A 52,608-nucleotide genomic window follows, 5' to 3' on the forward strand; every position below is an offset into this window, starting at 1 on the left:
CAGCGGATGCGCTGGCAGCGCGGCGCCCTGGAGAACCTCCGCGACTACGGCCTGACCCGCGTGACGCTGCCGTACTTCGGGCAGCAGCTGATGCTGGGGATCGGCGCTCTGGCCCTCGCGCTCTTCGTGACCTTCACCGTGCTGGTCCTCGCCACCGTCGGTTGGCAGGGCTTCTCGCCGTTCTGGACGGCGATCACCCTGCTCTTCGTCCTGGAGCGGACCCTGACGGTCCGCCGGGCCGGCCGCCGGGCGGTGCTCCTGGCGCTGCCCCTCGTCCCCGAGCTGCTGTACGACGCGTTCCGGCAGCTGGTCTTCGTGAAGTCCCTCATCGACCTGGCCCTGCGCCGGCAGGAGCGCTGGGTCGCCACCTGACGGCCCCGGGCCGCGGAAAGGAATCCCCATGTACGGAAAGCCCATCGGCGCCGGTGCGGTCGGCGGCGGAGGCGCCGGTCTCGCCGCCACCGGCGGCGGCCTCTCCCCGCTCGCCGTCCTCGGCCTCGTCGTGGCGGCGACCACGCTGATCGCCGCCGGACTGGCCCTGCGCGGCCTCGTCCCCGTGATCCGCGGCGGCGGCCCCGACCGGCGCGGCTGACCGGGTCCGGGCGTCAGGCTCCCGGCACGCCCTCCCCGACCCAGAGGTCCGTCAGCGCCATGAGGCGCCGGCGGGCCTCGGGGTCGTACGCCTGCTCGTGCGCCCGGGCGTCGGTGAACCGGTCGAAGTACCGTCCGGTGACCCCGGCCTGTTCCGGGTCGACGACGAGGCGCACGGTGGGCCGGACGCCCTCCTCGACGCCGACGAGCGGGGTGAGGCCGTAATCCCGGACGCCCGCGGTGTCCATGAGGTGGGCCGGGTGGAGGGCGTTGACGGTGACGCCGCTGCCGTCGAGTTCCTCGGCGAGGGCGAAGGTCGCCATGATCAGGGCGAGTTTGCTGCGGCAGTAGGCGCGCAGCCCCTCGTACCCCTTCTCGAACATGGGGTCGTCGAAGTCGACGGCCTCCTGCCCGATGGAGGCGACGTTGACGACGCGGGCCGGTGCCGAGGTGGTGAGCAGCGGCAGCAGGCCCCGGGTGAGGGCGTACGGGGCGAGGTGGTTGACGGCGAGGCGCAGTTCGTGGCCCTGGGCGGAGACCTCGCGCGCGAGGGGCCGGGAGCCGCCGCCGGCCACGGCGTTGTGCACGAGGGCGTCGAGGCGGGGTTCGGCGTCCCGGATCCGCCGGGCCAGGGCGCCGACCTGGTCGAGGTCGGAGAGGTCCGCGAGGTAGGTGCGGACCTCGCCGCCGGCGTCCAGGGCGCGGATCTCGTCGGCGAGGGAGTCGAGTCGGCCGGCGTCGCGGCCGTGCAGCAGGACGGTGCCGCCGCGGGCGGCGAGGTCGAGGGCGATGCCCCGGCCGAGGCCCTGGGCGGTGCCGGTGACGAGGGTGGTGTGGTGGTGCGGGAGCCGGTTCATGCGGGTGATCATGGCCGGGCGGTCGGCGGGGTGGGGAGGGCGCGCCGGACCTGGTGTCGTCACCACCAGGCTCGGCGGCCGGGTCCCGGTGCGGGTCAGCGGGGGTCGAGGAGTCCGAGGAGCCGGGTGACGGCCTCGGCGACGGCGGTGCGGGCCGGGGCGAGGTAGCGGCGCGGGTCCACGTCGGCGGGGTGGGCGGCGAGGTGGTCGCGGACGGCGCGGGTGAAGACCTGGTTGAGGTGGGTGGAGACGTTCACCTTGGTCATGCCGGCGGCCACGGCCCGCGCGAGGAGGGGGTCGGGGACGCCGGAGGAGCCGTGCAGCACGAGGGGGACGTCGACGGCGGCCCGGAGCCGGGCGATGAGGTCGAGGTCCAGGACGGCGTCCCGGGTGACCATCTGGTGGACGCTGCCGACGGCGACGGCGAGGGCGTCCACACCGGTGGCGGCGACGAAGGAGCGGGCCTCGTCGGGGTCGGTGCGGACGCCGGGGTCGTGCGCCCCGCCCTTGCCGCCGATCTCGCCGAGTTCGCCCTCGACCCAGACGCCGTTCCGGTGGCAGTGCTCGACGACCGCGCGGGTCGCGGCCACGTTCTCCTCGTACGGCAGCCGCGCCGCGTCGAACATCACGGAGCCGAGGCCGAGTTCCACGGCCTCGTGGACGAGGTCCGTGCTCTCGGCGTGGTCGAGGTGGACGGCGACGGGGGTCTTGGCGGCGCGGGCGAGCGCGAGGCAGGCGAGCGCGACGGGTTCGAGACCGCCGTGGTAGCGGACGGTGTTCTCGCTGATCTGGAGGACGACCGGGCGGTCGGCCCGCTCGGCTCCGGCGACGATGGCCTGGGCGTGCTCCAGTTGGAGGACGTTGAAGGCGCCCGTGCCGGCGCCGCCGGCGCGGGCCCGCCGGACGAGCTCGTGGGTCGGGGTCAGTGGCATGGTCCTGCTCCGGGTGCGGGTCGGGGTCGGGGGCTGGTGGACGGGCCGAGTACCGGGCTGGGGCGGGAGGCTCCGCGCTCAGGCCCCGGCGCCCGCGTCGGCGAGGACGACGGAGCGGGTGAGGTTGCGGGGCCGGTCCGGGTCGAGGCCGCGGTCCTCGGCGACCGCGACGGCGAGCCGCTGGGCCAGGACGAGTTCGGCGAGCGGGTCGAGGTCTCCGGCGACGAGGGTGCCGCCGACCGCGCGGACCTCCTCGGCGAGGCCGTCGGGCAGCGGGCCGAAGCTCCAGGCGACGCGCCCGGGGGCGGTGATGCTGATGGGCCCGTGGCGGTACTCCATCGCCGGGTACGCCTCCGTCCAGGCGCCGGCCGCCTCGCGCATCTTGAGCCCGGCCTCCTGGGCGAGGCCGTAGGTCCAGCCGGTGCCGAGGAAGGTGAACTGCCCGGCCTCCCGGACGGCGGTCTCCAGCGGGCGGGCGAGGGCGAGTTCGGCGTCGTCGGCGGCGCGGGCGACGGTCCCCACCCCGTCGGGCAGGGCGTCCTCGGCCTCCAGGTGGGCGCGGAACAGGGCGAGGGCCGTGGTGGCGAAGCGGGTCTGGACGACCGACTCCTCGTCGGCGAAGTCGAGGACCGCGACGGCGTCGGCCAGCTCCATGACGGGGGTGGCCGGGTCGGCGGTGATCGCCGCGGTGGGGACCGTCCCGGCCAGTCGGGCGAGGACCGCCAGGACCTCGCTGGTGGTGCCGGAGCGGGTGAGGGCGACGACCCGGTCGTAGCGGCGGGAGAAGGGGAAGCGGGAGGCGGCGAAGGCGTCGGTCTCGCCGTGGCCGCCGGCCTCGCGCAGGTCGGCGTAGGCCTGGGCCATGAACCAGGAGGTGCCGCAGCCGATCACGGCGACGCGCTCGCCGCGCCGGGGCAGCGCGGACGCGTGCCGCGGCAGCGTGCGCAGCGCCTCGCGCCAGACGGCGGGTTGGGTGGCGATCTCGGTGGTGGTACGGGAGGGGGCCATGCGCACTCCTTGCACGAAAGAGACAGCAGAGATGCGTGAAGATGCTCGAAGAAAGCAGTATTCAAGCAGATTCACACACCCTTCGGCCAGGGTGCCTGCGTACGGCGACGTAGGATCAGGGCCGTACCCACGGGAGGATCGGTCCTGCATGTCCAAGCACGAGCGGTGGAACGCGCTCCTGGAACTCCTCGCGTCCGCGGGCAGGCTGGAGGTCGAGGAGGCCGCGACGTCCCTGGCCGTCTCCGCGGCCACCATCCGCCGCGACCTCGACGAACTCGCCGAGCAGCGCCTCCTGGTCCGCACCCGCGGCGGAGCGCTCGCGCACGGGGTGTCGTACGAGCTGCCGCTGCGCTACAAGTCGGGCCGGCACGCCGCGGAGAAGTCCCGGATCGCCGCCGCCGCGGCCGAGCTGATCGCGCCGGGCGAGGTCGTCGGACTGAACGGCGGGACGACGACCAGCGAGGTCGCGCGGGCGCTGGCCGTGCGGTTCGCGGGCGAGCGCCCCGAGGCCGGCCATCCCGCCCCGGCCGCCGGCCCCGCCCTGACCGTGGTCACCAACGCGCTCAACATCGCCTCCGAGCTGGCGGTGCGCCCCCAGATCAAGCTCGTGACGACCGGCGGGGTGGCCCGCCCGCAGAGCTACGAACTGGTGGGTCCGCTCGCCGCAGGCGTCCTGGACGAGGTGGTCCTCGACACGGTGGTGCTCGGGGTCGACGGGGTGGACCCGGCGCTCGGGGCGATGGCGCACCAGGAGGAGGAGGCCAGCATCAGCCGGCTCTTCGCCGAACGGGCCGGCCGGGTCGTCGTGGTGACCGACTCGTCGAAGCTGGGGCGGCGCGCCTTCGCCCGGATCTGCGGCCTCGACCGGGTCGACCTGCTGGTGACCGACACCGGCGTCGACCCGGGGACGGCGGACCGGCTGACCGAGGCGGGGGTCCGGGTCCACACCGTCTGACGACCCCCGCACCACCTATTGGTCGCACCTGATACCAATCCCGCACTGGTTGGACCAGGGTGAACGCCCGCGATCCGGGTGTTCACCAAGCCCTTACTTCACGGGCGTATACCTTTGGGCGCCGCTCCCCCATCATGTCTGCCGACGTGCCCGCGGGGCACACCGTGACAGGAGGGGCGGGGCATGCTTCCCATCAGCCGCAGAGGGTTCGTCGGGATCGGCGCGGGGCTCGGTGCCGGACTCGTCACGGGGGCCGGACTGCCCCCGGCGACGGCCTCGGCCGCCGCGCGGGCCGCGACCGGCACCCTGACCGACGTCCGGCACGTGGTGATCCTGATGCAGGAGAACCGCAGCTTCGACCACTACTTCGGCACGCTCCGCGGCGTGCGCGGCTTCGGCGACCGGGCGGCGGGAAACATCCCCGGCGGCTGGGGCACCTTCCAGCAGCCGAACTGGGGCGGCCGGCAGTTCCCGTGGAAGCTGAGCGACACGCCGCCGGCCGGCGGGGTCGACGGCGAGACGCTCGCCCAGTGCAACGGCGACCTGCCGCACAGCTGGACCTCGCAGCACTCCGCGTGGAACAAGGGCCGGCTCGACAACTGGGTGACGGGCGTGGGCAACACCCGCACGCTCGGCCACCTGGACCGCGAGGACATCCCCTTCCACCACGCGCTCGCCGATCACTACACGGTCTGCGACGCGTACTTCTGCTCGGCGCTCAGCGCCACCGGCCCCAACCGCACCTTCCTGTGGAGCGGGAAGATCGACGGCTCCAGCAAGGACGGCGGCGACGAGTCGGGCCTGACCTGGGAGACGTACGCGGAGGCGCTGCAGCGGGCCGGGGTGAGCTGGAAGGTCTACCAGAACGCCCAGGACAACTACGGCGACAACGGCCTCGCGTACTTCAAGAGGTTCACCGACGCCCGGCCCGGCGACCCGCTGTACGACCGGGGCATGGCCTCGGTCCCGAAGGTCACCGGCTCGACCCCGGACGACATCGCCGCCGCGATCCGCGCCGACGTCGTCGCCGGGACGCTGCCGCAGGTGTCGTGGGTGGTGGCGAACGAGGCGTTCTCCGAGCACCCGTACGCCCCTCCCGGCGACGGCGCCCACTTCGTCGACCTGGTCTACCGCGCCCTGACGGCGAACCCCGAGGTCTTCGACTCGACCGTGATGATCCTCAACTACGACGAGAACGACGGCTTCTTCGACCACGTGCCACCGCCCGTCGCCCCGCCCGGCACCCCCGGCGAGTACCTCGACGGCGCGCCGATCGGCCTCGGCTTCCGGGTCCCCATGCTGGTCATGTCCCCGTGGACGCGCGGCGGCTGGGTCAGCTCGGAGGTCTTCGACCACACCTCGGTCCTGCGCTTCCTGGAGACCTGGACCGCCGCCCTCGGCACCCCGGCGGCCTGCCCGAACATCAGCGCCTGGCGGCGGAGGGTGACCGGCGACCTCACCGGCGTCTTCGACTTCGCCCGCCCGGTGTACGGGGTCCCCGCCGGCCTCCCGTCGACGGCGAAGGTCATCGGCATGTCCACCTGCGGCCCGCTTCCCAACCCCGCGCCGCAGAACAACGCGCTGCCCGCCCAGGAGCCCGGCAACCGCCCGGCGCGGGCCCTGCCCTACCAGCCGAACGGCAACCTCGACCGCTTCGAGTTCGGGGCGGCGGGCAAGATCCTCGCCTGGTTCTCCATGACCAACGAGGGCCCGCAGGCCCGACGGGCCGCCCACTTCTCGATCCACCCGCACCAGTACCGCGACACCGCCGCCTGGCAGTACACGGTCGATCCCGGCACCACCGCCACCGACTACTTCAACATCGGCCTCGGCTCCGGCTCGGGGAAGTACGACCTCTCGATGATGGGCCCGAACCGCTTCCTGCGCCGGTTCATCGGCGACGCCTCCAAGGCCGGCAGGGCGATCGAGGCGGCGGCCCGCTTCGCCGTCGAACCGGGCACCGGGAAGACGGCGATCTGGTTCCGGCTCACCAACACCTCGGCCGGCCCGGTCACCTTCACGATCCGCTCCAACGCCTACCGCGCGGACGGCCCGTGGACCTACACCGTCCCGGCGAACTCCACGCGCGAGGACCACTTCAACGCGGTGGCGTACCAGGACGGCTGGTACGACTTCACCGTCCTGGCGGACATCGACGGCACCTGGTCGCGCCGCTACACCGGCCACATCGAGACGGGGGCGCCGAGCGTCACCGGCTGACCGCCCCGGCGCGCGCCCTCACCGCCCGGCCAGGGCCGCGCGCCGGATCGTGGCGTCGAGGAGCGCGAGCGCGTCCTCGGCGGTGCGGCCCGGGGCGCGGTTCCAGGGGCCGATGAGTCCGTGCCACCCGCGGGACCGCAGCTCGGTCATGACCCAGGCGCCGGCCTCGTTCATGGTCGACGCGCTGCCGTGGCCGAGCCGATGGGCGGCGAGCAGGGCGCCGCAGAGACAGCGGGCGCCCCGGGCGTCGCGCAGCTTGTACGGGGTGTTCTGCCAGCCCCATTCGGTCAGCACCCGGCGCGCGTGGGCGAGGTGGACGGAGGGGCGCACGTCGGACCGGCCGATCCGGCGCCAGACGTGCAGCCGGTCCGGGAGGGCGGCCCCGATCCGGCCGGGCAGCGGGCGCTCGGCGGGCGGGGCCGGAGGCAGCGCGCCGAGCGCGTCGGCCACCAGCCGGTCCACGGGGACGGTGAGGAGACTCCGCCACGCGTCGGAGGCGGGGGCGGGCGGAGCCGGGGGCGCGGACGGGAGCAGGCGATCCCAGGCGGCGCTCTCGTAGAGGCGGGCGGCCTCGCGGTCGAGCGCGTCGGGGTCGTTCAGCAGGGCGGGGGAGGACATTCCCCCATCATTAGCGCCGTAATGTCCGATTTGCGACTTATGCCCACTCGCATGGAGCAGTCGCGCGACCAACGACCCCCGGCATTACGCCGCAGAATTCCCCGAAGGGTACGAGCCGCCCTATTCGGACATTAAGCACCCCGTGACGCGACTCACTTTCTCCGTGCCGACGACGGGTCCTCCTCCGTCACGAACCGTGCGCCGCAAGGGATTCCGGAGGGGGTGCCGAAACGATCGATCTTGAATTCCGCCGATTCGATCTCCACCTTCCCTTTTCCCGCACATTCGCATCTTGTTCCCCGGCGCATTTCTCGCCTACGGTCACCTCCATTCGAGCGGATCGCCGAATCCTGCCACCGCTCGAAAGACCTCCCATTTCACCCGACGGCAGGAGCGGGGGACCCACCACACCGCCGGTCCGGCCCTGCCGGAACGGCTCGGGGTGAAGCCGCGTGCGCGCGGCCGGACAGCTCCAGTCCGAACCCGACAGCTCACTTCGCAGGCGCCGGAGAGGAAACCGTCATGCCCGCTCACGGCAAGCACCGCCGCCCCCGACGCCGCCCCGTCTCCCGAGGTCTCGCTTTCGCGGGCACCGGCGGAGTCGCCCTCGCCCTGCCGCTGGTCGTGCCCGCCGCGGCCGGCGCCGCGCCCCTCCCCGAGTCCGCCGCACCGGCCGCCGCCGTCAGCGCCCCGACCGTACGGACCGCCGCCGTCACGCAGGCGCCGGCCGCTCCCGCCGCCACCCGCGCGTACACCGTGGTGAAGGGCGACTCGCTTTCCCTGATCGCCCATCGAAAGGGAATTCAGGGCGGCTGGAAGTCGCTTTACCAGGCGAACAAGACGACCGTCGGTGACAATCCGTCACTCATTCATCCGGGGCTGGAACTGACGATTCGTCGGGATTCCTCGAAGGCCGCTCCCGCGCCCGAGAAGACGGTCCGGAAGAGCGCCGCGAAGCCCGCCTCCACCGGTTCGGCCGAACGGGCGAGCCGCTCCGCCGCCCGCACGGCGACCCCCGCCGTACAGACCCAGGCCCCGACCCAGGCCAAGCCGGTCGCCGTCCAGGCCGCGGCCCCGGCCGCCGCCCGGTACGGCGACAACCTCGACGGCTGGATCCGCGAGTCGCTGGACGTGATGGCCCGTTACGGCATCCCCGGTTCGTACGACGGCATCCTCCGCAACGTCATGCGCGAGTCCTCCGGCAACCCCCGCGCCGTCAACCTCTGGGACTCCAACGCCGTGAAGGGCACCCCCTCGAAGGGCCTGCTCCAGGTCATCGACCCGACGTTCTCGGCCTACCACGTGCCGGGCACCTCGCTCGACCCGTACGACCCCGTCGCGAACATCACCGCCGCCTGCAACTACGCGGCCGACCGGTACGGCTCCATCGACAACGTCAACGGCGCCTACTGATCCCGTCCGGCCACCGCCGCCGCGAAGTGGGCGGCGAACCAGTCCGTGGCCAGCGCCGCCACCTCCTCCAGGGCCCCCGGCTCCTCGAAGAGGTGGCCGGCGCCCGGCACGACCTCGAGCCGGTGCTCGCAGCGCAGCAGCTCCCCGGCCCGCCGGTTGAGGTCCAGGACGAGGTCGTCGCTCCCGCCGACGACCAGCAGTGTCGGGGCCCGTACCCCGGCGAGCCGGTCCCCCGCCAGATCGGGCCGGCCGCCCCGGGACACCACGGCGGCCACGTCGTCGCCCGGTTCCGCCGCCGCCCACAGCGCGGCGGCCGCGCCCGTACTCGCCCCGAAGTAGCCCCTCGGCAGCCCCTCAGTACCGGACCACCCGGCCGTCCACACGGCGGCGTGTCCCAGCCGCTCGGCCAGCAGCGGGGTGTCGAAGACCCGTGACCTGTCGGTGGCCTCGGCCTCCGTGAGCAGGTCGAAGAGGAGCGTGGCCAGCCCCGCGCCGTTCAGGGCCGCGGCGACCGCGCGGTTGCGGGGACTGTGCCGGCCGCTGCCGCTCCCGTGCGCGAAGAGGACCAGCCCGGCGGCCCCGTCGGGCACCGCCAGGTCACCCGGCAGCACCGGACCGCCCGCCGGGATCCGTACGGCCGTGTGCCGGACGACCGCGGCCCGCGCCGCCCGGCTCCGGTCGAGCCGCTCCACCACCTCGGCGTCCGGCGTCTGCTCGAACTCCCGGTAGAACTGCCCGACCGCGTAGAACCCCTCCGGGGCGTGCACGGCGACCGTCTCGTCGGCCTCACCGCCGAGCCGGTCCGCCCAGCCGTGCGGCGCCACCGGCACCGCCAGCACGATCCGTGCCGCGCCCCCGGCCCTGACCACCCGGCAGGCGGCCAGCGCGGTCGCGCCGGTGGCGAGCCCGTCGTCGACGACCACCACCGTCCGCCCCTCCAGCGGCACCGGACGACGGCTGCCCCGGTACGTCCGGGCCCGCTCGGCCATGACCGCCCGCTCCCGCTCCTCGGCCGCCGCCAGGTCCCGCTCGGCCACGCCCGCGTCCCCCACGATCCGCTCGTTGACCACCCGGACCCCGCCCTCCCCGATGGCCCCCATGGCCAGCTCGGGCCGGCCCGGCACCCCCAGCTTCCGCACGAGGCAGATGTCGAGCGGCGCGCCGAGCGCCTCGGCCACCTCCGCCGCCACCGGCACCCCGCCCCGGGGCAGCCCGAGGACGATGACGTCACGCCCCTGGAGATGGCCGAGCCGGGCGGCGAGCTGCCGCCCCGCGTCGGCACGGTCGGCGAAGTACATGACAGGCCGCCTTCCCGGTGGGCGTCCCCCCTCCACGGACGGGCCGTCCGGCCCGGCCTCCCCTTCCAGGGTCCCACCGGGCGGACGCCCCGGCGGGCGCTCCCCGCCTCAGGCGACGCCGTCGCGCACGATGGCGACCGGGCACCGGGCGTGGTGCAGGAGGGCCTGGCTCACGGAGCCCAGCAGCAGCCCGGCGAAACCGCCGCGCCCCCGCGCGCCCATGACGACCAGCTGGGCGTTCTCGCTCTCCTCCAGCAGGACCTCGCGGGGCCGGCCGCGCACCAGCCGGGGTTCGGCCTCGACGCCGGGGTGGCGTTCGGCGGCCCGGGCGAGCGCCGCGTCGAGGACCCGGGCGGCCTCCTCGTGCACCTGCTCCGCGCTGTGGAAGAGCCCCGTGAGGTCCCCCGGGCCCGACCGCGGCGTCCAGGCGTGGACGGCGACGAGCCCGGCCCCGCGCGCCCGCGCCTCGGTGAAGGCGAAGTCGACGGCCGCGTCGGAGTCCGGGGAGCCGTCGACGGCCAGGAGCACCGGCCCGTCCGGCTCGCCCGGGCCGCGCACGACCAGGACGGGGCACGCGGCGTGGGCGGCGAGGTGGACGGCGACCGAACCGAGCACCACACCGGCGAAGCCGCCGGTCCCCCGGCTGCCGACGACCACCAGCTCCGCCCCCTTGGAGCGGGTGGCGAGGACGACGAGCGGTTCGCCGGAGATCAGCTCGCCTGAGACCTCGGTGCCCGGGGCGACCGTCCGGGCCCGGGCCACGGCCGTGTCCACGACGATCTGCGCCTGCCGCCGCAGCCCGCTCTCGGTCGGCCCGTACACGGAGGGTTCCAGGCCGACCCGGAACAGCGGCCAGATGAAGGCGTGCGCGACGACCAGCCGGGCACCCCGCCGGCCGGCCTCCCGCGCCGCCGCCTCGACCGCTTCGAGCGACGACGGCGAACCGTCCGTCCCGACGAGGACGAACGGCCCGCCGGCCGTCGTGGTCTCCGGTGCCGCCGCCCGTTCCTCGCTGCGCCCCATCGCTGTTCCTGCCTTCCGGTCGTGCTCCGCCCGTCGCGGGTGCCCTCGTGATCGAGTACACCCGTCGACTGCCCGCACGACCGGGCGCCACGCGGGCCGGAAGTCCCGTCCGACCCCGCGGAAGGTCCCGGAAGCTGCTCCCCGGGGGCTCAGGCCGCGAGGAACGCCTCGATGGCCCGGGCGAGGTCCTTCGGGGTCTCCTCCGGCGGGTAGTGCCCGGCGTCCGCGAGGACCTCCAGGCGCGCGTTGGGGTACCAGCGCAGCCAGGTCGCCTCCATCGCCTCGGCGCCGAGCGCCGGGTCGTGCGCGCCGACGACCAGCAGCACGGGCGTCGGGTTGTCGCGGACCCGCTCGTGGAAGTCGGTGCCGGACCACGAGTCCAGGTAGGCGCGGAAGGCGGCGACCGAGGAGCGGCCGACCGAACGGTCGACGACCGCGTCCAGCCACGGGCCCGTGTGCCGGCCGCCGGTGGTGTGGTCGATGATGACCCGTCGCAGCGCCGGGTCGTCGGCCGCACCGGCGAACAACCGCCGGCTCTCCTCGTCCAGCGGGAAACCGGCCGCGGAGACCGGCGAGATCCCGACGATCGAGCGGACCCGGTCGGGGGCGTCGAGCAGCATCAGCTGGGCCGCCTTGCCGCCCATCGAGTGGCCGATGACCGAGAAGGAGTCCCAGCCCAGGTCGTCGGCGACGGCCAGGGCGTCCGCGGCGACCTCCTCCATGGTGTAGGCGCCGTCGGCGTCCCGCGCCTCGCCGTAGCCCCGGCAGTCGAGGAAGGCGTAGCTGCCCGCCGTCTCGTCGAGGTGGGCGCGGAGCGGGTCGAAGCTGCTGCGGTCGCCGAACCAGTTGTGAAGGACGAGGGCCCTCCCCGGACCGTCGCCGTGGACGTCGTACGGAAGGACCCGGCCGGTCATGCTGCCCCCTGCGCGCGAGGTGGTGACGTGAGTGGTGGTCGCGCCCGCCGCACGCTCACGGCGACGGACGACGACCGAGTGTGACGGCCCGGACGCTCCGGGTCAACAGCCCCGGGAGCCGTGTGGGCGACGGCGGCCCGCGCGCGGGGGCCGCGGCCGGCCGCCGCCGCGGCCCCCACGCGCGCGTGGAGACCTGCGTGAGCGGGCCCCCTGGGTCCCGCGCCGGGATGCGGCGGGTTTCACGGCGGGCGCATCCTGACTGTGTGACCCCGCACGGCCCGTCCCCCGGCACGCCGCCGCAAGCCTTGATCCAGGCGCTGGCGGAGGCGGCGACGGACGCCGTGGAAGCGGTCGGCGGATACGCGGGCGGGGTGTACCTGCGCTCCGGCACGCCGGGACTGCTGCGCCTCTCGGTGCTGGCCGGGCTGCCGGGCGAGCTGTTCCGGCCCTGGTCGCGAATGCACACCAACCGCCCCTTCCCCATCGCCGAGGTCCACCGGTCCGGACAGTCGGTGCACCTGTCGGACGTCGAGGAGTCGATGCGGCGGTTCCCCCAGCTGGTGGCCAGCCTCCCCTTCCCGTTCGGTTCCCTGTACTCCCCCGTGGTCGCCGGCCGGGAACGCTTCGGCGTCCTCGTGGTGCTCCGGCCCCCGACCCCCGGCCTGCCGGTCGGCGCGCGGGACCGGGAGCGGATGACCCGCGCCGGACTGCGCCTCGGAGAGGTCCTCGCGGAGCTGACGGCACGCGGGACGGGCGTGTGGTGGCCCGGTGACCCGCTGTGCGTGCAGCTGCCGTCGGGCGCGGTGCCGCCGGTGCGGTTCGGCTCCTTCGACTGGGACCTGGCGGCGGGGAGCGTGACCATGGACGACGGGCTGCGGGCGATCCTCGGGGTGCCCGGCCCGTCGCCGATGCCGATCGAGGCGCTGACCTCGCGACTCGATCCGGAGGACGGCTTCGCGCTGTGGGCGGCGGCCCGCCGGACGGGCGCCGCGGACGGCGGGGGCTCGGTCCGCCGACTGCGGCTCAAGGGGCCGGACGGCGGGCTGCACCTGCTGGAGGTCTCGGCGCGCTCCCGGTTCGTCGGGGCGGACGGCCACGGGCACCTGGCGGGCGCCCTGGTGGACCTGGGCACGAGCCTCGTCGGCTCGGACGCCACGGACCGGCTGCCGCGGGCGATCCTGGCCATCGACCGGCTGGGCCGCGTCACCTACGTGAACGAGCGCACCGAGCGCCTGCTCGGACGGCCGCGCGGGGCGCTGGCCGGGCGGCCGCTGTGGGAGGCGCTGCCGTGGTTCGCCCACCCGTTCCACGAGGAGCAGCTGCGGGCGGCGCTGCTGTCGACGGAGCCGGTGCGCTTCCTGGCCCGCCCCGAGGACGGCGGGTGGCTGTCGGTGTCCCTGCACCCGGGCCGGGACGGCGTGACCATGGTGCTCGTCCCGGAGGAGGGCCAGGGGGCCGAGCAGCCTCCCGCGCCGGAGACCGGTACGGGCTCCGCCGCGGCCTCCCCCGTGGCGTTCCCGCCCCCGCCCCCACCGCCGCCCCCGCCGCAGCCGTCGGAGCGCGCCGGGGACGGGCTCGGCACGGAGGCCGCGCGGGCGGCGTCGCTCTACCGGCCGGTGGCGCTGGCGATCGCGCTGACCGAGGCCATGACCGCCCGGCAGGTCTCCGCGGTGGTGACCGAGGAGCTGCTGCCGGCCTTCGGCGGCCGGCAGCTGGCGATCTACCTGCTGAGCGACCGGCGGCTGTACCTGGCGTGGGAGACGGGATTCCCGCCGGGCTTCCTGGACCAGTTCGACGGGGCGGCGCTCGACGCGCACGTCCCGGGGGTGGACGTGCTGACGTCCGGCCGGGCGATGTTCTTCGAGTCGATGCAGATCCTGGGCCGGGCCTATCCGGAGCTGCCGCTGGACGCGCAGACGGGGGCGCGGGCGTTCCTGCCGCTGATCGCCTCGGGCCGGCCGGTGGGCTCGTGCATCCTCGGCTTCGACCGCCCCCGGGACTTCAGTCCGGAGGAACGGGCCGTCCTCACCGCGCTGACCGGGCTGATCGCGCAGGCGCTGGAGCGTGCGCAGCGGTACGACACCGAGGCCGCCGTGGCGCGCGGGCTCCAGGACGCGCTGCTCCCGCACCGGCTGCCGGTGCGGGAGGGCCTGGAGACGGTGGGCCGCTACCTGCCGGGGACGCAGGGCATGGACGTGGGGGGCGACTGGTACGACGTGGTGGAGACGGCCCGGGGCGAGCTGGCGCTGGTGATCGGGGACGTGCAGGGGCACGGGGTCGCGGCGGCGGCCACGATGGGACAGCTGCGGAGCGCGGTGCGCGCCTTCGCGCTGAGCGGGCTGCCGCCGCAGGACGTGGTGCGGGGCACCAACCGGCTGCTCATCGATCTGGACCCGGGACAGTTCGCGAGCGCCTGCTACGTGCTCCTGGACGCGCGGACCGGGGAGGTGCAGGCGGTCCGGGCCGGGCATCCGCAGCCGTTGCTGCGGCATCCGGACGGTTCGGCGGAGCTGCTGGACATCGCGGGCGGGGTGGTCCTGGGGGTGGACGGGCGTGCCGCCTATCCGGTGACGCGGCTGCGGCTGGCCGAGGGCGCGGTGCTGGCGCTGTTCACGGACGGTCTGGTGGAGCGGCCGGGCGCCGACATCGACGAGGGGGTGGAGCGGCTGCGGCGGACGCTGGCGTCGACGGGCTCGCTGCCGCTGGCGGAGGCGGCGGACCGGCTGATGCACGAGGCGGTGCGGTCCTCGGACCGGCCGGACGACATCGCCCTGCTGCTCGCGGCGCGGTGGCGGGGGCGCGGCGGATAGCGCCCGTCGCGCGCCCGGCGGCTCACCCGGTCGGGTCAGCGGCGCTGGTCGGCGGGGGTGGGCAGGGCGAGGCTGGGGAGATCCGGGCCGTTCGGGCCGGACGAGACGGGGCGGGCCGCGCGGCGGGCCGTCCGAGGCGAGGAGGTCCCGTGCAGCAGGACAAGCAGCCCGACTACCGGCCCGTGGTCTTCCGTGACCGCTCGGCGGGATACGCGTTCCTGACGCGGTCGACCGCGACGAGCGAGCAGAGCATCGAGTGGGACGACGGCAACACCTATCCGGTGATCGACGTCGAGATCTCCTCGGAGAGCCACCCGTACTTCACGGGCAAGGCCCGGAGCGTCGACCCGGAGGGCCGGATCGCCCGGTTCGAGCGCCGGTACGGCGAGGGCGACTGAGCGCGGGAAGGAGCCGGGGCGGTGGGAGTGGAGTCCGTGGACACCGCTCCCGCCGCCCCGTGCCACGACGTGCCGGGTGCGGTCGGGTCAGCCCTCGACGACGCCGGACTTGGCGATCGTGATCTTGGCCTTGGTGGCGCCGGAGCCGGAGCCCAGGGCCTCGACCTGCTTGACGATGTCCTGGCCCTCGACGACCTCGCCGAAGACGACGTGCTTGCCGTCCAGCCAGTCGGTCACGATGGTGGTGATGAAGAACTGCGAACCGTTGGTGTTACGGCCCGCGTTCGCCATCGAGAGCAGGAACGGGCGGTCGTGCTTCAGCTTGAAGTTCTCGTCCGCGAACTTCTCGCCGTAGATGCTCTTGCCGCCGGTGCCGTTGCCCGCGGTGAAGTCGCCGCCCTGCAGCATGAAGGCGGGGATGACGCGGTGGAAGGAGGAGCCCTCGTAGCCGAAGCCGTGCTGGCCGGTGGCGAGCTCGCGGAAGTTCTTGGCCGTGTCCGGGACGACGTCGTCGAACAGCTGGAAGACGATCCGGCCGGCCGGCTTGTCGTCGATGGTGATGTCGAAGAAAACGTTGTTGCTCATGGGGACATCCTGTCATTACCCGCGCACCGCGCGCGCACGGGCCGCCTCCCGGCGGGTCTCACGACACGCCGGTGCCCCGCGCCTGGAGCGCGGGGCACCGGAGGCGGTGGGGGCCCGGGATCAGCGGAGTCCCTGGGCGGAGCTGTCGGCGACGGTGCTCTCCACGGTGGTGACGGTCTCGTGGAGGACGGTCCCGGCGCCCTCCTCCTGGAGGAGTCCGGTGGCCCCGCCGAGCGGACTCTCCGCGGCGCTGGCCTGCGGCGGCGGGGTGACGAGGGCGGTGACGACGCCTGCGGCGAGGGAGGCGATGGCGAGCATGCTGCGCTTCTTCATGCCCTGGTCAACTACTGGGACGGAAAAGGGTTACGGTTCCCGGCCCGTCGGCGCGGAGGCGGTGTCCTCTTCCGGGTCGAGGACGAGGGAGGCGATCCGTCCGTCCGTCTGTCCGTCAACTCGCCGCCGTCGAGGAGGAAGCCGATGTGGTCGGCGGGGCCCTCGGCACCGCGGCGGCCGACGACGTGGGTGCGCTCCGCCGCGGGGCGCCCGGCGGCTCCGGGGCCGGTCACCGGAGGGTGTGGTCGGCCCCCGCGGTGACGAGTCCGGCCTCGTAGGCGAGGATGACGAGCTGGACCCGGTCGCGGGCGTCGAGCTTGGCGAGGAGCCGGGTGACGTAGGTCTTGACGGTGGCGAGCGAGATGTGGAGCCCCTCGGCGATCTCCGTGTTCGACAGGCCGCGGCCGACGAGGGTGAGGACTTCCTGTTCGCGCTCGGTGGTGCGCTCGACGAGCCGCAGGGCGGCGGGCGAGGGCGAGGCCCCGGGGCCGTCCCGTCCTTCGCGGGGGCGGCGGGTGAACTGCTTGATGAGGCGTCCGGTGACGCCGGGGGCGATGAGGGCGTCGCCGGAGGCGACGACGCGGACGGCGGCGAGTATGTCGGCCACGGACATGTCCTTGACCAGGAAGCCGGAGGCGCCGGCGTCGAGCGCGCCGAAGACGTCCTCGTCGGCGTCGAAGGTGGTGAGGACGACCACCCGGGCGCCGGTGTCCCCCGAGGTGATCCGCCGGGTGGCCTCGATGCCGTCGACGCCGGGCATGCGCAGGTCCATCACGACCACGTCGGCGCCGGTCTCCTCGACGAGCCGGACGGCCTCGGCGCCGTCGGACGCCTCGCCGGCGACCAGGAGGTCGTCGGTCTCGGCGATGACCATGCGCAGGGCGGTGCGCGCCAGCGGCTGGTCGTCGGCGAGGACGACCCGGACCCGGGGCGTCGGGGCGGTGGAGGGGGAGACGGTGGTGGTGTCGTTCATGCGGGGGCGGCTCCTGGTGGGACGGGAAGGTGGGCGGTGACGCGGAATCCTCCGCCGGGGCGGGGCCCGGCGGTGAACTCCCCGTGCAGCAGTCCGACGCGCTCGCGCATCCCGACGAGGCCGTACCCGGAACCCGCGCCGGTCCGCTCGCGGCGGCGCTCCTCGGGAGCGGGCCCGGGGTCCTCGACGGTGAGGACGAGGGTCTCGGGGTCGCGGTGGTCGACGGTGATGGTGCAGCGGTCGGCGCCGGAGTGGCGGACGACGTTGGTGACGGACTCCTGGAGGACGCGGAAGGCGGAGAGGTCGACGTCGGGCGGCAGCGGCCGCGGCGCGCCGACCCGGCGGACGGTGACGCGCACCCCGGCGGCGCCGGTCGTCTCTGCGAGGCGGTCGAGGGCGGCGAGCCCCGGCGGGCCGGACGGGTCGGGCTCGGCGGCGGTGTCGGCGGGTATGTCCGGCGGGGCGTCGGCGGCACGGAGGGCGCCGAGCATCCGGCGGAGGCCGGCGAGGGTCTCGCGGCTGGCGGTCTCGATCTCGCCGAGGGCTTCACGGGCCAGCTCGGGCCGCTTGTCGATGACGAGCCGGGCGGCGCCGGCCTGGAGGGCGACGATGCCGATGCTGTGGGCGACGGTGTCGTGCATCTCGCGGGCGATCCGGAGCCGTTCGGCGACGACGGCCTGTTCGGCGGTGCGGGCCCTGGTCTCGTCGGCGTGGAGCCGGTTCTGGCGCACGGAGCGGCCGAAGAGCCAGACGGCGCCCGCGGTGGAGAGCACGGCGAGGGCGGTGGTGGTGCCCGCGCTCCAGCCGGCGAGCAGCCGGATGGCGAGGTGGCCGAGGGCGACGCCGACCGCGAGGAGGACGGCGCGCTCGGACTCCTTCCTCGGCCGGTGGACGGCGATCGTGTAGAGGGCGACGTCGACGGCGAGGTACTGGGCGAGCGGTATGGCGGTGACGCCCAGCGGAAAGGAGCAGAGGACGGCGGCGGCGAGGAGGTGGCCGAGCCCGGCGGTGGCCCTGCGGTCGAGGAGCGCGCTGCCGCGGAGGGCCAGGGCGGTGGCGAGGGCGAGCATGGTGAGCCCGTCCCAGCGGAGGAAGACGACGCCCACGAGCACGTCGGCCTCTTCCTGACCGGGCAGGCGCATGCGCAGGAGCACGGTGAAGAGGAGGCCGGCGAGCCAGGCGAGCGCGGCCCACCAGCCGGGCGTGACCCGTTCGCGGAGCGGAACCGCCGAGGACGCTGACATGCGGGGATCGTAGATCGCGGGGCGGTGCCTGGTCATCAGACCCAGGTTGTACAACCGGGGATGACTGTCCGTCGGTTGATTGTCAGTCCTGGTCCGATGCCCGGGGAGGGGGCGGGGCGGCACCGTGGTGGGCATGATCGAAGTCAGGGAACTCACGAAGCGCTACGGCGCCACCACCGCGGTCGACGGGTTGACGTTCACCGTGCGGCCGGGCCGGGTCACCGGCTTCCTCGGGCCCAACGGAGCGGGGAAGAGCACGACGCTGCGGATGGTCCTCGGACTGCACGCGCCGACGAGCGGCGCGGTGACGGTCGACGGCCGGCGGTTCGCGGACCGGCCGCGCGGGCTGCGGCACGTGGGCGCGCTGCTGGACGCCGCGGACGTGCACGGCGGACGGACGGCGCGGGCGCACCTCGCGGTCCTCGCGCGGAGCAACCGGATACCGGTGGCCCGGGTGGACGCGGTGCTGGAGGAGGTCGGTCTCGGTGCTGCGGCGCGGCGTCGGATCGGCGGCTTCTCACTGGGGATGCGGCAGCGGCTGGGCATAGCGGGCGCGCTGCTGGGCGATCCGCCGGTGCTGCTGTTCGACGAGCCGCTGAACGGGCTGGACCCGGAGGGGGTGCGCTGGGTGCGGGAGTTGTTCGGGCGGCTCGCCGGGGAGGGGCGGACGGTGTTCGTCTCCAGCCATCTGATGAGCGAGATGGAGCACACGGCCGACGACCTGGTGGTGGTCGGCCGGGGGCGGCTGATCGCGGAGGAGAGCCTGGCCGAGTTCGCGGCGCGCGGGGCGCGGCCGAGCGTGGCGGTCGGGACGCCGGATCCGGGGGTGCTGGCGCCGCTGTTGCTGGCCTCGGGCGCGGAGGTCGTCTCGGAGGAGGGCAGGCTGACGGTGACCGGGCTGAGCGCGGCCCGGATCGGTGAGCTGGCGGCCGAGCACCGGGTGGTGCTGGACCAGCTGACCACCCGCAGGGCCTCCCTCGAGGAGGCGTTCATGGAGCTGACGGCGGAGAGCGCCGACTACACGGCAGGAGGTGCGCGATGACGGCGCTGGTCGTTCCCGTGGTGGAGCCGCGGGCCCGGTTCCGGGATCTGGTGGGTTCGGAGTGGCTGAAGCTGTGGTCGCTGCGGTCGACCGGCTGGTCGCTGTTGCTGGGCGCGCTGGCGGTGATGGCGTTCAACGTGGGCACGGCGTGGGACCACTACCGGTACTGGTTCGCGTATGACGAGGCGTCGCGGGCGTCGTTCGTGGCGGACGGGCTGGCGCTGGGGGACGCGTTCACGGGGAACGCGGCGATGGTGCTGATCCTGTGCTCGGCCGCGACGGGCGCGGTGGCGATGGTCGGCGAGTACGGCAGCGGGCAGGTGCGGACGAGCTTCGCGGCGGTGCCGGCCCGGGGGCAGCTGATATCGGCGAAGGCGCTGGTGCTGGCCGGGGTGCAGGCCGGGTTCGGGGTGGTGGTGGCGGGCGGTTCGTTCTGGGTGTCGCAGGCGGTGTTGTCGCTGCGGGGCGTGGGGGTGTCGCTGGGTCATCCGGGCGCGGTGCGGCTGGTGGTGGCGTCGGCGCTGCTGGCGCCGGTGTGCGCGCTGGCGGGGATGGCGCTGGGGGCGCTGGTGCGGCGCGGGGCGGCGGCGGTGGTCGGCGCGGTGGTACTGCTGCTGTTCCTGCCGATGGTGCTGAGTGAGGAGCGGTGGCTGACGGCGGTGCTGGGGCACGCGACGCCGTTCCGGGCGTGGCAGCGGCTGGCCGGAGAGGGGATGGCGACTCCGTTCCCGTGGACGACGGGCGGGGCGTGGCTGGTGTACGGCGGGTGGGCCGTGGGGGCGGTGGTGGTGGCGGTGCTGACGGTGCGCCGGCGGGATCAGTGAGCGGTGGGCCCGGGTCGGTCGGGGTGGGTGCGGGTGAGGCGCCGGTCGACCCGGGTCTCGTGGACGAGGCGGCCGACGAGGGCGCTGCCGTAGACGACGAAGCCGACGCCGACGAGCCAGGACTGGAGGACGAGGACGGTGCCGAACTGGCCGTAGGTGACGGCGTTGGAGGCGATCAGGGGGGAGAAGACCAGTTGGGAGAAGATCCGCAGTCCGAGGAGGCCCAGGGCGGTGAGGACGGCGCCGGGCAGGAGGGCGCGCCAGCGGATGCGGCCGCACAGGAGGAAGCGCTGGGACCACCAGAAGAAGAGGAAGGTGCCGATGAGGTCGCCGAGGGCGACGAGGACGGTCACGCCGGCGGGGGCGCGTTCGGGGGCCGGGAAGGCGACGAAGAGGAGGAGGGCGCCGACGAGGACGGCGAGCCAGACGACATGGCGCCACATGGTGTGCCAGCGGGCGGTGGGGAGGTCCCAGGCGCGTTCGTAGCCGGTCTGGACGGCGGAGCCGAAGGTGACGCCGAAGGCGGCGAGGGCGGCGAGGCCGAAGGCGGTGGTGCGCTGGAGTGCCTGACCGGGCTGGCCGAAGAGTTGTTCGACCTCTTCCTCGGAGACCTCGGTGACGCCGAGGCCCTGGATGAGCCAGCGGGCGAAGCCCTGGCCGCGGGAGAGGTCGGCGGCGGCCACCACGATGAGCAGGGGGACGAGGGTGAGGAGGCTGAGGGCGGCGAAACCCATGGCGCGGTGCATGAGTTCCATGGCGCGGCCGCGGTTCCAGGCGAGCCCCACGGGGGAGTCGAGCAGGCGGGCGTGCAGCCGGTGGATCGGTCGGGCTGGTTCGGGCGGCGGCTGGTCGCTCGGCGTACCGGGGGTGGGGGGCATGTCTGGTCCGGTACCCGCCACGGCGCCGGGTGCTGCGGTGATGGGGCCGAACGGGTGGGTGGGGGTCAGGGCAGGGGGCGGGCTCCGGGGCCGGGGGCGACGGTCACGTCACGGGCGGTGAGGACCTCGGCGTCCTCGCCGGCGCACTGGACGACGACCTGGACGGGGGCTCCGCAGGCGGTGTGGCGGATGTCCAGGGCGGGGCCCTCGGGGTCGCCGGTGTGGGTGTCGCCCCACTGCTTGAGGGCGAGCATGACGGGCCAGAGGTCGATGCCCTTGGGGGTGAGGCGGTACTCGTTGCGGGTGCGGGTGCCGGGTTCCCGGTACGGGACGCTGCGGAGGACACCGGCGGCGACGAGTTTGCGGAGCCGGTCGGCGAGGACGGCCTCGGAGAGGCCGATGTGGCGGTGGAAGTCGTCGTAGCGGCGGACGCCGTTGAAGGCGTCGCGCAGGATGAGCAGGCTCCACTTCTCGCCCACGAGGTCCAGGGTGCGCCGGACCGAGCAGTTCTCGGTGTCCGTCTCCAGCCACTTCATCGTCACACTCTAGCCACCTGGCTGCGTCGTTGACAGTCAGCTGACGTGGGGTCTAGCTTCGCAGTACAGAGCCAGCCGTCGGTACGGCGGGCGGGAACGACGGAGTGGAGTGGTCATGGGGCGGTCACGGACGGTCGAGTGGGAGGACGCCGGGGCCACCGCGCGGGCGGCGGCGTCGATGGCGGGGCTCGACTTCCTGCGGGAGATGATCGCGGGCCGGCTGCCGGGCCCGCCGATCGCGGCGCTGCTCGGGTTCTCGCTGGAGGAGGCCGAGCACGGGCGTGCCGTCTTCGCCCTGGAGCCGGGCGAGGAGCACTACAACCCGATCGGCAGTGTGCACGGCGGGGTCTACGCCACGCTCCTCGACTCGGCGGCCGGGTGCGCGGTGCACACCACGCTCCCACAGGGCACCGCCTACACCTCGCTCGACCTGCAGACCCGCTTCCTGCGCCCGATCACGATGGACACCGGCAAGGTGCGGGCCGTGGGCACGGTCCTCTCGCAGGGACGGCGCACCGCGCTCGCGGAGGCCGGCCTCTACGACGCGCAGGACCGCCTCCTGGCGCACGCCACCAGCACCTGCATGCTCTTCCCGGTTCCCGGCCGGGAGACGGGCGACGGCGCTCGCGCCTGACGCCCTGCACGCGCCCGTCCGGTCAGCGCTGGGCGAGGACCGGGCGGGCGCGGGTACAGCGGTCGGGCGCCACGTCCGGGACCGCGGTGGCCTGGAGGGCGGCGCTGACCAGGGTGGCGAGCAGGTCGATGTCGGAGCCCGCGTCGAGCAGGACCGTCACCCAGCCGGATCCGGCCCGGAGCCGTACCGCGGTGGAGTTCTGGAGGGCGGGGCGCAGCCTGGCGACCATCGCGCGGGTGAGGTGGACGTCGGCCTCGTGCTCGCCGTGGAAGTGGACGATCTCCTCCGTCGCCGTCCCGAGACCGAGTTCCGCACCGCAGTGCGCCCGGCCGGGGGTCAGCGAGGGCCAGCTCATCAGACGTTCACTGGCATGCCTGGCCGTGTTCATACGAGGAGCGTGCCGGGCTCCGGGGCGCGGCACAAGCGTCCTGGCGAAAGAATCCCGTCGAGTCCGGAAACCGTCGGTCGGAGAGGGCGATGTGACTCTTTGTCACCACCGTGGGTGGGGTCCGGGAAGCGCTCCGTCACCGCCGCCGGATCAGCTCGCCGGGCGGCCGCGGACCCGGGCCGCGAGGACGGCGACGTCGTCCTCGGCGTGGTGGGCGTCGAGCCGGTCGAGGACCTCGTCGACGACCCGTTCCGGTCCGGGGTCCGGGGGCAGGCGGAGTCCGGCCAGCCGGGCCAGTGAGACGTCGATGTCCTCTCCCCTGCGCTCGACCAGGCCGTCGGTGAAGAGCAGCAGGGTGTCGCCCTCGGCCAGCGGCCGAGTGGCGGGGTCGTAGCCGCCTACACCGGTGCCGAGCGGCGGACCGACGGGGAGGTCCACTAGTTCGGCCGAGCCGTCCGCGCCGAAGACCGCCGGCGGCAGGTGACCGGCGCTGGCGAAGGTCGCGGTGCCGCGCCCCGGGTCCACGCGGACCAGGAGGCAGGTCGCCGGGCGGCGGGCGCCGTCCTGGGCGACGACCGCGTCCAGATGGCGCAGCACCCGGTGGGGCGGCAGGTCGGTGGCCGCCACCTCGCGGAGCGCGGAGCGGTAGGCGTTCATGTCGACGGCCGCGTCGAGACCGTGGCCCATGACGTCGCCGACGACGAGCAGGCTGCGGCCGAAGTGGAGCCGTACCGTCTCGAACCAGTCACCGCCGACCAGGGTCCGGGGGCCGGCGGGCAGGTAGCGGCCGGCGATCTCCAGATTGGGGTGCGGCCTGCCGGGTTCGGCGACGAGCGCCCGCTGGAGGTGGAGGGCGGTGTCCTCGGTGGCGGCGAGCCGCCGGGCGTGCCGGATGTGACGGGCGGCCAGCCGCGCCGCCTGCCGCAGCACGGTGAGGTCGTCGTCGGTGTACGGCGGTGCGGTGCGGGCGAGCGTGACCGTGCCCAGGGGCCGCTCGCGGTCCACGGCGAGCGGGACCGTCAGCGTCTGCGCGGCTCCCGGACCCGCGGGGGCCGGCGCGGAGGGGGCCGCCGGGTCCGGCACGGCGTCCTCGCCGGGCGCGGGCGTCAGGGCGACGGTGGCCGCGCCGCCGGGGTGCCGGGCGAGGAAGGCGGTGAGTTCGCGGCAGGTGGTGGTCTCGTCGAGCGTCGTGCCGATGGATCCGATGGCCGCGTCCAGGGCCTCGGCCAGGCGTGCGGCCGCCCCGACGGACGTCCGCCCCGGGCCACCGGGGGTGGGCGGGGATGCCGCTTCTCGTTCCGCCACGACACCTCCACCGCCGTGCGGTCACCGGGCGGGCGGCCGACGCCCGCTCACCCCATTGCACCAGCGGGCGGCGCTCCGCGCACGGTGCGCACCGTGCGCGGAGGACGGTTGTGCGGCGATGCGGGATCTGATCAAGTACAGCATGAGGCTACCGGTCGGTATCTTTCTTCGCTCCCCGGGGGGACAGCCATGACGAACGGGTTCTTCGGCTCCGTCGACGAGGTCGCCGAGCGACTCGCGGCGACCGGCTATCTGGCCTCGCCCGCCATCGCGACCACGGTCTTCCTCGCCGACCGGCTGGGCAAGCCGCTGCTGGTGGAGGGCCCGGCCGGGGTCGGCAAGACACAGCTGGCCAAGGCTGTCACGGAGGCGACCGGGGCCCGGCTGATACGGCTCCAGTGCTACGAGGGCGTCGACGAGGCCCGGGCGCTGTACGAGTGGAACCACGCCAAGCAGCTGCTGCGGATCACCGCGGGCCGGGGCGAGTCCTGGGACGAGACCCGCACCGACATCTTCAGCGAGGAGTTCCTGCTCCCCCGGCCGCTGCTGACCGCGATCCGCTCCGAGGAGCCGACCGTGCTGCTCGTGGACGAGACCGACAAGGCGGATGTCGAGGTCGAGGGCCTGCTTTTGGAGGTCCTCGGGGACTTCCAGGTCACCGTGCCCGAGCTGGGGACGATCACCGCCACCAGGCGCCCCTTCACGGTCCTCACCTCGAACGCGAGCCGCGAGCTGTCCGAGGCGCTGCGCCGGCGCTGTCTCTTCCTGCACATCGGCTTCCCGGAGGAGGAGCTGGAGCGCCGGATCGTCACGCTCAAGGTGCCCGGTCTGGACGCGTCTCTCGCCGCCTCCGTCGTCCGGGTCGTGGGGGCGCTGCGCGCGATGCGGCTGCGGAAGGTGCCGTCCGTGGCGGAGACGATCGACTGGGCGCGGACGCTGCTCGCGCTCGGCGCGGACCGGCTGGACGAGCGGGTGGTCCGGGAGACGCTGGGCGTGCTGCTCAAGCACCAGGACGACATCGTGCGGGCCGGGGCCGAACTCGACCTGGACGCGGTGTGACCGGCGGCCCGGTGCCGGACCCCGCCGGCTCCCCGGTCGACGGGCCCGTGGCGCGGCTGGCCGGCCTGGTGGGCGCGCTGCGCGCGCACGGTTTCGGCATCGGCACCGGCGAGACCGTCGACGCCGGGCTCGCGCTGGAGGCCGTGGGCTTCGCCGACCGGGGCCTGATGCGCGAGGCGCTCGCCGCGACCCTGCTCCACGGGGAACGGCAGCGCCCCGTCTTCGACCGGGTCTTCGACCTCTACTTCCCGGCGACGGTGACCGGCGACGGGACCGGACTGCGCGGGACCGGACGGCAGGGCGACGGGGACGCGGGCGGGGACGGCGGCGCCGATCTCGCCGGGCTGCGCGCCCGGATCGCGGAGGCCCTCGCCGTCGGCGACACCGCCCTCCTGGACCGGCTCGCGGCCGAGGCGGTGGCCGGCTTCGGCGGCTACGGCTCCGGGCCGGGGACCGACGGCTGGTCCTCGCACCAGACGCTCTCCCGGCTCCGCCCCGAGACCCTCCTGGCCCGGGTGCGGGCCGCGCGCACGGCCGCCGGCCAGGACCCCGCCTTCACCGACCGGCTGCTGGACGACGAGATCCGGCGGGCGATCGAGGGTTTCCGCGAGCGGGTGCGGACCGAGGCGCGGCGGCGGGTCGCCGAGCTGCGGGGCCGCGACGAGGTGGCGCGGCGGGCGGTCGCCGGGACCCCCGACCGGGTGGACTTCCTGCTGGCCGGACGCGAACAGCTGGACGAGCTGCGGCGTACGGTTCGGCCGCTGGCGCGGAAGCTGGCCACCCGGCTCGCGGCCCGGCGTCGGCGGGCCGCCCGCGGCGAGATCGATCTGCGCCGGACGCTGCGGGGTTCGCTGTCGACCGGCGGCGTGCCGGTGCGGCCGGTGCTGCGCCGACGCCGTCCGGGCCGTCCGGAGCTGGTGCTGCTGTGCGACGTGTCCGGGTCGGTGGCCGGGTTCGCACAGTTCACGATGGCGCTGGTGCAGGCGCTCCGGGACGGGTTCGGCCGGGTGCGGGTGTTCGCCTTCGTCAACCGGGTCGACGAGGTCACCGACCTCCTGGCACCGGGTGCGGTGGACCCTGCGGGCCTCGGCGAGCGGATCCTCGCGGAGGCCCGCCTGACCGGCTGGCACGGGCAGAGCGACTACGGGGCGGCGCTCGACGGGTTCGTCGAGCGGTACGCGGACGCGCTCGGCCCGCGCACGGTCGTCTTCGTCCTCGGCGACGCCCGCACCAACCGCGCCGACCCCCGCCCGGAGTCGCTGCGGCTGATCGTGGACCGGGCCCGCCGGGTCCACTGGCTCAACCCCGAGCAGCCCGCGCTGTGGGGCACCGGCGACTCGGTGGCACCGCTCTACGCGGAGCTGGTGGACATGCGCCCCTGCCGCAACGCCCGCCAACTCGGCGAGCTGATCGGCCGCCTGCTCCCCGTCTGACCCCCGCCCCGACCCCGCGTGGCATCCGGCGGAATCCCGGCACGGCGGGTCCGCCCGTGGCACGATCGGGCCATGCCGACGAACGGATCCGACCGCCCCGAGACCGACTTCCCGCGCGGTGTCGGCGCTCCGGCGACCCGTGCCCTCGCCGCCGCCGGATACACCCGGCTCGACCAGCTCGCGGACGTGCCGGCGGCCGAGCTCGCCGCCCTGCACGGCGTGGGGCCGAAGGCCCTGCGGGTGCTCGGCGAGGCGCTGGCCGAGCGCGGCCGCTCGCTCGGCTGACGGACTCCGCCGCCCCGCCCGTCCCGGGTGTACGGCCCCGGGGCGGGCGAATTAGCGTGGGGCCCATGGAACTCCTGGGAGACATCACCCCCGACCGTCCGCTGCTCGTCCTCGCCGTGAAGGAGGAGGCGCAGTTCCTCGACACGGCCCTGCCCGTGCTCCTCACCGGCATGGGCAAGGTGAACGCGGCGACCGCGCTCGCCACCGCCCTGGCCCGGGGGCCGCGTCCCTCCGGCATCGTCAACCTCGGCACCGCGGGCGCCCTGCGCTCGGGCTGGACGGGCACCCACGTCGTCGGGACGGTCGTCCAGCACGACCTGGACGGCGAGCTCCTCGCGACGCTGACCGGCGAGACGTACGGGGCGCCGATCGCCCTCCCCGACGGCGGTGACGTGGTCCTCGCCACCGGGGATGCGTTCATCTCCGACGAGGCCGCCCGGGCCCGGCTGGCCGAGCGGGCCCCGCTGGTCGACATGGAGGGCTACGCCCTGGCCGCCGCCGCGGAGCTCGCCGGGGTGCCGCTGCGGATCGTGAAGCACGTCAGCGACGAGGCGGGGGACGGCGCCGACCGCACCTGGCGCGAGTCGGTCGCCGCCTGCTCCCGCGAGCTGGCCGACTGGGCGGCCGCCCACATCCCGGCGTACCGCGCCTGACACCCGCGCGGTCCACCCGGCCCCTCCCCCTGCCCCGCGCGGCTCACGGGTTCTGGAAGTGGACCTCCGGGTGTTCCGGCGCCGGGCCCTCGAGCGGTCCTTCGGGGGCTCCGCGCAGATGGCGGTCGAAGAAGGCCGCCACGTAGGCGCGGGTCAGGTGGACGGCCCGCTCGGGCGCGAGGTCCGCGGCGGGCAGGCCGAAGTGGCGCTCGGCGAGCGGGAAGTCGGAGAAGGTCGAGTGCCGCGCCCCGGCGACGGTGAGCCACCGCTTCCACCCGTCGAGCGCTGGCCAGATCCGGTCCCAGGTGGTGTCCAGGCCGCCGGGCAGATGGACCTCGTCGTGGGTGCCGAGCATCAGGAAGGGCCGGCCCCGCAGTCCCTCGGCCGGCAGGTCCGCCCAGAAGGCCCCGTCCATGTTCACGCCCGCGTCGACCCTGCGGTCGGCCGCCATCGTGGTGGCCGCGCTCGCGCCGCCGATGGAGTGCCCGGCCATCCCGATCCGGCGGGTGTCGATCACGCGCGCGTGACGCCACGCCGGGGCCGGGCCGGTGAGGCGGTCCAGGACGAAGCGCATGTCGGCGGCGCGGGTGGAGGTCACGACGCTTCCGGGAACGCCCTGTTCGTCGAGGGCGGCGCAGGCGACGCAGCCCAGCGTCTCGCCGCCGGGGAGGGTGATGCCGTACGACTCGTAGGCGTGGTCGACGGAGGCGACGACGTAGCCGCGCGAGGCGAGGTCCTCGGCGAGGTGGGTGAGGGTCCAGCGGGAGACGGAGAAGCCCGGCGAGAGCAGGACGAGCGGGCGGCGTCCGGGTGCGGGGCGGACGTCGCTCCGGCTGTGCGTCCGGGTGGCGGCCAGGACGTCCGCCGGCATCGCGGCGCCCACGCCCAGCCCCTCGGCGAGCCGCCGCGCCTCCTCACGGGTCGCGTACGGGGCTCGGGCGCCGCCGCCGGGGCGGGCGGCCGGGTAGTGGAGGGTGACCATCAGCCGCCGCCCGTCGGCCGTCGGCACCCAGGGGTCCGTACGGGAGCGGTCGACGAGCGGCAGCACGGTGCTGCCCACGGGGTGCGGTCCGGTCGGTACCGGCAGCGCGAACGGAACCGCGGCCGCGCGGGCGTCGACACCGCCGCGGGCACCGGCGGCGGACTGCGTGCCGGAGGCGGCGGCGGTCCCGGCGGATAACGCGAGGGAGCAGACGAGAACGGCGGCCGCGGCCGCCCGGGTGAATCGCTTCATGCGGGTCACGCTAGAAGCCCGCCCCCGCGCGCCGCGTCCACCCCGAGGCGTAATCCACCGCGGCGACGTCCGTCCGGTCCACCGGACCGGCGGGGCCTCAGCCCAGCGGCAGTTCCAGGAAGGACGACGCCTCGGCCGGCGAGCCGAGTTCGGTCTGCGTCCAGGTCACGGACGCGTCCCCGTACAGCGGGTCCTTGCTGTCGACGACGAGCATCAGCCGGTGACCGGCGGGGATGTCGTAGGCGGCGGCCTGGAGGCGCCAGGTGACGGTGGTGTCCCGGTCGGGGGTCAGGTCGTAGGCGTTGAGCGGTTCGTGGGTGATGATGCGGGCCGTGTCGTCCTCGGCGACGTCGAAGAGGTGGGCGATGAGCCCGGCGGCGGAGACGGTGGAGCGGACGGTGAGGCGGAGCCTCGGGACGCCGCGGACGCGCCGGCCGACCGGACCGCCGTCGGCCGGGACGAGCGGCGCCGTGGTCCAGGCGAGGGCGTGCCGCCGGTCGATCTTGCGGATGTCGTAGATCTTGGGGTTGCCCCTCCACTCGGCCTGGCCGGTCCTGAGCGGTTCGCCCATCGCGGTGGCCTCCGTGTCGACGCCCGCGAGGAAGGTGCGGCGCCAGCCGGTGGTCGCCGCGTCCTCCCCGGCGGGCACGAGCCGGCCGTCGGTGCCGCCGGCGCCCTCGCCGGTGAGGCCGAGCACCTCGTGGCCGACGGTGACGTCCCGCCAGGTGGGCCGGGACTCGCGGACGGCGGGTTCGACGATCCGCCGGGCGCCGGTGGGCCGTCCGGTGACCGGGTCGGTCGCGGGCTCGGTGACGTACGTGAACATCACCTGGCCGCAGACCTCGTCCCACTCCTCGACGCCGTTGCGCTCGCCCTTGAGGTGGTGGTCGAGCCAGGCGTACGCCTCGTCCAGGACGGGGTCGGGCGCGCCCGGAGCGGTTCCGAGGAGGCCGACGCCCTCGGGGGCCGCGTGGTCGCCGATCCAGAGGTTGAGCCGCTTGGGGACGCGCAGCCGGTCGAAGGCGTCGACCACCTCGTTGACCGCGAAGAGGCTCTCGTGCCAGGTGTTCGAGAAGAAGGTGGGGGTGCCGTGGTCGTCGGTGAGGTCGGTGTACGTCTCCGGGGAGCGGCGCTCGGCCCAGCGGACGACCGCGTCGAGGTTCCGGTCGTTCAGGAAGTCGTCCAGGACCCGCCGGTTCTCCTCGTCGAACTTCTCCTCGACGGGACCGCCGGTGAAGCCGATGAGGGCCTTCACGGCGGCGAGGTGACGGGTCCTGTTCTCGTACAGGCTGGTGGCGAGGTTGCCCCAGGTGCTCAGGGCGACGACGGCGGCGACGCGCTCGTCGTGGGCGGCGACGAGCTGGCTGATCCCGGAGCCGTAGGACTCGCCCAGGAAGCCGGTGACGGCGGGGGCGAACCGCTCGATGCCGAAGTCGACCACGGTGGAGCCGTCGGCCACGTCGTGCGGGCCGGCGACGTCGACGTACCCCTCCGAGGTGGTGGGGAGTCCGGGGATCCCGAGGCCGCGCGGCGTGTAGGCGAGGACGTGGTAGCCGCGCAGGGCGAGCGCCATGTAGAGGCCGGGGAAGAGGCCCCAGCCGAAGGGGGTCCAGCCGGAGGGGACGACGACGAGCGGGTGGGGGCCCGGCGCGAGCAGGCGCAGGCTGAAGGCGGAGAGGCGGAGCCCGTCGGTGGTCTCGATGCGGTGGTGGGCCGGCAGCGCCAGGCCGCGCACCCGCGCGACCTGCTCGGCGAGTCCGGCGGGGAGCGCGCCCGCGGCGGGTCCGCCGTCGGTCAGGAGGACGGCGAGGACGGTCTGGCCGAAGCGGACGGCCTCGGGGTGGACGGTCCCGCCGGAGGCCCACAGGCCGTCGGCGGCGACGCGGTCCGCGTCGGCCTCGGTGAGGGCCGCCCCGCTTCCGGGGAATCCAGGGAACTCCTCGGACGAACCGTCGGTGGTGGAGCTGGGCTGGGGCACGTGCACCCGTTCCTCTCGGCTGGAGTGTGACTGTCCGTCATACGGACGCACGCAAGCCTCACGTATCGGAACGGGAGCGACCAGAGCGCACGAAGGGCGCATGGATCGCGCAAGGGGGCGGCAACGACCCAGGTCGCCCCGAACTCGACGTTTGGGAGCGGACGGAGTCGTTCCGGAGGGGGTCAGCGCGGCAGCTCCGGCGGGTTCGTCCCCTCGGTGCGGACGATGAGCAGCGCGGCCACGTCGTCGTCGAGCCCGCCGTCGCCGTAGGCGGCGAGGTCCCGGTGGAGGAGGTCGGGCACCTGTTCGGAGGGGGCGGTGGACCACTGCCGCGCCCGCTCCTCCAGCGGGTAGAAGGTGCCGGCGCGGTCGCGGGTCTCGCTGACGCCGTCGGTGTAGAGCAGCAGCCGGTCGCCGGGGCCGAAGGGGAACTCCTCCACGTGGTGGTGGGAGTCGGCGAGGCCGGCGAGGTTGAGCGGCAGCGAGGGGTCGGCGACCTCCACCGGACTGACGTCGGTGCCGTGCTGGAGGAGCGGGGCGGGGTGGCCGCAGTTGAGCAGACGGGCGGTGCCGGTGCCCTCGGGGAGTTCGACGAGGACGACGGTGGCGAAGCGTTCGGCGGCGTCGGAGTCGGGGTCCCAGGCGGCGTAGCGGGCCAGTCCCTCGTCGAGGCGGTCGGCGAGCGCGGGGAGGTCGGGGGCGTCGTAGGCGGTGGAGCGGAAGGAGCCGAGCAGGACCGAGGCCGTCTCGACGGCTCCGAGGCCCTTGCCCTGCACGTCGCCGAGCATGATCCGTACCGCGCCGGGGATCCGCACGGCTTCGTAGAAGTCGCCGCCGATCCGGGCCTTGGCCGCGGCGGCGACGTACAGCAGGTGGAGTTCGACGGGGCCGAGGCGGGGCGGGAGCGGGCGGAGCACCACGCGCTGGACGACGTCGGCGACGGCGGTCACCTCGGCGAGGTCCCGTTCGTAGCGGGTGCGGACCGCGCTGACCCAGGCGGAGGCGGCGGTGATGCCGAGGATGAGGCCCTCGCTCGCGAGCAGTTCGTCGGTGCCGGATTCGCCCCGGCCCAGGACGAGCACGGCCCGCAGGACCATCGCGACGACGCCCATGCCGATGGTGCCCCACACGCTCCAGGTGGCGGCGGCGAGCGCGGGGACGGTGAAGAGGAGCCGGTCGACGCGCTCGGAGTCGGGGGTGACGATGTCCGCGACGACGACCAGGACCATGACCAGGACGGGCAGGGCGCGCCCGAGGTTGACCTGGGTCCGGGACCCGACGGCGGGCCGGGGCCGGGGCCGGGGACCAGCTGTGTGCATTTCATGATCGTACGCAGAACGGGCGGCGGGACCGGCGCGCTTCGGACGGGCGTGTCCCGTCGCCCGGGCCGCCGGACGCCCCCGGGAGGGCGAGGGCGGCGGGCAGGGTGAGGCCCGCGACGAGCGCCAGGACCGGGAGCGCGGCACCGTGGGCGGGGACGAAGCCTCCCGCCGGGACGAGGGCGAGAAGGAGGGCGGCGGTGGCGACGCCGACGGCGGGGCCGGTGTTCATGGCGGTCTGCTGGAGCCCGCCGGCGACCCCGGCGTGCTCCACGGGAGCGTGCCGGACGATCGCGGCGGTCGCGGTGATCATCAGGGTGACGAACCCGGCGCCGAGGAGGGCCGCGCCGGTGCCGGTCGCCACGGCGCCCGCACCGGTGTCGAGGCGGGCGAGGACCAGCACCCCGGCGGTGAGCAGGCCGCCTCCGGCGAGGGCGGTGCGCCGGGGGCCGAGCCGGCGCTGGAGCGGCGGGCAGCCCAGGGCGCCGAGCACCATCAGGACGGCGAGCGGGAGGAAGCGGAGGCCGGCGTCGAGCGGGTCGAGGCGCTGGACCTCCTGGAGGAAGTACGTCGTGACGAAGAGGGCGCCGGAGAGCGCGGCGGAGGCGGCCAGCAGTGCGCCGAGTCCGGCGGCCACGGGCCGGCTCCGCAGCAGCGCGGGCGGCAGCAGGGGATGCGGGGCCCGCCGTTCGTGGCGTACGAGGGCGAGCGCGGCGGCCGCGGAGGCGGCGAGGGTGACGGCGGCCCGTCCGCCGGCGCCGGGGTGCGGGAGGGTGACGAGCCCGTGCACGAGGAGGCCGAGCGCGGTGGCGAGCAGCAGGGCGCCCAGCGGATCGCCGCCCGCACGCGCGCGTGCCGGGTCCGTCCGGCGGGGCTCGCGGACGGTGAGGGCGAGGAGTCCGACGGCGAGCGTCGGCGGCACGCCGAGGAGGAAGACGGAGCGCCAGCCGTACGCGGAGACCAGGGCGCCGCCGAGGAGGGGGCCGGCCGCCGCGGCGAGTCCGATGGCGGCGGTGCGCAGCGCGATGGGGCCGGTGAGCCGGTCGGGCGGGTAGGCGGTGCGGAGCATGCCGAGGGTGGCGGGCTGGAGGAGCGCCCCGCAGACCCCTTGGAGGATGCGGAGCAGCACCACGGTGCCGATGCCGGGGGCGAGCGCGATCCCGGCGGAGGCGGCGGCGAAGCCGAGGGAGCCGAGCGCGAAGACCCGGTGGTGGCCGTGCCGGTCGCCGAGGCGACCGGCGAGGACGAGGAGGCTCGCGACGGCGACGAGATAGCCAGTGCTGGTCCACTGGACCTGGGCGACGCCGGTGTGCAGGTCCCGTTGGAGGGCGGGTTGGGCGAGGGTCAGGACGGTGCCGTCGAGGGCGACGACGGCGGCGCCGGTGACGCTGCACGCGAGGGTCCGGGCGCGGACGCTCCGGGTGGGTGCGGGGGCGGCGGTCGCCGAGCCCGGGGCCGCCGGGCCGGTGGTGGCGCTCATCGGGTGGGCTCCGCCGGGCCGAGGTGGGCGTCGAGGGCGGCGCGGACGAACGGGGCGGGGTCGTCGGAGCCGGTGGCGAGGGAGAGGCTGCCCCAGTGGCGGAGCTGGGCCAGGCCGTGGAGGTTCGCCCAGAGCGCGCCGGCTGCGGTGACGGCGTCGGTCCCGGGACGGAGTTCGGCGACGAGGGCGGCGAGCCGGGCGAAGAGCGGCAGGCTCGTCTCGCGCAGCCCCAGCCGGCCGCTCTCCAGCAGGTCGTGGCGGAACATCAGCTCGTACATGCCGCGGCGCTCGGCGGCGTATCCGAGGTAGACGCGGGTCAGCGTCTCGACGCGCTCCCGGGGTCCGGCGTCCGTGCGGTCGGCCTCCCGGTCGGCCTCGGCGACGCGCGCGGCGAGTTCGGCGAAGCCCTCGCGGGCGATGGCCGACAGCAGGTCGAGGTGGGTCGGGAACCAGCGGCGGGGCGCGCCGTGGGAGACGCCGGCGCGGCGGGCGATCTCGCGGAGGGTGAGGGCCTGGGCGCCTTCGGCGTCGACGAGGGCGACGCCGGTCCTGACGAGCCGCTCCCGCAGCCCGTCGCCCTTCTCTTCCGCGCCGGGACGGGCTTCTGCTTCGGCTTCGGCCCGCGCGTCGGTGCCTGCATCGACGCCGGGGCCGGCGTCGGCATCGGTCCCGGAGTGGTGGCGAGCCCGGGCGTGGTCCTGAGGTGAAGGCTGAGACATGGACACTGTCTACCAGTCCCCGTAGACAGTGTCTACGATCTTCGAAGCGCGAAATAGACAGCGTCTACTCCCCCGGCGCCCCATCGGTTACACTGGTGGGCAGCGAAGGGGAGTAGCCCTGCGAACCGGTCGTCGACACACTGGAACCCCCGGGTTCCCGGTGACCGGGTCCGCGCACGACGCGGACGGGCGAGACCTTCGGCCAGGCATCACCACGTCCACAGTTCCGTGGGCGTGGTCCGTCATGCCGGGCCGAGTGGTCCTCCCGTCGCCCACCGAGGTGTCGTGCGGAGCCACGGGGCCCGGGACCGAGCAGAGAGCGCCGGTATGCACCTCGACCCCTTGGCGATCGTCACCGCCTTCGGGCTCATCTTCCTCGCCGAGCTTCCCGACAAGACCATGTTCGCGTCGCTCGCCATGGGCACGCGCATGCGTCCCCTCTACGTGTGGTTCGGCACCTCCGCGGCCTTCGCGGTGCACGTCGCCATCGCCGTCGGCGCCGGCAGCCTCCTCGGGCTGCTCCCCGGCTGGATCGTCAAACTCGTCTCCGCCCTGATGTTCGGCTTCGGCGCGTTCATCCTGCTGCGCGCCGGGGGCGACGACGAGGACGACGCGGGCGGCAAGACCGTCACCGGCTTCTGGCCGGTGTTCTCCACCGCCTTCATGGCCGTCTTCATCAGCGAGTGGGGTGACCTGACGCAGATCACCACCGCCAACCTCGCCGCCACCAACGGCACCGCGTCGACCGCGATCGGCTCGTTCCTCGCGCTGACCTCGGTCTCCGCCCTGGCGCTGGTCGCCGGCCGTTTCATCGCCAAGCGCGTGCCGCTCAAGACCGTCCAGCGGGTCGGCGGCGTCTGCATGGCGGGCCTCGCGATCTGGTCCCTGGTCGAGGTCTTCACCGGCTGACGGGCCCCGACCGCTCCCCCTCCGGGGCCGTGACCGCCGCGCGCGGCCGCGGCCCCGGAGCCGTATCCCCCGCTCCCCTCCGGTGCGATCATGCGGACCATGGCCACCACCTCCGAACCGGCCGACCGCCTCACGGCGTTCGGGAACCAGCTCGTCGACGTCCACCTCTGGCTCCGCGAGGAGCTCGCCCGGCTCCGCTCCGGGCTCGACACCTTCCTGTCCGGCGCCGGCGACCGCCCCCGCGAGCTGCGGGCGCACTGCCTCGCCTTCTGCTCCGCGCTCACCCGCCACCACACCGCCGAGGACGGCGGCGTCTTCCCCGCGCTCGCCGAGGCCCACCCCGAGTTGCGGCCCGTCCTCGACGAGCTGGCCCGCGACCACGTCCAGGTGGAGGAGATCCTGGTCCGCCTCCAGGCCCTCCTCGACGGCCTGCCCGCCGCCCCGGACGCACCGCTCGGCACGGAGGAGGCCCGCCGGGTGCGCGGCGAGCTGGACGGACTGATCGCGCTCGTCGAGTCGCACTTCACCTACGAGGAGAAGAAGCTCGTGGCGGCGCTCAACGGGCTCGCCGTCCCGCTGCCCGAGGACTTCGCGCTCCGCGACCTGACCGGCCGCTGACTCGGCCACCCGCCCGCGGCCGACGGCCCGCGCGCTCCTCACCGGTCACCGTCGGACGACGGTCCGCTCCCCTGGCGGACGACCGCCCGTTCTCCACCGTCGGACCGCGATCCCCTTCTCCGTCCGCCCGCGGACGAGGCCGACGGCGAGCCTCACCCCGGGAAAGCCGCCGGTGGGGCACCGTCCACCCCGCAGACACCGGCACGCACCGACCGTCACGAGAGGACGCCCCATGGCCCACGATCCCGTCCACGCCGAGCTCGACCGGCTGGCCGCGCAGGCCTCCGCCCAGGTGATCGCCTGGCGCCGCCACCTCCACCGGCACCCCGAGCTGTCCAACCGCGAGGAGGGAACCGCCCGGCTGGTCGCCGACCACCTGCGGAGCCTGGGGCTCGACGAGGTGCGCACGGGCATCGCCGGACACGGCGTGGTGGGCGTGCTGCGCGGCACCGCCGACGGGGACGGCGGCCGGGTGGTGGCGCTGCGCGCGGACACGGACGCGCTGCCGGTCAAGGACCTGTGCGGGGTGGACTTCGCCTCCTCGGTGGTGGACGCCGACTATCCGGGCGGCCCGTTCCCCGTCTCCCACGCCTGTGGCCACGACTGCCACACGGCCATGCTGATGGGCGCGGCGACGGTGCTGGCGGAGGTGCGGGACCGGCTGCCGGGCACGGTCCTCCTCGTCTTCCAGCCGGCCGAGGAGGGACCGCCGGTGACCGAGACCGGCGGCGCGCTCGCCATGATCGACGCGAACGCCTTCGCCGACCCGGTGCCGACGATGGCGTTCGGCATGCACGTGACGCCGTTCCCGAAGGGGTACGTGGGCTACCGCGCGGGCAACCAGTACGGCGCCTCGGTGCTGGTCCGGATCACGATCAACGGCAAGCAGGTCCACGGCTCCACCCCCTGGCAGGGCGTGGACCCGATGCCGGCGGCCGGCGCGGTGCTCACCGGCATCGGGCAGCTGTACCGCCAGGTGTCCGCCTTCGCCTCGGTCACCGTCACCATCGGGCACATCGAGGACGTCGGCCGGTTCAACATCATCGGCCAGACGGTGACGCTCTGGGGCACCGTCCGCTGCGCCGTCGAGTCCGACATGGCCGAGGTGCGGGAGCGGCTCCGGCGGCTGGCCGAGCACTCGGCGGCGGCGTACGGGGCGACGGCCGAGGTGGAGTACCTCCAGCCGGTGCCGCCGGTGCACAACTCCGCGCCCTGGGTGGAGGCGGGACTCCCGACCCTCCGCCGGGTGGTGGGCGAGGAGCGGGTCACCGAGACCGGGGCGACCCTCGGCTACGACGACGTCTCCGAGTTCATCCGGCGCTTCGGCGGGCTGTACGTGATGCTGGGCGTCCAGGACGCGAAGCTGGGCGCCGACGGGCTGCCGGTCCCGGAGGAGGGCGGACGCGGCCTCGTCACCAACCACAACCCGCACTTCTACGCCGACGACGACACCCTCGTGACCGGCGTCCGGCTCCACGCGCACGTGGCGTACGACCATCTGACGGGGGCGCTGCTCCCGGCGGGGTGAGCGCGACGGCGCCAGGCGGCCCCGAGTTGCGTCCTCGTACGCAGCCTGGAGGCTGGGGGTATGAACCAGGACCTCTCCGACCTCACCGCACTCGCCGACGAGCACCTGGCCGCCGCCCGCACCGCGCCGCACGGGCGCAGCGCCCACCTCGTGCTGCACGACGGGGTGCTGCGGCAGACCGTCATCGCGCTGAAGGCCGGCACGGCCCTGGACGAGCACAACGCTCCCCCGGCGGCGAGCCTCCAGGTGCTCACCGGCCGGGTGCGGCTGACCACCCACGGCTGGGCGGACGAGCTCGCCGCGGGCGCGCTGCGGATGATCCCCAGGGAGCGGCACGGGCTGACCGCGGTGGACGACTGCGTGGTCCTCCTGACGGCGGTCAACGACTGACACCGGTCTGCGACAGACGCGGTCCGCGGCTGACGGCGGCCTGTGACGGACGGCGGTCCGTGGCTGACGGCGGTCGACGGACGCCGACGAAGGACGGTCGCCGGCGACGGCCCTCACCCGATCGCGTCGAGGTCCCGCGCGTAGTGCTCGATGGCCGCGCGGTACTCCCGCACGGACGGGTCCTCGCTGGTGGCGGCCAGGAGCTCCAGCAGCAGCCGTACGGAGTCGTGGTGGCGGCCGGTGTTGTAGAGGGCCATCGCGAGGAAGGCGCGCAGTCCGCCGTCCTCCGGGAACTCGGCCGCGGCCCGTTCGAGCAGCGTGACGGCGTCCTCGTACCGGCCGAGGGTCCGGTAGGTGCTGCCGAGGCCGAGGAGGGCGCCGCGCCGGTCGTCGGCGGTGAGGCCGTCACCGGCGAGCGCGGTCTCGTAGTAGGGCACGGCCTCGGCCTCCAGGCCGAGCACGTCGTGCGCCCAGGCGGTCTGGTACGCGACCTCGGCGTCGCCGGGGAGGCGCGCGGCGAGGGCGACCAGCCGCTCCCTGGCCTCTTCCTTGCCGCCCCCGGAACGGAGGGCGACGGCCTCGGAGAGGAGGCGGTCGCGCTCGTCGGGGGCGGGAGTGCTGTCGTTCATCCGATCATGCTCGCAGCGCGGGGCGGGATGGGCGAGGTGTTTTCGCGCGATCCGGCGCGGCGCGCCGGAGGCGACGGCCGAGGGCGGGCCGCGCCCGTCTCCTCGCGCGTCCACCGCTGTTAACGTTCACGAATGCGGCTTTTGTCCCGATTCGATGTGCGGGGTCTCGCGCGGCGGGCGGCAGCCCTGCGGCCCCGGCGGAGCACCGGCACCGTCACCCTGCCGGAGGACGAGACCGCCGGCCGGGAGCGGCTCAGGGACCTCGCCTCGCTCCTCTGCGAGCTCGGCTCCGATCTGCTGCGGGCCGCCGAGCGCAGCTCGGAGGTCGACCGGACGCTGCACGACATCGCCACCCGTTACGGCACCCGCGCCCGCTGCTTCGTCGTCCCCACCGGGCTCTTCGTGCGGGTCGGCGGCGGGCCCGACGGGCGCGGCGGCGAACTCGACTTCGCCCCGGTCGAGGGGCCCGATCTGCGGCTCGACCAGGTGGAGTCGCTCCAGGCGCTGGTCACCCGGATGCGGGCGGAGGAGGTGCCGTTCGACGAGGTGCGGCGCACGCTCCGGGAGAACCGGGAGCGGCCGGACCGGTTCAGCCCGGCCGCCACCGTCTTCGGCTACGTGCTGCTGACGGTCGGTCTCGGCACCATGCGGCACGCGACCGTGCCCGCCATCGCCGGGTACGCGACGCTCGGCGCGGGCGTCGGCCTGCTGCGCCTCTTCGGCGACCGGCTGCCCGCCGCCCGCACCGCCCTGCCGGTGGTCGCCGCCATCCTCGTCACCGCGGCCGCGCTGCGCTGGGCGGGCCCCCTCCTCCACGAGAACCCCGCCGTGCTCTACATCCCGCCGCTCATCGCCTTCCTGCCCGGCGCGGCGCTCACCCTCGGCGCCATCGAACTGGCCACCGGGGCCGCGCTGTCCGGGATCTCCCGGCTGGCCGGCGCGGTGACCGTCCTGCTGCTGCTCTCGCTCGGCATCCTCGTCGGCTCCGAGCTGCTGCGCCCGCACCCCTCCGGCGGGAAGGCCGCCGAGCCGCTCGGCGCGTGGGCGCCCTGGGTCGGGGTGCTGCTGCTCGGCTTCGGCTTCCTGCTGTACTTCTCCGCGCCGCCCCGGGTCACCGGCTGGCTGCTCGGCGCGCTCCTCGTCGAACGGCTCGTGCAGTCGACCGCCTCCGAGCTGGCCGGCGCGACCTTCGGCGCCTTCGCCGCCGGGGCGGTCCTGCCGCCGATGGCGAGCTGGATCGAGAAGCGTTCCCGCACCCCCGACCAGGTGGTCTTCCTGCCCTGCTTCTGGCTCCTGGTGCCCGGCGCGGTCGGGCTCACCAGCGTCTCGGAGATCATCGTCGAGAAGGACACCGACGGCGGCCTGAACAGCCTGATCGGCACGGTGATCACGGTCGCCGCGATCGCCCTCGGGGTCCTCGTGGGCGCCGGACTCCAGCGCCGGCCCCGGCTGCTGCTCGGCGAACCGGCACCGTCCACCCCCGAACCCGGCCCCGCCGGTGACGGACTCCCCGGCGCGGAGCCCTCCCGCGAGGGCGCGGGCGGCTGAGCGGCCCCCGCCGCGAGCCGATCCGGAAGACACTCCCTAGAGAGCGGGCCGCAGCGGACTCCCGGCCGATCCGGGACGGGCCGGACGGACGCCCAGGGCGCTGCCGCGCAGCCAGTCGGGCCAGCCGAGGTTCCAGTCGCCGTAGCCGTTGTCGAACGGGGTCATCGGCTCCCCGTAGCCGTGGACGACCCGCACCAGGTCGCCCTCGCGCACCGTGCGGAAGAGCCAGCGGGCCGCCTCCGTCGACATGCCCGTGCAGCCGTGGCTGACGTCCTCGCTGCCCTGCGCGTCCAGGGACCAGGGAGCCGCGTGCAGGTATTCGCCGCTCCACGTCACCCGAGTGGCCCAGCGCACCTTGAGGTCGTAGAACTCGCGGCTGCCGCGGGCGATGCCGATCGAGTCGCCGCGCATCCGGACCATGGACTCCTTGCCGAGGACGACCTTGGTGCCGACCCGGGTGCGGAAGCCGGGCTTGCCGGTGGTGACCGGGATGACCCGCAGCAGCCTGCCGTCGCGGTAGACCCGCATCTCGTGCGCGGCGACGTCGGTGACGGCCTCCACGCGGGAGCCGGTCGTGAAGGTGAGGGGGCGTGAGCGGCCGCCGTGCAGACGGTCGGTGACGCGGGCTCCGTCGAGGCCCGAACGGACCCGGACGGTGGCGCCCGAGGGCCAGTAGACGCGCGGCCGGTAGTGCAGGGTGTCGGCGTCCACCCAGTGCCAGGCCCCCTCGGCCCGGGGCTCGCTGCGCACCTCCAGCGCCCGCTCGACGATCCTGCGGGCACCCGGCTCGGCGGCCGGGACGGGGTGGCTGAGCTGGGCGGTGACCGGCTGACCCACGCCGTACGTCCGCCCCGGCGCGCCTTCGCCGGGGCCGAAGGCGACGGTGAGCCGCTCCCCTTCGGGGGCCTTCGCGGTGCGGACGGCGAGCCGGAGGATCCTGCGGCGCACACCGCCCGGGCGGTCCTCCTCCAGGACGAGCCGGGCGGTGTACGCGCCTCCGGCGGGCAGCGGGACGTCGCTGGTCCAGCGGGTGCCGTCACCGCCGGCGCGGCCCGCGATCCGGCGCCCCCGGCGGTCGGTGACGGTCACGTCGGTCAGCCGGCCGGGGGTGCGCAGGGCGAGGTCGACGGGGCCGGTGGCGACGCCGGGCAGCTCGACGGGCGCCGGGGCGTCCAGGCTCACGGTGGTGCGGGGCACCCGGCAGAGGCCGCCGGTGACGGAGCAGGTGCCGACGGTGAGAAGCGCGGGCCCCGGGGCTGCGGCGACGGCCGCCCGGCCGGGGGCGGGGTCCTGTGCGGCGGCGGTGGTGACGAGTACGGCCCCGACGGCGAGGGAGAGCGCTCCCCACCCCTGTACGTATCGGCGTGACGGCACGTCGGACACCCTCCCCTTTCGTCGCTGACCGGTCGGACGGCCGGCGGGCGGACACCGGCCGGATCATCAGAACCGACGAGAGGAGAAAAAGATGATCAAGGCTGCGGGCGTGGCGGGCGAGAGGCCCGGGAGACGACCCGTCTGGGTCAGCGGGGCGGTTCCGGAAGCTCCTCGCCGGTCTCCAGGAGCGACTTGAGGCTGGAGACGATCGCGGGCCAGCCCTCCCCGACGAGGCCCCGCATCATGCCGTCCGGTTCCAGGCCGTCGTGGGTGACGGTCAGCCGGACCATGTTGTCGCCGGAGGGTTCCAGGGTGAAGGCGACGGTGGACCTGCGCTCGCGGGAGAGGACTCCGTACACCTCGTCGTCCAGGCCGACGGCCTTCGCCCATTCGGGGGTGAAGGTGTGCCAGGTGTACGCGAGGCGGCGGCCCGGCACGGCCTCGACGACGACCTGCTCGGGGTCGGCGGTGCTGCGGTCGCCCTCGTCCCACACCATCGGCGCGCCGGGGGTCCACTCCGTCTCGAAGGCCACGCCCCAGTAGCGCCGGGTGAGTTCCGGCTCGGTGAGCGCCTTCCAGAGCTCGTCCGGGGTGGTCCTGATGTAGCTGGTGTAGACGTACGCGTCGGTGTCCATGGCGCTGCTCGCTCCTCCGGCTCCCCGGTCGTCTCCCCCGCGGTGTCGTGGTGATCCAGCCTAGGCAGGCACCGGGCCGCCCGCGCGGCAAGGCCGTGCGGAGCGCGGGTCCCTCCGGACGAGGGGACCTCGGGGCCCTTCCGCGCGTTGAATAGGTGCGGAGGAAACTATTCAACGGACTGCTAGCGTGTCCGGATGTCGCTCAAGCACGCCGTCCTCGCAGCTCTTCTGGAGGGCGAGGCATCCGGATACGACCTCGCCAAGATCTTCGACGTGTCCGTCGCCAATTTCTGGGCCGCCACCCCCCAGCAGCTGTACCGCGAGCTCGACCGGCTCTCGGAGGCCGGGCTGATCACCGCCCGGGTGGTCGAGCAGGAACGGCGGCCGAACAAGCGGATGTTCAGCCTCACCCCGGAAGGCCGGCGGGACCTCGACGCGTTCACCTCGGTGGCGCCCCGGCCGACCGCGGTACGGGACGAGCTGATGGTGCAGGTGCAGGCGTGCGACGGCGGCGACACCCCGGCCGTACGGGGCTTCGTGGCCCGGCACATGGACGCCTCCCGGGACAAGCTGGCGCGCTACGAGCGACTGCGCGAGTGGCTGCTCGGCGGCCGGGACGAGGAGACGTACCTGCGCGAGTCCGAACGCGTCGGCCCGTATCTGACGCTGATGCGCGGCCGCCTGCTGGAGGAGGAGAACCTCCGCTGGAGCGAGCGGGTCCTGGCGGTGCTGGACGCGCGGATCGCCGCGGGCCGGGGCGGCAGCGGGGTGACGGCGGCTCCTACCCTGCGGTAGAACTCTCGGGTAGCCCGCCGGGGTGGCCGGCGGGCGCGGAACGGGCGGACACCGGGGGACCGGGGCGCCCGACGAAGGGGCGACCCCATGAACGTCGGCGATCTCGTCGAGGACTTCACCCTTCCGGATGAGACCGGTGCCGCGCGCTCCCTCTCCGGGCTGCTGGCCGAGGGACCGGTCGTCCTCTTCTTCTACCCGGCGGCGATGACGGCGGGCTGCACCGCCGAGGCCTGCCACTTCCGCGACCTGGCGGCCGAGTTCCGCGCGGCCGGCGCGCTGCCCGTCGGTGTCAGCGGCGACGAGGTGGAGCGGCAGCGGGAGTTCGCCGAGCGGCACTCGCTCGGCTATCCGCTGCTCTCCGACCCCGAGGGCTCCGTGCGGGAGCGCTTCGGCGTGCGGCGCGGCTTCTCGCTGGCCCCGACGAAGCGGGTCACGTTCGTGATCGGGCAGGACCGGCGGGTCAAGGAAGTGGTCCGCAGCGAGCTGCGGATGAGCGCCCACGCGGACCGCGCGCTCGCCGCGCTGGCGGCCCTGCGCACCGCCTGACCGCTCCGGAGAGTCTTCGGCGAACGGGCGCGCACGGCTGCCCTTCGCTCCGCGTGCCCCGTACCGGCTCCACCGGCACCGGGCACGCCTGGCGGCCCGGTGTCAGCCGGCGAGGAGCCGGGCCTTCGCCGCGGCGAACTCCTCGGGGGTGAGCACTCCCTGCTGGGCCAGCTCACCCAGCCGGGCCAACTGCTCCGTGAGGCCGCCGGGGTCCTGCGCGGCCGGCTGCGCGGCCGGTGCGGCCTGCGGGGGCGCGGGCGGCGGGGCGGGGGCCGCCTGTTGGGCCTGCTGAGCCTCCTGTTGCTGCTGGTACTGGAGGTCGGCGATGGCCTGTTCCTGGTCCTGTTCGCGTCGGGAGGCCCGGGCCGCGCTGCGGCCCGCCGCGTACGTGGCTCCGCCGACGAGGGCGCCGCGCAGCAGCGGGGCTCCCGCGGGGCGGACCACCGGGCGGACGAGGGGGCGGCGTCGCATGAACATCCGGCCTCAGCTCCTTTCGGCGGCCGCGGCGACCGCTTCCTGATAGGCGGTCCGCGCCTCTTCCACATGGGCGTCGGGGATGGGCACCCGCGCCGCGACGCGACCGCCCGCCTCGCGGATCGCCTCGGCGGCCCGCGCGGCCCAGATGTGCTCGACCAGCAGCATCAGCGCGCAGGAACCCGCTTCGAGCGACTGGGCGACCTCGGCCGCGTCCTCGGGGCCGAGCAGGTTGGCCTCGGGCCCGATCTCCGCCGTGGCCTCGTCGTACTCGTCGTACTCGATGAGCTCGGAGCTGGAGACCTCCCCGGAGGGCGACTTCACCACCACGAGCGAGTCGATCAGCCGGACCTGCCCCTCCTTGCGGAGGTCGGCGATCGCGGCGACGGCCGCCACCTTGAGCCGCTCGCCCGGAAAGGCGAGCACCACGCATTCCACCGGTCCCATGAAACTCCGCTCCTCGTCATCCCCCGTGGCCGCCCTCCACGGACGGGATCTCCATGCGACCACGGAGGCCACGGGCCCGCACGCCGAGTGCGACCGCGCGGCCACGACATGCGAGGGCGGGCCGGACGGGTGAGACTCGCTGCAACGCGCGGCCTCCCGGCCGGCGAGGGAACGGAGTGTGCAGGAATGGACGACTACCCCCTCCTGAACGTCTTCTGGACGATGATGTGGTTCTTCCTCTGGATCATGTGGCTCTTCCTGCTCTTCAAGGTGATCTCCGACATCTTCCGGGACCACGAGATGGGCGGCTGGGGCAAGGCGGGGTGGCTGATCTTCTGCATCCTGCTCCCCTATCTGGGCGTCCTCGTCTACGTGATCGCCCGGGGCAAGGGCATGAGCCGGCGTGACGCGAAGCAGGCGAAGGACGCGGAGGCCCGCTTCCAGGAGTACATCCGGCAGACGGCGGGCACCCAGGCCGCGGCGGGCGGCCCGAGTGCCTCGGACGAACTGGCGCGGCTCGCCGACCTCAAGACGAAGGGCGCGATCTCCGAGGAGGAGTTCCAGCAGGCGAAGGCCAAGGTCCTCGCCTGACCCGCTCCCGCCCCACCCCCCGCCCGGCGGGCCCCGGTGTCCCGGACTGCGCACCCTTAATGCGAGTCCGGGATACCTCTTTGATACGGTCGGCTCGTGAGGTTGACCAAGTTCACCGACCTGGCCCTGCGCGCCGTGATGCGCCTGGCGGTCGCCGACGACGAGGAGCCCGTCACCACGCGAGCGGTGGCGGAGGAGATGGCGGTGCCGCACGCCCACATGGCGAAGGTGGTCACCCGACTCCGGCACCTCGGCGTGGTGGAGGCCCGGCGCGGGCGGGGAGGCGGGCTCGCCCTCACGGACTTCGGCCGGCGCTCCTCGGTGGGCTGGCTGACCAGGACACTGGAGGGCGAGGAGGAGGTCGTCGGCTGCGAGGCCGATCCGCCGTGCCCGCTGCGGGCGGCCTGCCGGCTGCGCGGCGCGCTGCGGGAGGCCCAGGACGCCTTCTACCGCGCGCTCGACCCGCTCACGGTGGCCGACCTCGTACGGTCGCCGACCGGTCCGGTGCTGCTCTCGCTCACCCCGCGCCCTCCGTCGTGACCCCGCACGCACCACCCCGGGCGGCCCTCGCCGCCCGGGATTCCACCTCGTTTTAAATACGTAGATCATCTACCAGATTGAGAGTTCCGATGCTGTCCGAGCAGGCCGTACCCGTCGTCCGCGCCACCCTGCCCGCCGTCGGCGGAGCGCTCGACCAGATCACCGAGCGCTTCTACGGGCGGCTCTTCGACGCCCACCCCGAGCTGCTGCGCGACCTCTTCAACCGGGGCAACCAGGCCAACGGCGACCAGCGCAAGGCGCTGGCCGGCTCCATAGCCGCCTTCGCCGTCGCGCTCCTGGAGCACCCGGACACCCGTCCGGACACGCTGCTCTCGCGCATCGCCCACAAGCACGCCTCCCTCGGCGTCACGGCCGACCAGTACAAGATCGTGCACGAGCACCTCTTCGCCGCGATCGTCGAGGTGCTCGGCGAGGCCGTCACCCCCGAGGTCGCCCAGGCGTGGGACGAGGTCTACTGGCTGATGGCGAACGCGCTCATCGCCCTGGAGAACCGCCTCTACCAGGAGGCGGGCGTCGCGGCCGGCGACGTCTGGCGCGCGGTGCGGATCTCCGAGCGGCGCGAGGAGACCGCGGACACCGTCTCCCTCGTCCTCACCGCCCCGGACGGCTCGCCGCTGCCGCCGTTCCGGCCCGGCCAGTACGTGAGCGTGCGCGTCGCCCTGCCGGACGGCGCCCACCAGATCCGCCAGTACAGCCTCTCCTCCGCCCCCGGCCGTCCCGCCTGGCGGATCACGGTCAAGCGGGTCGACGGCGACCCGGCGGGCGAGGTCTCGAACCAGCTCCACGCCCACGCGGCGACGGGTGACGTCCTGGAGGTCTCCGCGCCCTTCGGCGACCTGGTGCTGCCCGAGGGCGAGGCGCCGCTGCTGCTCGCCTCGGCCGGCATCGGCAGCACCCCGATGCTCGCCATGCTCGACCACCTGGCCGCCACCGGCGCCCGGCGCCCGGTCGTCGTCGTGCACGCCGACCGCTCCCCCGAGTCCCACGCCCACGCCGAGGAGCTGCGCGAGCTGGTCGGCCGGCTGCCGGAGGGGAGCCTGCACCTCTGGTACGAGGAGCCGGGCGCGTCCGGCGCGCGCGAGGGCCTCGCCGAGGTCGGCTCCCTGGAACTGCCGGCCGGCACCCACGCGTACCTCTGCGGTCCGCTGCCCTTCCTGCGGACGGTCCGCGGCGACCTCGTCGCCTCCGGCGTCGCCCCGGCGGACGTCCACTACGAGGTCTTCGGCCCCGACCTCTGGCTGGGCACCGCCGCCTGACCCGGGCCGCGGACGGTCGGTCCGGGGCGCGGGAGTCGGCGCCCCGGACCGACCATGATCCTTCGATCCCCAAGCACCATGGCGTTCCCGCTGCGGATCCTGCATAGTGTGGGCGCGGATCGGCCTCGTAATCAGTGGGCCGACAGGGAATGGACGGAAGCGATGGGATCGTACGGAGCGGGTGGCACCCACCTCGACGCGCGGCGGCCGGTACGGGGGATCGCCCTCGACATCGGCAGCTCACGGACACGGGCCTGGGCGCCGGGCGCCGGTGTCTTCGCGGACGTGCCGAGCACGGCGGTCCGGCGCGGCCGGATGCCGGACGACTCCTCCCAGCTGCTGCTCCTCAAGCGGCTCGCCGCTTCCGCGCCGGGCGCGGAGGGCCACGACACCGTCGTGATGCTGACCCATCCGGTGCTCGCCGCCCCGGCGGAGCGCGAGGCCGCCCGCCGGGTGGTGGCCGGGCTCGGCCCGGTCCGGGTGATCGCCGTCGACAGCGCCCGCGCCGCGGCCGCCTACGCGGCGCCGTCGGGCGGCGGTCCGCTGCTCGTGGTCGACCTGGGAGCCCGGCTGACCGAGGTCACGCTCGTCGTGGACGGGCAGGTGCAGGACGCGCGGCTCGCGGAGCTCGGCATGGACGACCTGCCGGCGCACGACGGGGCGCCGGACGCCGTGGTGGGCACGGCCGCGGACATGGTGGCCGACCTGTGGCGCGAGGACGGCACCGGCGCGGTGCGCGGGGCGCTGCGCCGCGGGGTCCTGGTGACCGGCGGCGGCGCGCTCCGGCTCGACGTGACCGCGCGGCTCGCGCAGGTGCTGCGCGGCCGGGTCCGACTGGCCAACGACCCGGCGACCAGCGTGGTCCGGGGCGCCGGCCTGATGCTCGCCTCGGCACTGCGGCACCCGGGAGCCCGGCGCACCCCGTGACGGGTGCGCCGGGCCCGGGGTCAGCAGCCGGTCGCCCAGATGTGGGAGTCGCCGCGGTCGTTGGCCGCGCCGTTGTACCCCACCTCCTGTCCCGGGGCGAGACAGACGGTCATGCTGCCGCCCTGCCAGGCGCTCTCGTAGACCCGGACGTGGTCCTTGATGCCGGGACCCGAGATGCCGTGGTTGGCCCACGAGGAGTCGGTGTCGGAGATCCAGCTCTCCCACCAGCCGTCGTCACCGCTCCAGTTGGCCCGCTGTCCGCCGAAGTTCGCCTCCTGCCAGACGCAGAAGTGTCCGGAGGGGCAGTCGGCGGCGGTGGCGGACCCGGCGACGGCGAGGCCGGTGGTGAGGGTGAGCAGGGCGGCGGCCGTGGTGGCCAGAAGTCGCTTCACGAGGGGGCGTTGCCTTTCGGTGGTGGGGTGGGTGCGGGCAGCAGGACCGCCCGCCGCAGCGCGCGGTCGCGCAACTGCCGGTAGGTGGCGAGCTCCTCGTGGTGCAGGGCGCGCACCTCGGTCAGCTCGGCGCGCTCCAGCCGGGCGCGCGTCTCGTCGAGACCGGTCTCCCGCGCGCAGCGGGCGGCCTCCCCGGGGTCGGGGTGCTCGGGACGGGGGCGGCCTGGCGGTGCGACGCAGGTGGTCCACCGGGCGAGGGCGGCGCGGTGGGCGGGGTCGTCGCGGTAGCGGGCCTGGGCCTCGGCGCGGAGGTTGTCGACGACGACCTGGACCCGGAACCAGCTTCGCTGGTCGCCGTAGAGCCGGTCGCGGGCGGCGGCGAGGCAGCCGTCGCTGTGGGCGGTGACGGTGGCGCCGGTGGCGAGTGTCACGGAGAGTTCGCGCGGGCCGGTCCCGAACAGGGCGGCCTGCAGGGCCCGGTCCTCGGCGGGGGCCCGCGGTTCGGCGGTGGCCCGGACGCCTCGGCCGGTGAGGCAGTCGTCGACGAGGCGACGCTCCGCCGTCCTGAGGAGGGCGTCCTGGGCGGCGCGCGCCGTCGGTACGGCGGGTGGTCCGGGCAGGTCGGAGCGGATGGAGGCGCAGCCGGTGAGCAGGGCCAGGGCGACGGCGGCCGGCAGGACCCGGCGGGCGAGCGGTGCGGTGGAGAGCGACATGGGTCCCCCGGTGCGCGATGGCGTGGTGCCTGGTCGGAGGGCCGGAGCATGATCGTCGACCGACCCGAACGATCACTGCCCGTGACGACGGCACTCATGCGCGAGCTCACTCGAACGGGTCGAACGCGCCGGGGTGCGCGCCCCTCGGGCGCCGTGCGCGAGCCGCCCCGGACATGGCGGAGCCCCGGCTGGACGGGGGATTCCAGCCGGGGCCGCTCACCGTGACGGGCGAAGGGCGGTCACCTCTGGGGGGGGACCTTGGGGACCGGGCCCCTTCGCCGTCACATAAGGGAGAACGGTGAACCATTACCGAATGTTCCGGACGGTCCGGGGTGAAGGGTGTGAGTCGGCTCACCCGTCACGGTCGGGCCGGGACGGGGTGGCGGTCAGTCCTTCTCGGGGCGGTAGACGGCCCCGGCGCGGGCGGCGCCGGGGGCGAGGAGCTCGGGGACGGTGACGAAGGTGTAGCCGCGCCGCTGGAGCTCGTCGATGATCCCGGGGACGGCGGGGACGGTGCCGTCGTATATGTCGTGGAGCAGGATGATGCCGTCGCGGTGCGCCTGGGTGAGGACGCGTTCCTCTATCAGCGCGGAGTCGGTGGTGGAGTAGTCCTTGGCGGTGATGCTCCAGAGGACCTGGGCGAGGCCGAGTTCGCGGCTGACGTCGCTGACCGTGGAGTCGGTGCGGCCCTGCGGCGGGCGCATGAGGACGGGCTTGCGTCCGGTGATCCCCTCTATCGCGTCCTGGGTGCGGGAGAGCTCCTCGCGGACCTCGCCCTCGTCGAGATCGGTGAGGATGCGGTGCGACCAGGTGTGGTTGGCCAGCTCGTGCCCCTCGTCCGCGATGCGCCGGACGACCTGGGGATAGCGGTCGACGTGCTTGTGACCGAGGAGGAAGAAGGTCGCGGGGACCCGCTTCTCCTTCAGGACGTCCAGGAGGTGCGGGGTGTCCTTGCCCGGCCCGGCGTCGAAGGTGAGCGCGATGCACTTCACCCGGGCGCAGTCGACCCGGCGGGACTCCGCGCCGGCCTTGCCGTCGTCGCCCGCCTCGGCCCGCGCCGCCTGTGGCGTGAGCGGGTCCACGCCGCAGCCGCCGAGGGTGAGCACGAGTGTGGCGGCGGTGAGCACGGCGGCGGTCCTCCCACCGTGACGGCGCGGCCTGGATCGGAACATGGCGGTACCCGCTTTCCCCGGTTTCGTGTGTGACGCGGCCGCCTCCATGCCTGGTCAGGGCATGGAGGCTCGAAGGCCGCCGTGAACTCTACACACGGTGTATACCGAGGTCGGAAGGGGGGTCTCCCCTTCCGTTCGAGAGGGCCCGCGCGGGACCCTCCCTCCCCGCTCCGGGCACGACGGAACCCCGGGCGGGGCCCGTCCGCTCCGCCCGGGGTGTCCGGTGAGGCCGCCCCGGCTCAGCGGGGTGCGAGGAGCAACCGCGCCTCGGTCTCCTGGTCGCCCGAGACCGCCTGGATCGACTCGATGTCGAAGCCCGCGGCGAGCACCTTCTCGACCTCACCGACTGCGTGGTAGCCGCCGGTCAGCGTCGCGACGACCTTGCCGGAGAGCGCGGGGGGAGACACCTCCTCGCGTCGGCCGCCCGAGGTGTCGAAGGTCGCCATCCACACGGTGGTGACGGGCGCCGTACCCGCCGGGGCGGGAGCTTCCACGTCCTCCAGCACGTAGTAGTGGTCGAGGACCCCGAAGACGGCGCGGGCGTCCTCCTGGCGGCAGTCGCTCAGCTGAACGTTGACGTCGGTGTCGATGTTCAAGTCGTACACGTCCCTCATCTCCTCGCGGCCCGGTGCCGCCCTTCCAGCATCCCCCTCACCCGCCGGGACGTCGACGTGGCGCCCCGCCGGCCGTCCTCAACCCGTGGCCAGGAGGGTGTCCACGGTGTCGGCCTCGGCGGCGGGCTTGTCTGGGCGGTGGCGCAGGACCCGGGCGAAGCGGAGCGTGATGCCGGCGGGGTACCGGGTGGAGCGCTGGAGGCCGTCGTAGGCGATCTCCACGACCAGTTCGGGCCGGACTCTCACGGTGTGGCCGTCGTCCTCGACCGCCAGTTCACCGAGGCGGTCCGTCTGCCAGCGGAGCATCCGGTCGGTGAGCCCCTTCATCGGCAAATGTACCCAGCATCGTTGACCTGCGGGTTTTCAGGCTCGCATCCTACGCCCCACCCCCGAGAGGATCCCGCGATGCCCAAGTTGAACCAGATCGTCGCAGTCGAGAAGGGCCTGAAGTCTCGGACGGCAACGGCGGTGACCAAGATCTACCACGACCTCCAGAAGCCCGCCCTGTTCGCCGGCCTGAGCCGCAAGTACACCCCGATCGACGACGACGGCGAGAAGTTCCCGCCGGAGTCGACCCTCGTCCAGAAGAACGTGGACGAGTCTCTGCGTACCGCGGCCAGCGAGCTGACGCAGCTGTTCGACACCGTGGCGACGAAGGAGGAGGGGAACCGGCACGCAACCGCCGACGTGGTCGTGGACGGCACCGTCGTCGTCCCTGGCGCGTCGGTGCCGCTGCTGCTCTTCCTGGAGAAGCAGCTGGCCGATATCCGCACGGTCATCAGCAAGGTCCCGACGCTCGACCCGTCCGAGTCCTGGAGTCCCGACGACACCTCCGGCGGTCACCGTACGGAGCCCGTCCAGACGACGCGGACGCGGAAGGTGCCCAGGACGCTCGTCAAGTACGAGGCGACCGAGAGGCACCCCGCCCAGACCGAGGTCTACATGGTCGACGAGATGGTCGGCCACTGGGCGACGACGAAGTTCTCCGGCGCCCTGTCCCCGGCCCGCCGCGACGTGCTCGCCGCCCGTGTCGACGCCCTGTCGGACGCCGTGAAGAAGGCGCGGGAAGAGGCCAACAGCACCGAGGTGAACCAGGTGCACGTGGGAGAGGCCGTTTTCCAGTACCTCCTTCGATAACAGACTCCCGGGTTGAGCGCCCGGGTGGCCCCTTTGGTGGGGCCGAAGACTGAAGTTGAGTTTCAGACTCACGATGCAAGGTGACAGTGCAGGTTCGCTCCCTGCCCCGGGCATTCCGCGCCCGGGTAGCCCAACTGGTAGAGGCAGCCTTGTGATTCAGACTCAGATTCTCGCTCCAGTTTCAGCAAATCCGCCGTTCTCCTGATCCCTCCGGCGAGGAAAGTAACCGAGAGATGCCAGTTCGATTCTGGCTCGCGGCACTCGGGCCGCGATGGCTGTAAAGGCAACAGCGCTCGGTCTTGAATCTGAAACTCGCCCAACCGTGCAGGAGACCTGAGTGGAACCCAGTGATAGGGCAACTGGCAGCCCAACTGTCTTAGGAACAGTAGATTGCGGGTTCAAATCCCGCTCACTCAAATACACGGGCGGCCTCGGATGGTGATAGCCGGGGTCGCCCCCTTAACTCTAGATTAGAGATGATCAGCCATGATGACCGACGAGGAGTTCGAAACGGCCTGGGCGGAGATCCGTGAGCACGTCCGCCACACGTCCTTCCCGGCGCCCCCGGCCTCCGATGAGGAGCGGGAGTACGCGCCCCACGGTCATCACGAGTTCGGCGAAGCCCGCCACTGAAGACTCCACGGTCCTCACCTCAGACACACCGACGTCTCCGAGGGAACGAGCTGGACACTCTGAGGGCCGTGGCCCCACTTGCACGGGACCGCCCCCTTAGCGGGGGGCGGGTGCGGGGGGCCCGCGCGAACGCCACCCGTGCGGCTGGGATCGAATCCCGGGCCCTCCACCAATCCCCCCGCTCCGCTGATCTCACGCAGCGTCGAGCGGGGTCCGCTCCCCCTGCCCGTGACGGGCCCAGGCGTAGTTACCACTGGGCTTGGGCGGGGGTCGAGCGCAGCCCTCCGGCCGGTTTCTGGGATGGGGCCGGCCGGAGGGCGCCCAAGCGCTGCTGAAGGGAACTGGCATACCTCGCTGCCTCAAAAGCAGTGGATTCCCGGTTCGAATCCGGGGCGGCGCACTCCACACCCCACCCCCATCGAAGGGACGTACGACCATGTCCGCACAGCAGGGCGCCAAGCACCACGCCGCGAAGATGACCACCGCCAAGGTCCGCCAGGCCCGGAAGTACTACGACGCCGGGAGGTACACCGTCGCGGCGCTCGCCAAGAAGTACGCGGTCTCCTGGACGGCGATGAACATGATCGTCCGGCGCGAGACCTGGAAGCACGTGTCATGACCGGCACATGGCCGGCGGACCCGCGCGGCGACATGGAACCGATCCTGCGAGCCTCCGTGGAGGCGGCGAAGATGAGGCATCCGTCGGCAGCTCGAACGTCCTGGGACAACCTCAACGCCACGGACAGGTGCGACGCCTGCGGTGCCGCTGCCGTCTACCGC

General features: G+C 74.4%; 58 protein-coding genes, 3 tRNA genes, 1 pseudogene and 1 riboswitch (2 of these 63 running past the window's edge). Of the genes and pseudogenes, 32 read left to right on the plus strand and 30 right to left on the minus strand.

The window, feature by feature from the left end; all coding sequences use genetic code 11:
- Together IE321_RS01010 and IE321_RS01015 are read left to right on the plus strand one after the other, a co-directional pair.
- On the plus strand, positions 1 to 372 hold the 3' portion of the coding sequence (locus IE321_RS01010) for a glycosyltransferase family 2 protein (RefSeq protein WP_190221345.1). The gene continues 684 nt to the left of window position 1, outside the view; the window shows 372 of its 1,056 coding nt (coding positions 685-1,056); its start codon lies off the left edge, out of view; its stop codon occupies positions 370 to 372.
- A gap of 28 nt (positions 373 to 400) precedes the next feature.
- Positions 401 to 592: a hypothetical protein gene (locus IE321_RS01015; protein ID WP_043231900.1), complete on the plus strand. Its 192-nt coding sequence runs from the start codon at positions 401 to 403 to the stop codon at positions 590 to 592.
- Positions 593 to 605: 13 nt separating this feature from the next.
- Here IE321_RS01015 and IE321_RS01020 read toward each other — a convergent pair whose 3' ends face one another.
- From IE321_RS01020 to IE321_RS01030, 3 genes are all read right to left on the minus strand, one after another.
- The gene (locus IE321_RS01020) at positions 606 to 1,448 is read right to left on the minus strand and encodes an SDR family NAD(P)-dependent oxidoreductase (protein ID WP_190221346.1); all 843 of its coding nucleotides are present in this window, start codon (positions 1,446 to 1,448) and stop codon (positions 606 to 608) included.
- Between the two features lie 95 nt (positions 1,449 to 1,543).
- Positions 1,544 to 2,380 (minus strand): class II fructose-bisphosphate aldolase, encoded by an 837-nt coding sequence (locus IE321_RS01025; RefSeq protein ID WP_190221347.1) that lies wholly within the window; start codon positions 2,378 to 2,380, stop codon positions 1,544 to 1,546.
- 78 nt (positions 2,381 to 2,458) lie between these two features.
- Positions 2,459 to 3,388, minus strand: coding sequence for an SIS domain-containing protein (locus IE321_RS01030; protein ID WP_190221348.1), 930 nt, complete (start codon positions 3,386 to 3,388; stop codon positions 2,459 to 2,461).
- A 148-nt stretch (positions 3,389 to 3,536) separates the two neighbouring features.
- Here IE321_RS01030 and IE321_RS01035 point away from each other — a divergent pair, with 148 nt between their 5' ends.
- The gene (locus tag IE321_RS01035; protein WP_190221349.1) at positions 3,537 to 4,343 is read left to right on the plus strand and encodes a DeoR/GlpR family DNA-binding transcription regulator; all 807 of its coding nucleotides are present in this window, start codon (positions 3,537 to 3,539) and stop codon (positions 4,341 to 4,343) included.
- Positions 4,344 to 4,526: 183 nt separating this feature from the next.
- Positions 4,527 to 6,563 (plus strand): phosphocholine-specific phospholipase C, encoded by a 2,037-nt coding sequence (locus tag IE321_RS01040; RefSeq protein WP_190221350.1) that lies wholly within the window; start codon positions 4,527 to 4,529, stop codon positions 6,561 to 6,563.
- A gap of 18 nt (positions 6,564 to 6,581) precedes the next feature.
- Here the strand turns inward: IE321_RS01040 and IE321_RS01045 are convergent, their stop codons facing one another.
- Positions 6,582 to 7,181 (minus strand): DUF6197 family protein, encoded by a 600-nt coding sequence (locus IE321_RS01045; protein WP_190221351.1) that lies wholly within the window; start codon positions 7,179 to 7,181, stop codon positions 6,582 to 6,584.
- A 359-nt stretch (positions 7,182 to 7,540) separates the two neighbouring features.
- A riboswitch (cyclic di-AMP (ydaO/yuaA leader) is annotated at positions 7,541 to 7,701 on the plus strand.
- A 2-nt stretch (positions 7,702 to 7,703) separates the two neighbouring features.
- Here IE321_RS01045 and IE321_RS01050 point away from each other — a divergent pair.
- A complete protein-coding gene (locus IE321_RS01050) occupies positions 7,704 to 8,594 on the plus strand; it encodes a LysM peptidoglycan-binding domain-containing protein (RefSeq protein WP_190221352.1) in 891 nt (296 codons plus the stop codon).
- On the opposite strand, the gene IE321_RS01055 is transcribed toward IE321_RS01050, so the two are convergent.
- The 3 genes from IE321_RS01055 to IE321_RS01065 all read right to left on the minus strand — a co-directional run bounded on the left by IE321_RS01055 (position 8,588) and on the right by IE321_RS01065 (position 11,829).
- Positions 8,588 to 9,892 carry a phosphoribosyltransferase family protein gene (locus IE321_RS01055; RefSeq protein ID WP_190221353.1) on the minus strand — a complete coding sequence of 435 codons (1,305 nt, stop codon included), beginning with the start codon at positions 9,890 to 9,892 and terminating at the stop codon, positions 8,588 to 8,590. The genes IE321_RS01050 and IE321_RS01055 overlap by 7 nt on opposite strands.
- Before the next feature lie 108 nt (positions 9,893 to 10,000).
- Complete coding sequence (locus tag IE321_RS01060; RefSeq protein WP_190221354.1) at positions 10,001 to 10,915, minus strand: universal stress protein; 915 nt, start codon at positions 10,913 to 10,915, stop codon at positions 10,001 to 10,003.
- Positions 10,916 to 11,064: 149 nt separating this feature from the next.
- On the minus strand, positions 11,065 to 11,829 hold the full coding sequence (locus IE321_RS01065) for an alpha/beta fold hydrolase (protein WP_190221355.1): 765 nt from the start codon (positions 11,827 to 11,829) through the stop codon (positions 11,065 to 11,067).
- Positions 11,830 to 12,056: 227 nt separating this feature from the next.
- Between IE321_RS01065 and IE321_RS01070 the strand changes: the two genes are divergently transcribed.
- On the plus strand, positions 12,057 to 14,639 hold the full coding sequence (locus tag IE321_RS01070) for a SpoIIE family protein phosphatase (protein WP_190221424.1): 2,583 nt from the start codon (positions 12,057 to 12,059) through the stop codon (positions 14,637 to 14,639).
- A 149-nt stretch (positions 14,640 to 14,788) separates the two neighbouring features.
- Positions 14,789 to 15,037 carry a type B 50S ribosomal protein L31 gene (locus IE321_RS01075; protein ID WP_043230934.1) on the plus strand — a complete coding sequence of 83 codons (249 nt, stop codon included), beginning with the start codon at positions 14,789 to 14,791 and terminating at the stop codon, positions 15,035 to 15,037.
- An 87-nt stretch (positions 15,038 to 15,124) separates the two neighbouring features.
- Here the strand turns inward: IE321_RS01075 and IE321_RS01080 are convergent, their stop codons facing one another.
- The 4 genes from IE321_RS01080 to IE321_RS01095 all read right to left on the minus strand — a co-directional run bounded on the left by IE321_RS01080 (position 15,125) and on the right by IE321_RS01095 (position 18,172).
- Complete coding sequence (locus IE321_RS01080; protein WP_190221356.1) at positions 15,125 to 15,622, minus strand: peptidylprolyl isomerase; 498 nt, start codon at positions 15,620 to 15,622, stop codon at positions 15,125 to 15,127.
- 120 nt (positions 15,623 to 15,742) lie between these two features.
- Positions 15,743 to 15,955, minus strand: a complete 213-nt coding sequence (locus IE321_RS01085; protein ID WP_226652488.1) for a hypothetical protein — start codon at positions 15,953 to 15,955, stop codon at positions 15,743 to 15,745.
- A 229-nt stretch (positions 15,956 to 16,184) separates the two neighbouring features.
- A complete protein-coding gene (locus IE321_RS01090; protein WP_043230930.1) occupies positions 16,185 to 16,928 on the minus strand; it encodes a response regulator in 744 nt (247 codons plus the stop codon).
- Positions 16,925 to 18,172: a sensor histidine kinase gene (locus IE321_RS01095; protein WP_190221357.1), complete on the minus strand. Its 1,248-nt coding sequence runs from the start codon at positions 18,170 to 18,172 to the stop codon at positions 16,925 to 16,927. The genes IE321_RS01090 and IE321_RS01095 overlap by 4 nt, the downstream gene beginning before the upstream one ends.
- 133 nt (positions 18,173 to 18,305) lie before the next feature.
- On the opposite strand from IE321_RS01095, the gene IE321_RS01100 reads away from it, so the two are divergent.
- Both IE321_RS01100 and IE321_RS01105 read left to right on the plus strand, forming a co-directional pair.
- The gene (locus IE321_RS01100) at positions 18,306 to 19,214 is read left to right on the plus strand and encodes an ABC transporter ATP-binding protein (RefSeq protein WP_190221358.1); all 909 of its coding nucleotides are present in this window, start codon (positions 18,306 to 18,308) and stop codon (positions 19,212 to 19,214) included.
- Positions 19,211 to 20,038, plus strand: coding sequence for an ABC transporter permease (locus tag IE321_RS01105; protein WP_190221359.1), 828 nt, complete (start codon positions 19,211 to 19,213; stop codon positions 20,036 to 20,038). The genes IE321_RS01100 and IE321_RS01105 overlap by 4 nt, the downstream gene beginning before the upstream one ends.
- Here the strand turns inward: IE321_RS01105 and IE321_RS01110 are convergent.
- Positions 20,032 to 20,916, minus strand: coding sequence for a YhjD/YihY/BrkB family envelope integrity protein (locus IE321_RS01110; protein ID WP_308076706.1), 885 nt, complete (start codon positions 20,914 to 20,916; stop codon positions 20,032 to 20,034). The two genes, IE321_RS01105 and IE321_RS01110, sit on opposite strands and share 7 nt — an antisense overlap.
- Positions 20,917 to 20,981: 65 nt before the next feature.
- Complete coding sequence (locus IE321_RS01115; protein WP_190221360.1) at positions 20,982 to 21,452, minus strand: winged helix-turn-helix transcriptional regulator; 471 nt, start codon at positions 21,450 to 21,452, stop codon at positions 20,982 to 20,984.
- A 115-nt stretch (positions 21,453 to 21,567) separates the two neighbouring features.
- On the opposite strand from IE321_RS01115, the gene IE321_RS01120 reads away from it, so the two are divergent.
- Complete coding sequence (locus IE321_RS01120; protein ID WP_190221361.1) at positions 21,568 to 22,086, plus strand: PaaI family thioesterase; 519 nt, start codon at positions 21,568 to 21,570, stop codon at positions 22,084 to 22,086.
- 22 nt (positions 22,087 to 22,108) lie between these two features.
- Here IE321_RS01120 and IE321_RS01125 read toward each other — a convergent pair whose 3' ends face one another.
- Positions 22,109 to 22,474, minus strand: a complete 366-nt coding sequence (locus IE321_RS01125; RefSeq protein ID WP_226652489.1) for a luciferase domain-containing protein — start codon at positions 22,472 to 22,474, stop codon at positions 22,109 to 22,111.
- A 150-nt stretch (positions 22,475 to 22,624) separates the two neighbouring features.
- Positions 22,625 to 23,779, minus strand: coding sequence for a PP2C family protein-serine/threonine phosphatase (locus tag IE321_RS01130; protein WP_190221362.1), 1,155 nt, complete (start codon positions 23,777 to 23,779; stop codon positions 22,625 to 22,627).
- A 189-nt stretch (positions 23,780 to 23,968) separates the two neighbouring features.
- Here IE321_RS01130 and IE321_RS01135 point away from each other — a divergent pair, with 189 nt between their 5' ends.
- From IE321_RS01135 to IE321_RS01150, 4 genes are all read left to right on the plus strand, one after another.
- Positions 23,969 to 24,838 carry an AAA family ATPase gene (locus IE321_RS01135; protein ID WP_190221363.1) on the plus strand — a complete coding sequence of 290 codons (870 nt, stop codon included), beginning with the start codon at positions 23,969 to 23,971 and terminating at the stop codon, positions 24,836 to 24,838.
- Positions 24,835 to 26,271: a VWA domain-containing protein gene (locus tag IE321_RS01140; protein WP_226652490.1), complete on the plus strand. Its 1,437-nt coding sequence runs from the start codon at positions 24,835 to 24,837 to the stop codon at positions 26,269 to 26,271. The genes IE321_RS01135 and IE321_RS01140 overlap by 4 nt, the downstream gene beginning before the upstream one ends.
- A 72-nt stretch (positions 26,272 to 26,343) precedes the next feature.
- Positions 26,344 to 26,556, plus strand: coding sequence for a helix-hairpin-helix domain-containing protein (locus IE321_RS01145; protein WP_043230911.1), 213 nt, complete (start codon positions 26,344 to 26,346; stop codon positions 26,554 to 26,556).
- Positions 26,557 to 26,621: 65 nt separating this feature from the next.
- A complete protein-coding gene (locus IE321_RS01150) occupies positions 26,622 to 27,209 on the plus strand; it encodes a nucleosidase (RefSeq protein ID WP_190221364.1) in 588 nt (195 codons plus the stop codon).
- Between the two features lie 43 nt (positions 27,210 to 27,252).
- Here the strand turns inward: IE321_RS01150 and IE321_RS01155 are convergent, their stop codons facing one another.
- The 5 genes from IE321_RS01155 to IE321_RS01175 form a co-directional block, all read right to left on the minus strand.
- Entirely contained in the window at positions 27,253 to 28,443 is a 1,191-nt protein-coding gene (locus IE321_RS01155) for an alpha/beta hydrolase family protein (protein WP_190221365.1), read from the minus strand.
- A gap of 97 nt (positions 28,444 to 28,540) precedes the next feature.
- A complete protein-coding gene (locus tag IE321_RS01160) occupies positions 28,541 to 30,421 on the minus strand; it encodes a CocE/NonD family hydrolase C-terminal non-catalytic domain-containing protein (protein ID WP_226652491.1) in 1,881 nt (626 codons plus the stop codon).
- 182 nt (positions 30,422 to 30,603) lie between these two features.
- Positions 30,604 to 31,740 carry a PP2C family protein-serine/threonine phosphatase gene (locus IE321_RS01165; protein ID WP_190221367.1) on the minus strand — a complete coding sequence of 379 codons (1,137 nt, stop codon included), beginning with the start codon at positions 31,738 to 31,740 and terminating at the stop codon, positions 30,604 to 30,606.
- A gap of 1 nt (position 31,741) precedes the next feature.
- A complete protein-coding gene (locus IE321_RS01170; RefSeq protein ID WP_190221368.1) occupies positions 31,742 to 33,220 on the minus strand; it encodes an MFS transporter in 1,479 nt (492 codons plus the stop codon).
- Positions 33,217 to 33,939, minus strand: a complete 723-nt coding sequence (locus tag IE321_RS01175; RefSeq protein WP_190221369.1) for a TetR/AcrR family transcriptional regulator — start codon at positions 33,937 to 33,939, stop codon at positions 33,217 to 33,219. Before IE321_RS01175 ends, IE321_RS01170 begins: the two co-directional genes overlap by 4 nt.
- 327 nt (positions 33,940 to 34,266) lie before the next feature.
- On the opposite strand from IE321_RS01175, the gene IE321_RS01180 reads away from it, so the two are divergent.
- The 4 genes from IE321_RS01180 (at position 34,267) to IE321_RS01195 (ending at position 37,384) form a co-directional block, all read left to right on the plus strand.
- Positions 34,267 to 34,848, plus strand: a complete 582-nt coding sequence (locus tag IE321_RS01180; RefSeq protein WP_190221370.1) for a TMEM165/GDT1 family protein — start codon at positions 34,267 to 34,269, stop codon at positions 34,846 to 34,848.
- A 99-nt stretch (positions 34,849 to 34,947) separates the two neighbouring features.
- Positions 34,948 to 35,466: a hemerythrin domain-containing protein gene (locus tag IE321_RS01185; RefSeq protein ID WP_190221371.1), complete on the plus strand. Its 519-nt coding sequence runs from the start codon at positions 34,948 to 34,950 to the stop codon at positions 35,464 to 35,466.
- Positions 35,467 to 35,698: 232 nt separating this feature from the next.
- On the plus strand, positions 35,699 to 36,994 hold the full coding sequence (locus IE321_RS01190; protein WP_190221372.1) for a M20 metallopeptidase family protein: 1,296 nt from the start codon (positions 35,699 to 35,701) through the stop codon (positions 36,992 to 36,994).
- 60 nt (positions 36,995 to 37,054) lie between these two features.
- Positions 37,055 to 37,384, plus strand: a complete 330-nt coding sequence (locus tag IE321_RS01195) for a cupin domain-containing protein (protein ID WP_190221373.1) — start codon at positions 37,055 to 37,057, stop codon at positions 37,382 to 37,384.
- Between the two features lie 113 nt (positions 37,385 to 37,497).
- Here the strand turns inward: IE321_RS01195 and IE321_RS01200 are convergent, their stop codons facing one another.
- Positions 37,498 to 38,013: a tetratricopeptide repeat protein gene (locus IE321_RS01200; RefSeq protein ID WP_190221374.1), complete on the minus strand. Its 516-nt coding sequence runs from the start codon at positions 38,011 to 38,013 to the stop codon at positions 37,498 to 37,500.
- A gap of 141 nt (positions 38,014 to 38,154) precedes the next feature.
- On the opposite strand from IE321_RS01200, the gene IE321_RS01205 reads away from it, so the two are divergent.
- Positions 38,155 to 39,561 carry a threonine/serine exporter family protein gene (locus IE321_RS01205; RefSeq protein WP_226652492.1) on the plus strand — a complete coding sequence of 469 codons (1,407 nt, stop codon included), beginning with the start codon at positions 38,155 to 38,157 and terminating at the stop codon, positions 39,559 to 39,561.
- A gap of 36 nt (positions 39,562 to 39,597) precedes the next feature.
- Here the strand turns inward: IE321_RS01205 and IE321_RS01210 are convergent, their stop codons facing one another.
- Positions 39,598 to 40,935: a L,D-transpeptidase gene (locus IE321_RS01210; protein ID WP_190221375.1), complete on the minus strand. Its 1,338-nt coding sequence runs from the start codon at positions 40,933 to 40,935 to the stop codon at positions 39,598 to 39,600.
- A 146-nt stretch (positions 40,936 to 41,081) separates the two neighbouring features.
- Entirely contained in the window at positions 41,082 to 41,570 is a 489-nt protein-coding gene (locus tag IE321_RS01215; protein WP_043230893.1) for an SRPBCC family protein, read from the minus strand.
- A 195-nt stretch (positions 41,571 to 41,765) separates the two neighbouring features.
- Between IE321_RS01215 and IE321_RS01220 the strand changes: the two genes are divergently transcribed.
- Together IE321_RS01220 and IE321_RS01225 are read left to right on the plus strand one after the other, a co-directional pair.
- On the plus strand, positions 41,766 to 42,365 hold the full coding sequence (locus tag IE321_RS01220) for a PadR family transcriptional regulator (RefSeq protein ID WP_190221376.1): 600 nt from the start codon (positions 41,766 to 41,768) through the stop codon (positions 42,363 to 42,365).
- An 87-nt stretch (positions 42,366 to 42,452) separates the two neighbouring features.
- Entirely contained in the window at positions 42,453 to 42,911 is a 459-nt protein-coding gene (locus IE321_RS01225; RefSeq protein ID WP_190221377.1) for a peroxiredoxin, read from the plus strand.
- A 102-nt stretch (positions 42,912 to 43,013) separates the two neighbouring features.
- Here the strand turns inward: IE321_RS01225 and IE321_RS01230 are convergent, their stop codons facing one another.
- Together IE321_RS01230 and IE321_RS01235 are read right to left on the minus strand one after the other, a co-directional pair.
- On the minus strand, positions 43,014 to 43,388 hold the full coding sequence (locus IE321_RS01230; protein ID WP_226652493.1) for an SHOCT domain-containing protein: 375 nt from the start codon (positions 43,386 to 43,388) through the stop codon (positions 43,014 to 43,016).
- 6 nt (positions 43,389 to 43,394) lie between these two features.
- Positions 43,395 to 43,832, minus strand: coding sequence for a DUF6325 family protein (locus IE321_RS01235; protein WP_190221378.1), 438 nt, complete (start codon positions 43,830 to 43,832; stop codon positions 43,395 to 43,397).
- Between the two features lie 186 nt (positions 43,833 to 44,018).
- On the opposite strand from IE321_RS01235, the gene IE321_RS01240 reads away from it, so the two are divergent.
- The 4 genes from IE321_RS01240 (at position 44,019) to IE321_RS01255 (ending at position 47,167) form a co-directional block, all read left to right on the plus strand.
- Positions 44,019 to 44,423: an SHOCT domain-containing protein gene (locus IE321_RS01240; RefSeq protein WP_190221379.1), complete on the plus strand. Its 405-nt coding sequence runs from the start codon at positions 44,019 to 44,021 to the stop codon at positions 44,421 to 44,423.
- Between the two features lie 96 nt (positions 44,424 to 44,519).
- A complete protein-coding gene (locus IE321_RS01245) occupies positions 44,520 to 44,963 on the plus strand; it encodes an RrF2 family transcriptional regulator (RefSeq protein ID WP_190221380.1) in 444 nt (147 codons plus the stop codon).
- 89 nt (positions 44,964 to 45,052) lie between these two features.
- Positions 45,053 to 46,240: a globin domain-containing protein gene (locus IE321_RS01250; protein ID WP_190221381.1), complete on the plus strand. Its 1,188-nt coding sequence runs from the start codon at positions 45,053 to 45,055 to the stop codon at positions 46,238 to 46,240.
- Positions 46,241 to 46,402: 162 nt separating this feature from the next.
- Positions 46,403 to 47,167: a rod shape-determining protein gene (locus IE321_RS01255; RefSeq protein ID WP_051842964.1), complete on the plus strand. Its 765-nt coding sequence runs from the start codon at positions 46,403 to 46,405 to the stop codon at positions 47,165 to 47,167.
- A gap of 20 nt (positions 47,168 to 47,187) precedes the next feature.
- Here IE321_RS01255 and IE321_RS01260 read toward each other — a convergent pair whose 3' ends face one another.
- From IE321_RS01260 to IE321_RS01280, 5 genes and pseudogenes are all read right to left on the minus strand, one after another.
- The gene (locus tag IE321_RS01260) at positions 47,188 to 47,559 is read right to left on the minus strand and encodes a peptidase inhibitor family I36 protein (RefSeq protein WP_043232232.1); all 372 of its coding nucleotides are present in this window, start codon (positions 47,557 to 47,559) and stop codon (positions 47,188 to 47,190) included.
- Positions 47,556 to 48,272: a hypothetical protein gene (locus IE321_RS01265; protein ID WP_190221382.1), complete on the minus strand. Its 717-nt coding sequence runs from the start codon at positions 48,270 to 48,272 to the stop codon at positions 47,556 to 47,558. The genes IE321_RS01260 and IE321_RS01265 overlap by 4 nt, the downstream gene beginning before the upstream one ends.
- A 386-nt stretch (positions 48,273 to 48,658) precedes the next feature.
- Entirely contained in the window at positions 48,659 to 49,444 is a 786-nt protein-coding gene (locus IE321_RS01270) for a polysaccharide deacetylase family protein (RefSeq protein ID WP_190221383.1), read from the minus strand.
- A gap of 239 nt (positions 49,445 to 49,683) precedes the next feature.
- Positions 49,684 to 50,058: a hypothetical protein gene (locus IE321_RS01275; RefSeq protein WP_043232237.1), complete on the minus strand. Its 375-nt coding sequence runs from the start codon at positions 50,056 to 50,058 to the stop codon at positions 49,684 to 49,686.
- A gap of 78 nt (positions 50,059 to 50,136) precedes the next feature.
- Positions 50,137 to 50,382, minus strand: a pseudogene (locus IE321_RS01280) (ATP dependent DNA ligase); the annotation flags it as partial.
- Positions 50,383 to 50,463: 81 nt separating this feature from the next.
- Between IE321_RS01280 and IE321_RS01285 the strand changes: the two are divergent.
- The 7 genes from IE321_RS01285 to IE321_RS01315 all read left to right on the plus strand — a co-directional run.
- Positions 50,464 to 51,195, plus strand: coding sequence for a DUF7873 family protein (locus IE321_RS01285; protein WP_190221384.1), 732 nt, complete (start codon positions 50,464 to 50,466; stop codon positions 51,193 to 51,195).
- A gap of 18 nt (positions 51,196 to 51,213) precedes the next feature.
- A tRNA-Phe gene (locus tag IE321_RS01290) sits at positions 51,214 to 51,308 on the plus strand.
- Between the two features lie 233 nt (positions 51,309 to 51,541).
- A tRNA-Leu gene (locus IE321_RS01295) sits at positions 51,542 to 51,612 on the plus strand.
- 69 nt (positions 51,613 to 51,681) lie between these two features.
- On the plus strand, positions 51,682 to 51,828 hold the full coding sequence (locus IE321_RS01300) for a hypothetical protein (protein ID WP_190221385.1): 147 nt from the start codon (positions 51,682 to 51,684) through the stop codon (positions 51,826 to 51,828).
- A 325-nt stretch (positions 51,829 to 52,153) separates the two neighbouring features.
- Positions 52,154 to 52,228 (plus strand) — tRNA-Leu (locus IE321_RS01305).
- Between the two features lie 36 nt (positions 52,229 to 52,264).
- On the plus strand, positions 52,265 to 52,447 hold the full coding sequence (locus IE321_RS01310) for a hypothetical protein (RefSeq protein WP_190221386.1): 183 nt from the start codon (positions 52,265 to 52,267) through the stop codon (positions 52,445 to 52,447).
- On the plus strand, positions 52,444 to 52,608 hold the 5' portion of the coding sequence (locus IE321_RS01315; protein ID WP_226652494.1) for a DUF7455 domain-containing protein. Its footprint extends 189 nt past the window's final position; 165 of the gene's 354 nt are visible here — the first part of the coding sequence; it begins with the start codon at positions 52,444 to 52,446; its stop codon lies off the right edge, out of view. The genes IE321_RS01310 and IE321_RS01315 overlap by 4 nt, the downstream gene beginning before the upstream one ends.

It is taken from the genome of Streptomyces hydrogenans, from assembly GCF_014656075.1.
GTDB classification, from domain to species: domain Bacteria; phylum Actinomycetota; class Actinomycetes; order Streptomycetales; family Streptomycetaceae; genus Streptomyces; species Streptomyces hydrogenans.

Excerpts from the sequence above, each read along its gene's own strand:
- IE321_RS01200 (WP_190221374.1), bottom strand. The coding sequence starts at position 38,013 with ATGAACGACAGCACTCCCGCCCCCGACGAGCGCGACCGCCTCCTCTCC.
- IE321_RS01090 (WP_043230930.1), bottom strand. The coding sequence starts at position 16,928 with ATGAACGACACCACCACCGTCTCCCCCTCCACCGCCCCGACGCCCCGG.
- IE321_RS01035 (WP_190221349.1), top strand. The coding sequence starts at position 3,537 with ATGTCCAAGCACGAGCGGTGGAACGCGCTCCTGGAACTCCTCGCGTCC.
- IE321_RS01145 (WP_043230911.1), top strand. The coding sequence starts at position 26,344 with ATGCCGACGAACGGATCCGACCGCCCCGAGACCGACTTCCCGCGCGGT.
- IE321_RS01165 (WP_190221367.1), bottom strand. The coding sequence starts at position 31,740 with ATGCACACAGCTGGTCCCCGGCCCCGGCCCCGGCCCGCCGTCGGGTCC.
- IE321_RS01240 (WP_190221379.1), top strand. The coding sequence starts at position 44,019 with ATGGACGACTACCCCCTCCTGAACGTCTTCTGGACGATGATGTGGTTC.
- IE321_RS01100 (WP_190221358.1), top strand. The coding sequence starts at position 18,306 with ATGATCGAAGTCAGGGAACTCACGAAGCGCTACGGCGCCACCACCGCG.
- IE321_RS01050 (WP_190221352.1), top strand. The coding sequence starts at position 7,704 with ATGCCCGCTCACGGCAAGCACCGCCGCCCCCGACGCCGCCCCGTCTCC.
- IE321_RS01080 (WP_190221356.1), bottom strand. The coding sequence starts at position 15,622 with ATGAGCAACAACGTTTTCTTCGACATCACCATCGACGACAAGCCGGCC.
- IE321_RS01185 (WP_190221371.1), top strand. The coding sequence starts at position 34,948 with ATGGCCACCACCTCCGAACCGGCCGACCGCCTCACGGCGTTCGGGAAC.
- IE321_RS01030 (WP_190221348.1), bottom strand. The coding sequence starts at position 3,388 with ATGGCCCCCTCCCGTACCACCACCGAGATCGCCACCCAACCCGCCGTC.
- IE321_RS01195 (WP_190221373.1), top strand. The coding sequence starts at position 37,055 with ATGAACCAGGACCTCTCCGACCTCACCGCACTCGCCGACGAGCACCTG.
- IE321_RS01135 (WP_190221363.1), top strand. The coding sequence starts at position 23,969 with ATGACGAACGGGTTCTTCGGCTCCGTCGACGAGGTCGCCGAGCGACTC.
- IE321_RS01190 (WP_190221372.1), top strand. The coding sequence starts at position 35,699 with ATGGCCCACGATCCCGTCCACGCCGAGCTCGACCGGCTGGCCGCGCAG.
- IE321_RS01110 (WP_308076706.1), bottom strand. The coding sequence starts at position 20,916 with ATGCCCCCCACCCCCGGTACGCCGAGCGACCAGCCGCCGCCCGAACCA.
- IE321_RS01105 (WP_190221359.1), top strand. The coding sequence starts at position 19,211 with ATGACGGCGCTGGTCGTTCCCGTGGTGGAGCCGCGGGCCCGGTTCCGG.
- IE321_RS01310 (WP_190221386.1), top strand. The coding sequence starts at position 52,265 with ATGTCCGCACAGCAGGGCGCCAAGCACCACGCCGCGAAGATGACCACC.
- IE321_RS01175 (WP_190221369.1), bottom strand. The coding sequence starts at position 33,939 with ATGTCTCAGCCTTCACCTCAGGACCACGCCCGGGCTCGCCACCACTCC.
- IE321_RS01270 (WP_190221383.1), bottom strand. The coding sequence starts at position 49,444 with ATGTTCCGATCCAGGCCGCGCCGTCACGGTGGGAGGACCGCCGCCGTG.
- IE321_RS01235 (WP_190221378.1), bottom strand. The coding sequence starts at position 43,832 with ATGGGACCGGTGGAATGCGTGGTGCTCGCCTTTCCGGGCGAGCGGCTC.
- IE321_RS01170 (WP_190221368.1), bottom strand. The coding sequence starts at position 33,220 with ATGAGCGCCACCACCGGCCCGGCGGCCCCGGGCTCGGCGACCGCCGCC.
- IE321_RS01215 (WP_043230893.1), bottom strand. The coding sequence starts at position 41,570 with ATGGACACCGACGCGTACGTCTACACCAGCTACATCAGGACCACCCCG.
- IE321_RS01225 (WP_190221377.1), top strand. The coding sequence starts at position 42,453 with ATGAACGTCGGCGATCTCGTCGAGGACTTCACCCTTCCGGATGAGACC.
- IE321_RS01015 (WP_043231900.1), top strand. The coding sequence starts at position 401 with ATGTACGGAAAGCCCATCGGCGCCGGTGCGGTCGGCGGCGGAGGCGCC.
- IE321_RS01220 (WP_190221376.1), top strand. The coding sequence starts at position 41,766 with ATGTCGCTCAAGCACGCCGTCCTCGCAGCTCTTCTGGAGGGCGAGGCA.
- IE321_RS01300 (WP_190221385.1), top strand. The coding sequence starts at position 51,682 with ATGATGACCGACGAGGAGTTCGAAACGGCCTGGGCGGAGATCCGTGAG.
- IE321_RS01230 (WP_226652493.1), bottom strand. The coding sequence starts at position 43,388 with ATGTTCATGCGACGCCGCCCCCTCGTCCGCCCGGTGGTCCGCCCCGCG.
- IE321_RS01045 (WP_190221351.1), bottom strand. The coding sequence starts at position 7,181 with ATGTCCTCCCCCGCCCTGCTGAACGACCCCGACGCGCTCGACCGCGAG.
- IE321_RS01025 (WP_190221347.1), bottom strand. The coding sequence starts at position 2,380 with ATGCCACTGACCCCGACCCACGAGCTCGTCCGGCGGGCCCGCGCCGGC.
- IE321_RS01055 (WP_190221353.1), bottom strand. The coding sequence starts at position 9,892 with ATGTACTTCGCCGACCGTGCCGACGCGGGGCGGCAGCTCGCCGCCCGG.
- IE321_RS01255 (WP_051842964.1), top strand. The coding sequence starts at position 46,403 with ATGGGATCGTACGGAGCGGGTGGCACCCACCTCGACGCGCGGCGGCCG.
- IE321_RS01065 (WP_190221355.1), bottom strand. The coding sequence starts at position 11,829 with ATGACCGGCCGGGTCCTTCCGTACGACGTCCACGGCGACGGTCCGGGG.
- IE321_RS01040 (WP_190221350.1), top strand. The coding sequence starts at position 4,527 with ATGCTTCCCATCAGCCGCAGAGGGTTCGTCGGGATCGGCGCGGGGCTC.
- IE321_RS01085 (WP_226652488.1), bottom strand. The coding sequence starts at position 15,955 with ATGAAGAAGCGCAGCATGCTCGCCATCGCCTCCCTCGCCGCAGGCGTC.
- IE321_RS01070 (WP_190221424.1), top strand. The coding sequence starts at position 12,057 with ATGCGGCGGGTTTCACGGCGGGCGCATCCTGACTGTGTGACCCCGCAC.
- IE321_RS01020 (WP_190221346.1), bottom strand. The coding sequence starts at position 1,448 with ATGAACCGGCTCCCGCACCACCACACCACCCTCGTCACCGGCACCGCC.
- IE321_RS01120 (WP_190221361.1), top strand. The coding sequence starts at position 21,568 with ATGGGGCGGTCACGGACGGTCGAGTGGGAGGACGCCGGGGCCACCGCG.
- IE321_RS01250 (WP_190221381.1), top strand. The coding sequence starts at position 45,053 with ATGCTGTCCGAGCAGGCCGTACCCGTCGTCCGCGCCACCCTGCCCGCC.
- IE321_RS01095 (WP_190221357.1), bottom strand. The coding sequence starts at position 18,172 with ATGTCAGCGTCCTCGGCGGTTCCGCTCCGCGAACGGGTCACGCCCGGC.
- IE321_RS01060 (WP_190221354.1), bottom strand. The coding sequence starts at position 10,915 with ATGGGGCGCAGCGAGGAACGGGCGGCGGCACCGGAGACCACGACGGCC.
- IE321_RS01285 (WP_190221384.1), top strand. The coding sequence starts at position 50,464 with ATGCCCAAGTTGAACCAGATCGTCGCAGTCGAGAAGGGCCTGAAGTCT.
- IE321_RS01275 (WP_043232237.1), bottom strand. The coding sequence starts at position 50,058 with ATGAGGGACGTGTACGACTTGAACATCGACACCGACGTCAACGTTCAG.
- IE321_RS01265 (WP_190221382.1), bottom strand. The coding sequence starts at position 48,272 with ATGTCGCTCTCCACCGCACCGCTCGCCCGCCGGGTCCTGCCGGCCGCC.
- IE321_RS01155 (WP_190221365.1), bottom strand. The coding sequence starts at position 28,443 with ATGAAGCGATTCACCCGGGCGGCCGCGGCCGCCGTTCTCGTCTGCTCC.
- IE321_RS01125 (WP_226652489.1), bottom strand. The coding sequence starts at position 22,474 with ATGAACACGGCCAGGCATGCCAGTGAACGTCTGATGAGCTGGCCCTCG.
- IE321_RS01150 (WP_190221364.1), top strand. The coding sequence starts at position 26,622 with ATGGAACTCCTGGGAGACATCACCCCCGACCGTCCGCTGCTCGTCCTC.
- IE321_RS01180 (WP_190221370.1), top strand. The coding sequence starts at position 34,267 with ATGCACCTCGACCCCTTGGCGATCGTCACCGCCTTCGGGCTCATCTTC.
- IE321_RS01115 (WP_190221360.1), bottom strand. The coding sequence starts at position 21,452 with ATGAAGTGGCTGGAGACGGACACCGAGAACTGCTCGGTCCGGCGCACC.